The organism is Psychroflexus longus, from assembly GCF_020164595.1.
In the GTDB taxonomy this organism is placed as follows: Bacteria; Bacteroidota; Bacteroidia; order Flavobacteriales; family Flavobacteriaceae; genus Psychroflexus; species Psychroflexus longus.
The window spans coordinates 229,255-286,925 of record NZ_JAIQZE010000001.1; the positions used below are offsets into that span (position 1 = coordinate 229,255).

At 36.2% G+C, this 57,671-nt stretch carries 57 protein-coding genes (1 of these 57 running past the window's edge); 21 read left to right on the plus strand and 36 right to left on the minus strand.

Annotated features, from left to right (window positions below; translation table 11 throughout):
• Window positions 1-308, minus strand: the beginning of a protein-coding gene (gene ahcY / locus LB452_RS01105) for an adenosylhomocysteinase (RefSeq protein WP_224459874.1). The gene continues 1,009 nt to the left of window position 1, outside the view; 308 of the gene's 1,317 nt are visible here — the first part of the coding sequence; its start codon is at window positions 306-308; its stop codon lies off the left edge, out of view.
• 55 nt (window positions 309-363) lie between these two features.
• Here ahcY and LB452_RS01110 point away from each other — a divergent pair, with 55 nt between their 5' ends.
• Both LB452_RS01110 and LB452_RS01115 read left to right on the plus strand, forming a co-directional pair.
• A complete protein-coding gene (locus tag LB452_RS01110) occupies window positions 364-996 on the plus strand; it encodes a 4'-phosphopantetheinyl transferase family protein (RefSeq protein ID WP_224459875.1) in 633 nt (210 codons plus the stop codon).
• The gene (locus LB452_RS01115; RefSeq protein WP_224459876.1) at window positions 989-1,699 is read left to right on the plus strand and encodes a phosphoglycerol geranylgeranyltransferase; all 711 of its coding nucleotides are present in this window, start codon (window positions 989-991) and stop codon (window positions 1,697-1,699) included. The genes LB452_RS01110 and LB452_RS01115 overlap by 8 nt, the downstream gene beginning before the upstream one ends.
• Here LB452_RS01115 and LB452_RS01120 read toward each other — a convergent pair whose 3' ends face one another.
• The gene (locus LB452_RS01120; RefSeq protein ID WP_224459877.1) at window positions 1,700-3,067 is read right to left on the minus strand and encodes a saccharopine dehydrogenase family protein; all 1,368 of its coding nucleotides are present in this window, start codon (window positions 3,065-3,067) and stop codon (window positions 1,700-1,702) included.
• A gap of 69 nt (window positions 3,068-3,136) precedes the next feature.
• On the opposite strand from LB452_RS01120, the gene LB452_RS01125 reads away from it, so the two are divergent.
• Window positions 3,137-3,535 carry a DUF423 domain-containing protein gene (locus LB452_RS01125; RefSeq protein ID WP_224460183.1) on the plus strand — a complete coding sequence of 133 codons (399 nt, stop codon included), beginning with the start codon at window positions 3,137-3,139 and terminating at the stop codon, window positions 3,533-3,535.
• Between the two features lie 68 nt (window positions 3,536-3,603).
• Complete coding sequence (gene pckA / locus LB452_RS01130; RefSeq protein ID WP_224459878.1) at window positions 3,604-5,199, plus strand: phosphoenolpyruvate carboxykinase (ATP); 1,596 nt, start codon at window positions 3,604-3,606, stop codon at window positions 5,197-5,199.
• Between the two features lie 74 nt (window positions 5,200-5,273).
• On the opposite strand, the gene LB452_RS01135 is transcribed toward pckA, so the two are convergent.
• Window positions 5,274-6,011 carry a uroporphyrinogen-III synthase gene (locus LB452_RS01135; RefSeq protein WP_224459879.1) on the minus strand — a complete coding sequence of 246 codons (738 nt, stop codon included), beginning with the start codon at window positions 6,009-6,011 and terminating at the stop codon, window positions 5,274-5,276.
• A 31-nt stretch (window positions 6,012-6,042) separates the two neighbouring features.
• Window positions 6,043-6,708: a DUF4271 domain-containing protein gene (locus tag LB452_RS01140; RefSeq protein WP_322965779.1), complete on the minus strand. Its 666-nt coding sequence runs from the start codon at window positions 6,706-6,708 to the stop codon at window positions 6,043-6,045.
• A gap of 80 nt (window positions 6,709-6,788) precedes the next feature.
• On the opposite strand from LB452_RS01140, the gene LB452_RS01145 reads away from it, so the two are divergent.
• From LB452_RS01145 to LB452_RS01155, 3 genes are read left to right on the plus strand one after another with little or no spacing between them, the layout of a single operon-like run.
• Window positions 6,789-7,514 carry a polyprenol monophosphomannose synthase gene (locus LB452_RS01145; protein ID WP_224459881.1) on the plus strand — a complete coding sequence of 242 codons (726 nt, stop codon included), beginning with the start codon at window positions 6,789-6,791 and terminating at the stop codon, window positions 7,512-7,514.
• Between the two features lie 3 nt (window positions 7,515-7,517).
• The gene (locus tag LB452_RS01150) at window positions 7,518-8,858 is read left to right on the plus strand and encodes a dihydroorotase (protein WP_224459882.1); all 1,341 of its coding nucleotides are present in this window, start codon (window positions 7,518-7,520) and stop codon (window positions 8,856-8,858) included.
• Between the two features lies 1 nt (window position 8,859).
• Window positions 8,860-9,318: a DUF4296 domain-containing protein gene (locus tag LB452_RS01155; protein WP_224459883.1), complete on the plus strand. Its 459-nt coding sequence runs from the start codon at window positions 8,860-8,862 to the stop codon at window positions 9,316-9,318.
• Here the strand turns inward: LB452_RS01155 and LB452_RS01160 are convergent.
• Window positions 9,315-10,310: an SDR family oxidoreductase gene (locus LB452_RS01160; RefSeq protein ID WP_224459884.1), complete on the minus strand. Its 996-nt coding sequence runs from the start codon at window positions 10,308-10,310 to the stop codon at window positions 9,315-9,317. The two genes, LB452_RS01155 and LB452_RS01160, sit on opposite strands and share 4 nt — an antisense overlap.
• Window positions 10,311-10,383: 73 nt before the next feature.
• On the opposite strand from LB452_RS01160, the gene tyrS reads away from it, so the two are divergent.
• From tyrS to LB452_RS01175, 3 genes are all read left to right on the plus strand, one after another.
• Entirely contained in the window at window positions 10,384-11,679 is a 1,296-nt protein-coding gene (gene tyrS / locus LB452_RS01165) for a tyrosine--tRNA ligase (RefSeq protein ID WP_224459885.1), read from the plus strand.
• A gap of 377 nt (window positions 11,680-12,056) precedes the next feature.
• The gene (locus LB452_RS01170; protein ID WP_224459886.1) at window positions 12,057-12,827 is read left to right on the plus strand and encodes an exodeoxyribonuclease III; all 771 of its coding nucleotides are present in this window, start codon (window positions 12,057-12,059) and stop codon (window positions 12,825-12,827) included.
• A gap of 25 nt (window positions 12,828-12,852) precedes the next feature.
• Window positions 12,853-13,812: an OmpA/MotB family protein gene (locus LB452_RS01175; protein ID WP_224459887.1), complete on the plus strand. Its 960-nt coding sequence runs from the start codon at window positions 12,853-12,855 to the stop codon at window positions 13,810-13,812.
• 37 nt (window positions 13,813-13,849) lie between these two features.
• On the opposite strand, the gene LB452_RS01180 is transcribed toward LB452_RS01175, so the two are convergent.
• From LB452_RS01180 to LB452_RS01190, 3 genes are read right to left on the minus strand one after another with little or no spacing between them, the layout of a single operon-like run.
• Window positions 13,850-14,518 carry a response regulator gene (locus tag LB452_RS01180; protein WP_224459888.1) on the minus strand — a complete coding sequence of 223 codons (669 nt, stop codon included), beginning with the start codon at window positions 14,516-14,518 and terminating at the stop codon, window positions 13,850-13,852.
• A 5-nt stretch (window positions 14,519-14,523) separates the two neighbouring features.
• Window positions 14,524-16,524 carry a tetratricopeptide repeat-containing sensor histidine kinase gene (locus tag LB452_RS01185; protein WP_224459889.1) on the minus strand — a complete coding sequence of 667 codons (2,001 nt, stop codon included), beginning with the start codon at window positions 16,522-16,524 and terminating at the stop codon, window positions 14,524-14,526.
• A 43-nt stretch (window positions 16,525-16,567) separates the two neighbouring features.
• The gene (locus LB452_RS01190) at window positions 16,568-16,747 is read right to left on the minus strand and encodes a hypothetical protein (protein ID WP_224459890.1); all 180 of its coding nucleotides are present in this window, start codon (window positions 16,745-16,747) and stop codon (window positions 16,568-16,570) included.
• Between the two features lie 734 nt (window positions 16,748-17,481).
• Here LB452_RS01190 and LB452_RS01195 point away from each other — a divergent pair.
• Window positions 17,482-17,820 (plus strand): single-stranded DNA-binding protein, encoded by a 339-nt coding sequence (locus tag LB452_RS01195; RefSeq protein WP_224459891.1) that lies wholly within the window; start codon window positions 17,482-17,484, stop codon window positions 17,818-17,820.
• 48 nt (window positions 17,821-17,868) lie between these two features.
• Here LB452_RS01195 and LB452_RS01200 read toward each other — a convergent pair whose 3' ends face one another.
• The 8 genes from LB452_RS01200 to LB452_RS01235 form a co-directional block, all read right to left on the minus strand.
• On the minus strand, window positions 17,869-18,816 hold the full coding sequence (locus tag LB452_RS01200; protein WP_224459892.1) for a 2-hydroxyacid dehydrogenase: 948 nt from the start codon (window positions 18,814-18,816) through the stop codon (window positions 17,869-17,871).
• A 39-nt stretch (window positions 18,817-18,855) separates the two neighbouring features.
• Window positions 18,856-19,266, minus strand: coding sequence for an acyl-CoA thioesterase (locus LB452_RS01205; RefSeq protein WP_224459893.1), 411 nt, complete (start codon window positions 19,264-19,266; stop codon window positions 18,856-18,858).
• Between the two features lie 2 nt (window positions 19,267-19,268).
• Window positions 19,269-20,618 (minus strand): magnesium transporter, encoded by a 1,350-nt coding sequence (gene mgtE, locus LB452_RS01210; RefSeq protein ID WP_224459894.1) that lies wholly within the window; start codon window positions 20,616-20,618, stop codon window positions 19,269-19,271.
• Complete coding sequence (rsmA, locus tag LB452_RS01215; protein ID WP_224459895.1) at window positions 20,608-21,474, minus strand: 16S rRNA (adenine(1518)-N(6)/adenine(1519)-N(6))-dimethyltransferase RsmA; 867 nt, start codon at window positions 21,472-21,474, stop codon at window positions 20,608-20,610. Before rsmA ends, mgtE begins: the two co-directional genes overlap by 11 nt.
• Window positions 21,464-21,772 (minus strand): DUF4286 family protein, encoded by a 309-nt coding sequence (locus LB452_RS01220; protein WP_224459896.1) that lies wholly within the window; start codon window positions 21,770-21,772, stop codon window positions 21,464-21,466. The genes rsmA and LB452_RS01220 overlap by 11 nt, the downstream gene beginning before the upstream one ends.
• A 1-nt stretch (window position 21,773) precedes the next feature.
• Complete coding sequence (locus LB452_RS01225; protein ID WP_224459897.1) at window positions 21,774-23,588, minus strand: tetratricopeptide repeat protein; 1,815 nt, start codon at window positions 23,586-23,588, stop codon at window positions 21,774-21,776.
• Window positions 23,589-23,675: 87 nt separating this feature from the next.
• The gene (serS, locus tag LB452_RS01230) at window positions 23,676-24,947 is read right to left on the minus strand and encodes a serine--tRNA ligase (RefSeq protein WP_224459898.1); all 1,272 of its coding nucleotides are present in this window, start codon (window positions 24,945-24,947) and stop codon (window positions 23,676-23,678) included.
• A 364-nt stretch (window positions 24,948-25,311) separates the two neighbouring features.
• On the minus strand, window positions 25,312-26,298 hold the full coding sequence (locus LB452_RS01235; protein ID WP_224459899.1) for a Gfo/Idh/MocA family protein: 987 nt from the start codon (window positions 26,296-26,298) through the stop codon (window positions 25,312-25,314).
• Between the two features lie 262 nt (window positions 26,299-26,560).
• Here LB452_RS01235 and LB452_RS01240 point away from each other — a divergent pair, with 262 nt between their 5' ends.
• From LB452_RS01240 to LB452_RS01260, 5 genes are all read left to right on the plus strand, one after another.
• Complete coding sequence (locus tag LB452_RS01240) at window positions 26,561-27,286, plus strand: phenylalanine-4-hydroxylase (RefSeq protein WP_224459900.1); 726 nt, start codon at window positions 26,561-26,563, stop codon at window positions 27,284-27,286.
• 345 nt (window positions 27,287-27,631) lie between these two features.
• Window positions 27,632-29,122, plus strand: a complete 1,491-nt coding sequence (locus LB452_RS01245) for a Gfo/Idh/MocA family protein (protein ID WP_224459901.1) — start codon at window positions 27,632-27,634, stop codon at window positions 29,120-29,122.
• Window positions 29,123-29,186: 64 nt separating this feature from the next.
• The gene (locus tag LB452_RS01250) at window positions 29,187-29,993 is read left to right on the plus strand and encodes a 3-keto-disaccharide hydrolase (protein ID WP_224459902.1); all 807 of its coding nucleotides are present in this window, start codon (window positions 29,187-29,189) and stop codon (window positions 29,991-29,993) included.
• Window positions 29,994-30,526: 533 nt separating this feature from the next.
• Window positions 30,527-31,759 (plus strand): serine hydrolase domain-containing protein, encoded by a 1,233-nt coding sequence (locus tag LB452_RS01255; RefSeq protein ID WP_224459903.1) that lies wholly within the window; start codon window positions 30,527-30,529, stop codon window positions 31,757-31,759.
• A 165-nt stretch (window positions 31,760-31,924) separates the two neighbouring features.
• A complete protein-coding gene (locus tag LB452_RS01260) occupies window positions 31,925-33,019 on the plus strand; it encodes a hypothetical protein (protein WP_224459904.1) in 1,095 nt (364 codons plus the stop codon).
• A gap of 92 nt (window positions 33,020-33,111) precedes the next feature.
• On the opposite strand, the gene LB452_RS01265 is transcribed toward LB452_RS01260, so the two are convergent.
• From LB452_RS01265 to LB452_RS01280, 4 genes are all read right to left on the minus strand, one after another.
• Window positions 33,112-33,735, minus strand: a complete 624-nt coding sequence (locus LB452_RS01265) for a hypothetical protein (RefSeq protein ID WP_224459905.1) — start codon at window positions 33,733-33,735, stop codon at window positions 33,112-33,114.
• A gap of 91 nt (window positions 33,736-33,826) precedes the next feature.
• The gene (locus tag LB452_RS01270; protein ID WP_224459906.1) at window positions 33,827-36,316 is read right to left on the minus strand and encodes a zinc-dependent metalloprotease; all 2,490 of its coding nucleotides are present in this window, start codon (window positions 36,314-36,316) and stop codon (window positions 33,827-33,829) included.
• Between the two features lie 138 nt (window positions 36,317-36,454).
• Window positions 36,455-36,868: a DUF6691 family protein gene (locus tag LB452_RS01275; protein ID WP_224459907.1), complete on the minus strand. Its 414-nt coding sequence runs from the start codon at window positions 36,866-36,868 to the stop codon at window positions 36,455-36,457.
• Between the two features lie 3 nt (window positions 36,869-36,871).
• A complete protein-coding gene (locus LB452_RS01280; RefSeq protein WP_224459908.1) occupies window positions 36,872-37,426 on the minus strand; it encodes a YeeE/YedE family protein in 555 nt (184 codons plus the stop codon).
• A 140-nt stretch (window positions 37,427-37,566) separates the two neighbouring features.
• Here LB452_RS01280 and LB452_RS01285 point away from each other — a divergent pair, with 140 nt between their 5' ends.
• Window positions 37,567-38,220: a porin family protein gene (locus LB452_RS01285; RefSeq protein ID WP_224459909.1), complete on the plus strand. Its 654-nt coding sequence runs from the start codon at window positions 37,567-37,569 to the stop codon at window positions 38,218-38,220.
• Here the strand turns inward: LB452_RS01285 and bioA are convergent.
• The 15 genes from bioA to LB452_RS01360 form a co-directional block, all read right to left on the minus strand.
• Window positions 38,217-39,539, minus strand: coding sequence for an adenosylmethionine--8-amino-7-oxononanoate transaminase (gene bioA / locus LB452_RS01290; protein WP_224459910.1), 1,323 nt, complete (start codon window positions 39,537-39,539; stop codon window positions 38,217-38,219). The two genes, LB452_RS01285 and bioA, sit on opposite strands and share 4 nt — an antisense overlap.
• A 72-nt stretch (window positions 39,540-39,611) precedes the next feature.
• Window positions 39,612-40,235, minus strand: coding sequence for a dethiobiotin synthase (bioD, locus tag LB452_RS01295; RefSeq protein WP_224459911.1), 624 nt, complete (start codon window positions 40,233-40,235; stop codon window positions 39,612-39,614).
• Window positions 40,228-41,316, minus strand: a complete 1,089-nt coding sequence (locus LB452_RS01300; protein ID WP_224459912.1) for a carboxypeptidase-like regulatory domain-containing protein — start codon at window positions 41,314-41,316, stop codon at window positions 40,228-40,230. Before LB452_RS01300 ends, bioD begins: the two co-directional genes overlap by 8 nt.
• A gap of 1 nt (window position 41,317) precedes the next feature.
• Window positions 41,318-42,478 (minus strand): aminotransferase class I/II-fold pyridoxal phosphate-dependent enzyme, encoded by a 1,161-nt coding sequence (locus LB452_RS01305; protein WP_224459913.1) that lies wholly within the window; start codon window positions 42,476-42,478, stop codon window positions 41,318-41,320.
• Window positions 42,450-42,845 (minus strand): monovalent cation/H(+) antiporter subunit G, encoded by a 396-nt coding sequence (gene mnhG, locus LB452_RS01310; protein WP_224459914.1) that lies wholly within the window; start codon window positions 42,843-42,845, stop codon window positions 42,450-42,452. The genes LB452_RS01305 and mnhG overlap by 29 nt, the downstream gene beginning before the upstream one ends.
• Window positions 42,838-43,113 carry a monovalent cation/H+ antiporter complex subunit F gene (locus LB452_RS01315; protein WP_224459915.1) on the minus strand — a complete coding sequence of 92 codons (276 nt, stop codon included), beginning with the start codon at window positions 43,111-43,113 and terminating at the stop codon, window positions 42,838-42,840. Before LB452_RS01315 ends, mnhG begins: the two co-directional genes overlap by 8 nt.
• Window positions 43,110-43,592: a Na+/H+ antiporter subunit E gene (locus tag LB452_RS01320; protein WP_224459916.1), complete on the minus strand. Its 483-nt coding sequence runs from the start codon at window positions 43,590-43,592 to the stop codon at window positions 43,110-43,112. The genes LB452_RS01315 and LB452_RS01320 overlap by 4 nt, the downstream gene beginning before the upstream one ends.
• A gap of 6 nt (window positions 43,593-43,598) precedes the next feature.
• The gene (locus tag LB452_RS01325; protein ID WP_224459917.1) at window positions 43,599-45,107 is read right to left on the minus strand and encodes a proton-conducting transporter transmembrane domain-containing protein; all 1,509 of its coding nucleotides are present in this window, start codon (window positions 45,105-45,107) and stop codon (window positions 43,599-43,601) included.
• The gene (locus LB452_RS01330; protein WP_224459918.1) at window positions 45,104-45,457 is read right to left on the minus strand and encodes a Na+/H+ antiporter subunit C; all 354 of its coding nucleotides are present in this window, start codon (window positions 45,455-45,457) and stop codon (window positions 45,104-45,106) included. Before LB452_RS01330 ends, LB452_RS01325 begins: the two co-directional genes overlap by 4 nt.
• Window positions 45,458-45,871, minus strand: a complete 414-nt coding sequence (locus LB452_RS01335; protein WP_224459919.1) for a Na+/H+ antiporter subunit B — start codon at window positions 45,869-45,871, stop codon at window positions 45,458-45,460.
• A 1-nt stretch (window position 45,872) separates the two neighbouring features.
• Complete coding sequence (locus LB452_RS01340; protein WP_224459920.1) at window positions 45,873-48,179, minus strand: putative monovalent cation/H+ antiporter subunit A; 2,307 nt, start codon at window positions 48,177-48,179, stop codon at window positions 45,873-45,875.
• Between the two features lie 153 nt (window positions 48,180-48,332).
• Window positions 48,333-48,743, minus strand: coding sequence for an OsmC family protein (locus tag LB452_RS01345; RefSeq protein WP_224459921.1), 411 nt, complete (start codon window positions 48,741-48,743; stop codon window positions 48,333-48,335).
• 87 nt (window positions 48,744-48,830) lie between these two features.
• Window positions 48,831-49,037 (minus strand): putative signal transducing protein, encoded by a 207-nt coding sequence (locus LB452_RS01350; protein WP_224459922.1) that lies wholly within the window; start codon window positions 49,035-49,037, stop codon window positions 48,831-48,833.
• 15 nt (window positions 49,038-49,052) lie between these two features.
• Window positions 49,053-50,102 carry a thiamine-phosphate kinase gene (thiL, locus tag LB452_RS01355; protein ID WP_224459923.1) on the minus strand — a complete coding sequence of 350 codons (1,050 nt, stop codon included), beginning with the start codon at window positions 50,100-50,102 and terminating at the stop codon, window positions 49,053-49,055.
• A 138-nt stretch (window positions 50,103-50,240) separates the two neighbouring features.
• Window positions 50,241-52,010, minus strand: coding sequence for a glycoside hydrolase family 15 protein (locus LB452_RS01360; protein WP_224459924.1), 1,770 nt, complete (start codon window positions 52,008-52,010; stop codon window positions 50,241-50,243).
• A 174-nt stretch (window positions 52,011-52,184) separates the two neighbouring features.
• Between LB452_RS01360 and LB452_RS01365 the strand changes: the two genes are divergently transcribed.
• The 3 genes from LB452_RS01365 (at window position 52,185) to LB452_RS01375 (ending at window position 55,209) form a co-directional block, all read left to right on the plus strand.
• Window positions 52,185-54,392 carry a bifunctional alpha,alpha-trehalose-phosphate synthase (UDP-forming)/trehalose-phosphatase gene (locus tag LB452_RS01365; RefSeq protein ID WP_224459925.1) on the plus strand — a complete coding sequence of 736 codons (2,208 nt, stop codon included), beginning with the start codon at window positions 52,185-52,187 and terminating at the stop codon, window positions 54,390-54,392.
• Between the two features lie 15 nt (window positions 54,393-54,407).
• Window positions 54,408-54,653: a hypothetical protein gene (locus LB452_RS01370; protein WP_224459926.1), complete on the plus strand. Its 246-nt coding sequence runs from the start codon at window positions 54,408-54,410 to the stop codon at window positions 54,651-54,653.
• Between the two features lie 67 nt (window positions 54,654-54,720).
• Window positions 54,721-55,209, plus strand: a complete 489-nt coding sequence (locus LB452_RS01375) for a hypothetical protein (protein WP_224459927.1) — start codon at window positions 54,721-54,723, stop codon at window positions 55,207-55,209.
• Window positions 55,210-55,441: 232 nt separating this feature from the next.
• On the opposite strand, the gene LB452_RS01380 is transcribed toward LB452_RS01375, so the two are convergent.
• Window positions 55,442-56,569, minus strand: a complete 1,128-nt coding sequence (locus LB452_RS01380) for a pectinacetylesterase family protein (RefSeq protein WP_224459928.1) — start codon at window positions 56,567-56,569, stop codon at window positions 55,442-55,444.
• Between the two features lie 158 nt (window positions 56,570-56,727).
• Between LB452_RS01380 and LB452_RS01385 the strand changes: the two genes are divergently transcribed.
• Complete coding sequence (locus tag LB452_RS01385) at window positions 56,728-57,657, plus strand: alpha/beta hydrolase (protein ID WP_224459929.1); 930 nt, start codon at window positions 56,728-56,730, stop codon at window positions 57,655-57,657.
• The last annotated feature ends 14 nt before the right edge of the window (window positions 57,658-57,671 follow it).

Here is a 57,671-nt window from a genome sequence, read left to right on the forward strand (position 1 = left end):
ACAGCAACACCAGCTTCCGCGATTGCCGCAGCGGCATGGTCTTGTGTGGAAAATATATTACAAGAACTCCACGTTACCTCAGCTCCTAGTTCGACTAAAGTTTCAATCAAAACTGCAGTTTGAATAGTCATGTGAAGACATCCTGCAATTCGAGCACCCTTCAATGGCTTTTCTTTCCCGAATTCCTCTCTCAATGCCATCAATCCTGGCATTTCTGACTCTGCCAATTCTATTTCGCGTCTTCCCCACTCTGCCAAAGTAATATCTTTGACTTTATAAGGAGTATAAGGTAGTGTTTCCGTACTCATAATTTAATTTTATTATATTTTTGAACACAAAACTAAGGAAACCTATCATATCTCTATGCCGATTTACAAAAGAATAACAATAGATAAAGCCACTTATGCTCTTATTTGGAAAATAGAGGAACCCCTGGAATTTCTGGAAAATGGCATCGACCTAACTAATTATTGCAGAATTCGTTATGAAGAAATGAAGTCCAAAATTCATAAAAAAGGCTTTATGAGTATTCGGCATTTATTAAAGGAATTTGGTTATTCTGATTTTGATCTTGAATACGACGAAAAAGGCAAACCTCATCTTAAAGATGGTAAGCATATTTCTATTACTCACTCTTTTGAATTTACAGGAGTGATTGTTTCTGATAAAAAAGTTGGGATCGATATTGAAAAACAGCGTGAAAAAATAAAGCTTATCGCCCCCAAATTTACTCCCATCGAAGAATACAAAGCTTTAGGTGATGGAGAAGACTTAATAAGGAAGCTTACCATTGTTTGGGGAGCTAAAGAATCCCTTTACAAACTTTATGGAAAAAGAGGGCTTCTCTTTCTACATGATATATTTGTGGAAGACTTTGATATACCAGAACAAAAAACAACTGCAAGGGTGACTCACGATAAAAAAATCACTTTTTACACTTTAAATTTTCTTGAATTTGAAGGGTTTACCTGTGTTTATGCTTTAGCTAATGATTGAAAAAAAATCAAACTTAATTTTTGACTCCATTAAGCAAGCTATTTCTAATGAAGAAAAGCTTTTAAGCATATTGATTGATCCAGACAAATTTGATCTAACAACATCTGAAATCTTTCTAAATCGGATTCCTGACTCTACAAACTACCTTTTCGTTGGTGGAAGTCAAGTTAAAAATGGGCAAACCGAGCTGGTAGTTAAACGTCTTAAACAGCTTTCTAAGCTCCCCATAGTGATATTTCCTGGAGACGTAAATCAAATCACTAACCAGGCAGATGCGATCTTGTTTTTAAGTCTTCTTTCTGGCCGTAACCCCGAATATCTTATTAACCAGCAAGTCAAAAGTATTTCAAAACTTCAACATTCTTCTTTAGAAATCATTCCGACGGGATATATCCTTGTAGACGGTGGAGTATCCACTTCAGTATTAAAGATCAGTCAAACCAAAGCCATATCTCAAGATCAAATTTCAAAAGTTGTTCACACAGCTTTAGCAGGACAATTTTCTGGTAAACAGCTTATATATCTTGAAGCTGGCAGTGGTGCAAAATTCCCTGTTTCAGCAGAAATAATTTCAGAAGTCAAAAAAAATATTTCTATCCCACTTATTGTTGGTGGTGGCATAAAAAATGACCTTCAAAGAGGAGCAGCCCACAATGCTGGTGCTGATATGGTGGTCATGGGAAATGCTTTTGAAATACTTTGATTACAGAAGCTGATCTGGATTATAGCCTTCATATTCTCTTTCAGATTCTTCAAACCTGATATCATAATCTTCCAAAGATTTTAAAATTGGATTATAAATTTCAGGATAAATTGGTCTCAAAACACCCGGCTTAGTGATTTCACCATTTAAAATTTTTAAGGTGGCAATTCCTACTGGTAATCCAACAGTTTTTGCCATAGCTGTGTAGGTCTGGTCTTCACCAACACTAACCATGGTAGAATCTATTTGCTTTTGTTTTCCTTCAAGCTCAAAACCAAATTTATGATACATGACAATCATGTCTTTATCCTCAGGTTTTAAAGTCCATTTTTCTTCCAAAATCTTCTGTAAAGCTTGGGCTGGAGTAGCGTCTTTAATACCAATTTTCTTATCAGAATTGAAAATATCGAGTTCTACGAGTTTATCCCAAATCAAATCATCCTGATCAATCTTTAAACTCAATCTTAATTTTAATTCAACAGAATCTGTTGGTGAATATGGCAAGAAGGAATTGACAAACGACCTGTAACTCATTTTTTCCGTGTTTTGCATTGAATAGGTGTCATCTGTCATTCCTAACTGGACAAACACATTCCAGGCTTTACTGAAACCAACCCGACGTAAAGTCCCTCTATATAAAGTAGGAATGTCTTCTAAACTATAAATACTCCTGTAGGCTAAAGAATTTCTATTGGCTAAACCTTCAAAACGCCCATATTTAGGAATTTGGAGAAATTCGGTTCTTCGAAAAAGTCGTTGGTATGGAATGTACTTATACTGTCCTTCCTGAATAAATTCTGCAGCACCTCCCTGTCCGGCAACCACAACATTCCGTGGGTTCCAGGTAAATTTATAATTCCAGAGGTTATCATCACTTTCTGGAGCAACCAAACCACCTGTAAAAGATTCAAAAAGCAACATTTTACCGCCTTTCTTACGAATCCTGTCAATCACCTGCATTGCACTCATGTGGTCCACTCCTGGATCTACACCAATTTCATTCATGAAGGTCAAGCCTTTTTCTTTAACTTCTTTATCCAGAGCTTCCATCTCTTTGGAAACATAAGAGGCAGTGACCATACATTTATTAAACCTCACACAATCCTTAGCGACTTCTATGTGATATCTAGCCGGAAGCATGGAAATGACGATGTCAGAATTTTTTATGGCTTTCTCTCTAGCTTCAGTATTGAAAATATCTAATTCTACGCCTGTTGCGTTTGGGTGATTACCTGCAAGACTTTGAGCAGATTCTAGAGCTTTATCAGCAATGATGAGTTTAAAGTTGTGCGTATCGGTTTCGTTGAGCAGATATCTTACGAGTGAAGAAGTGGATTTTCCTGCGCCTATGATTAAGATGGATCTCATGACATCTAATGAATTTTAATGATTAATTTTGCTTAAAATTTGAAATTACATAATATAAAGCACATAGAAATGGTGGAGAAAAAGAAGTTAATTTTACTGGGAAGCATTTTGGGTTTTATTGGAATCATTTTAGGAGCTTTTGCAGCTCATGGTTTAGAAAACTTAATTTCTGAAGATTCGATTGACACTTTTGAAACGGGTGTTAAATATCAAATCTATCATGCGCTGTTTTTACTATTTCTTTCCGCTCAAAATTTCACTTCAGACAAGTTGAATAAGACTTTATTCTGGTTAGTACTTTTAGGCGTTATTTTCTTCTCTGGCTCTATATATGGTCTTGCGACTAATGAGCTTACCAATTTTGACTTCAAAATGATAGGATGGATAACTCCAATTGGTGGAACTTTACTCATCTTGAGCTGGGCATTGTTATTTATCAACGTTATAAAAAAACGTAATAATTTATAAGAATAAATTTCTTTAGTTAGATTTAAACTCACTAGATTTGTATGCCATAACATCAACACAACAAAAATATGAGTGATCTAAAAGGAATTACGAAAACGATTGAGTTAGACAAGTATGGCATCCTCTCAAAAAACATTCACTATCAGCTTTCCTCTGAAGAATTACATGAAATCACTGTAGAAAAAGGACAAGGCGTTGAAGTCAATTCTGGTGCATTGGCAGTAAACACTGGAGAATTTACAGGACGTTCACCCAAAGATAGATTTATTGTCAAAGATGATATCACCAAGGATGAGATTTGGTGGAGTGAAATTAATTTGCCTTTCGAGTCAGATAAGTTTGATAAGCTTTATAACAAGGTTGTAAATTACCTTAGTAAAAAAGAACTTTTCGTTAGAGATGTTTTCGCATGTGCAGACGATAATTATAAGCTCAGCATAAGACACATCAACGAACTTCCATGGAGTAACATGTTTGTACATAATATGTTTTTACGCCCAACTGAAGAAGAGTTAGAAGATTTTTCACCAGAATGGACCGTAATTAACGCTCCAGGCTTTATGGCAGACCCGGAAGTTGACGGAACACGTGCTCACAATTTTGCCATATTAAATTTTACAAGAAAGATTGCCTTAATAGGAGGAACTGGTTATACTGGAGAAATTAAAAAAGGTATTTTCTCTGCTCTTAATTTTATACTACCGGTAATGAAAAACACCTTACCGATGCACTGCTCTGCCAATGTTGGGAAAGATGGAGATACCGCCATCTTTTTTGGTCTTTCGGGAACTGGCAAAACTACACTTTCTGCAGATCCGAATCGAAAACTTATCGGAGATGACGAGCATGGATGGACCAATGAAAATACGGTATTCAATTTTGAAGGAGGTTGTTACGCAAAAGTGATTAACCTCTCTAGAGATGGAGAACCAGAAATCTTCGATGCTATAAAACCAGGGGCTATTCTGGAAAATGTAGTTATTAAAGATGGCGAGGTGGATTTCAAAGATAGCAGCATTACCCAAAATACACGTGTGAGTTATCCCATCTATCATATTGATAATATCCAACCAGGATCTGTTGGCAAAAATCCTAAAAACATATTTTTCCTTACCGCGGATGCATTTGGTGTATTGCCGCCAATAAGCAAACTAACTCCAGGACAAGCTGCATTCCATTTCATAAGTGGCTATACTGCTAAAGTCGCTGGAACCGAAGCAGGAGTGACAGAGCCAATCCCAAGTTTCTCGGCATGCTTTGGTGCGCCATTTATGCCTTTACATCCAACCAGATACGGTGAAATGCTCAGTAAGAAGATGAAAGATGCGGATGTAAATGTATGGTTGATCAATACTGGATGGACAGGCGGACCTTATGGAACTGGAAGCAGAATGAAATTGAAATATACCAGAGCCATGATTACTGCCGCTTTAAATGGAGAATTAAAGGATGTTGATTTTAAATCTCATGAAATTTTTAATATCGCAGTCCCACAATCCTGTCCTAATGTCCCTACAGAAGTTTTAAATCCAAGAGACACCTGGAGTGATAAGGAAGCTTATGATGCTAAAGCGAAAAATCTTGCTAAATCTTTTAAAGATAATTTCAAAAAATTTGAAGATTATGCAGGTTCAGAAATTATAGAAGGTGCTCCTAAGGCATAGGTGTCTTAATAAGTCTAAACACAAAAAAGCCGAAACTTGAGTTTCGGCTTTTTTGTGTCTGAGAAAAAAATTAATTAATTCTCTTTTATATAATTTTCTATTGCCATTGTCATAGATGGAGTTTCTGGAGTCGGTGCCTGAATCTGAACCTTTAAGCCTTTTTCTTCAGCAGCTTTTATGGTTGAATTTCCAAAGGCTGCTATCCTTGTATCTTTTTGCTCAAAATCTGGGAAGTTTTCGTAGAGTGACTTTATCCCACTAGGGCTAAAAAAGACTACAACATCGTAAGAAACCTCTCTTAAGTGCGATAGATCACTCACTACAGTTTTATAAAAAATACCTCGAGTCCAGTCTACACCTAACTTGTCTAATTGTTGAGGCACAATAGGCTTAAGCATGTCTGATGATGGGAGCAAAAACTTTTCGTCTTTATGTTTTTTAATACTAGCTTCAAGTTCCTGAAATGTTCTTTTACCAACGTAAATCTTTCGCTTTCTGTAAACAACATATTTTTGTAAATAATAAGCTACAGCTTCACTTAAGCAGAAATATTTAAGACTGTCAGGGATTTTATACCTCATCTCCTCAGCTATTCTGAAAAAATGATCTACAGCGTTTCTACTTGTAAGAATAATAGCTGTAAATTTTGTAATGTCAACTTTTTGCTGCCTTACCTGTTTAGAATCAACAGGTTCTACGTGAATAAAAGGAATAAAATCAATTTTAATTTTATGCTTTTCCTCAAGTTCAGAATAAGGAGAGTGGTCTACATTGGGTTTCGGTTGTGAAATAAGGATATTTTTCACTTTCATATAGCTTAGTTTTTTACTGCACAGGCCTTATTTAATTGATTTTAATAACTTTAAAAAGAATCAGATAGGGTGCAATTTCAAAAGTGCAAATGTACAAAATAAAATAAAACCAATAGGACAAAATGTGCTTTTGATATAATGCAATGAATGCGAAAAGTTTGATAACGTAAGTCAAAACCAGAACTCCAATTATTATTTGTAATAAGATCTGATTATCAATAGCATTGAAATAAAAAATTAAAGCTATTGGGAATAAAAAAAACAAACCAAGCCAACTAAGGATACCTTGCTTGTAAAATAGATATCTCCCTATCAGCTGATCTACCTGAAACAAATCACCAATAATTTTTTCAATAAGGTATTTGCTCAAGAGTATAATCGTTGCAAGAAACAGAATCTGTAAATAAGGAAGTATTTCAAAAGTATCTCCGTGAATGGTTACATAAATAAAGAATGAAATACTGAGAAGACTTGCAATAAAAAGTAAAACCTCGGAAATTTCGATTCTTCTTTTTTCAGCAAATTTCTTAGAATAAAAGACGGAAGTGAAAAGGGAGTTTAAAAAGAAAAAGAAATAATTGTCTTTATTCCATTTCACAACAATAAGTAATACAAGTATCATGACTGTGATACTTATAACCCAGTTATGTTCTTGAATAGATCTTAATGCTAAAAACAATTGCGAATTTTGAAGCAAATGTAAATTAAACTGAACATTTATAGGCGACTTTTAGATGGTAAAATATATATTTGTCGATCAACCTTCAACTAGATTTGATGCCTCAAAAATTAGTCATCATCCCAACTTTCAATGAAATTGAAAATATTGAAAAACTCATTAGAAATATTTTCTCACAACCCGTAGATTTCGAAATTCTTGTTGTTGATGATTCTTCTCCAGACAGAACCTGGGAGTTGGTTCAAAAGCTTCAAGAAGAATTTAAAGACAAATTACACTTAGAAATAAGAGCTGCAAAAAGCGGCTTGGGCAAGGCCTATCTTCATGGTTTCAAATGGGCTTTGGAGAGAACCTATGATTATATTTTTGAAATGGATGCCGACTTCTCCCACAATCCAAATGATTTGATAAGGTTATATAATTCCTGCTTGAAGAACGATTATGATGTAACCATCGGCTCCCGCTATATCACTGGAGTAAACGTAATCAACTGGCCGATGAAACGCGTGCTGCTATCTTGGCTGGCTTCTAAATATGTAAAGGCAATCACTAGAATGCCCGTTGAAGATACCACTGCTGGATTTATATGCTATAAACGACAAGTTCTAGAAAGCATCGATCTCAACAAAATAAAATTTGTAGGCTATGCGTTTCAAATTGAAATGAAATTTAAAGCTTTTAAAAAGGGATTTCGATTGAAAGAAATACCAGTTATATTTACAGATCGAACGAAAGGAAAATCCAAAATGAGTAGCGGTATCATAAAAGAAGCAGTTTTTGGAGTCGTCACTTTAAAGTTGAAAAGTCTTTTCGGTAAAATTTAAATTATGAAAGAATATCTAATCAAAAACGCGAAAATCGTCAATGAAAATAAAATTTTTGAAGGCGATGTCCATTTAAAAGATGGTTGGATAGTAGAAGTCTCTAGCTCAATCAGTGCAAAATCGAGCGATATTGAAATCATTGATGCTGGTGGAAAACATCTCATTCCTGGGGTTATAGACGATCAAGTTCACTTTAGAGAGCCAGGACTTACACACAAAGAAACAATTCTTACAGGTTCTCGTGCAGCAGTTGCAGGTGGGATAACCTCCTATTTTGAGATGCCCAATACCAATCCTCAAACAACAACGATAGAAAAGCTTAAAGAAAAGTTTACCATGGCCAAGGATAATTCTTATGCTAACTATTCATTTATGTTTGGAGGAACCAACGATAATCTGGAAGAAATTAAAAAGATTAATCCTAAAACTACAGCTGCGCTGAAGTTATTCCTGGGTTCATCTACAGGAAATATGCTGGTTGATGATCAAAAAGTTTTGGAAGAGATCTTCAAACACTCACCATTGATCATCGCCACCCACTGTGAAGATGAAGCTACAATTCAAAAGAATTTAAAAGAACATGTAGAAAAATATGGGGATGATATTCCTATTCATTTGCATCCAAAAATAAGAAGTGAAGAAGCTTGCTATTTATCTTCTTCCAATGCAGTTGCTCTTGCGAAAAAGACAGGAGCTCGATTACATGTTTTTCACCTTTCAACAGCCAAAGAGCTTAAATTATTTTCAAACAAACTACCACTAGAAAAGAAAAAGATTACTGCAGAAGTCTGTATTCATCACTTGTGGTTTAATGAATCGGATTACGAAAAGAAAGGCACCTTCATCAAATGGAATCCTGCAGTAAAAACTGAAAAAGATAGAACTGAATTATTAAAAGCTTTGAATAAAAATCTTTTGGATGTTGTAGCCACAGACCATGCCCCTCATACCAAGGAAGAAAAAAATAATGTCTACACAAAAGCTCCAAGTGGAGGGCCATTGGTTCAGCACGGTTTACCCGCTATGCTGGAGTTTTATCACAAAGGGAAACTTTCGTTAGAAAAGATTGTTGAAAAAATGTGTCACAATCCGGCGATTTTATTTGATGTTGACAAAAGAGGTTACATCAGAGAGGGTTACAAAGCAGACTTAGTACTCATTGACACTCAATCGCCCTGGACTGTGAATTCAAGAAATATTTTCTATAAATGCAATTGGTCTCCATTCGACGGGACGACTTTCAAATCTAGAGTCACTCACACTTTTGTAAATGGACATTTGGTATTTGAAAATTTCAAATTCAATGAAGGCCTATTTGGAGAACGCATAAAATTCAACAGATAGGATGAAAAGAGTAAACTTCCTTTTTTTTATAAGTTTAGTCCTACTATTCATTGGCTGTCAAAATATCGATGAGATCGAAAAACCTGACAATTTTCTGGATAAATCAAAAATGACAGATCTTTTGTATGACATGGTTTTGCTCGATGCTGCTGTAAGCACTAACGAAAAAAAACTTGAAGAACTCGATGTGGAAATGCTTGAGTTTTTATCTAAAAAATACAATATTGATACAACCGATATCAAGCAGAATATTTTGTATTACAACATGCAATTTGATGAAAATACAGAGATCTACGAGAAAGTCAAAGACAGTATTGAAAAATTAGAAAAGGCTTACGATTCAATTTCTAGAGTTTCGGATAGTTTGAGAAAAGTAGAACTTAAGAAAAAAGACTCTATCAAATCACTAGAATCTGATCCTAGAAGCCAAAAACTGAAAAAAATCGAAAAAACAAATTAAGAGCGCTTGTGTATTTTATCAGCATAGACTTCAAGAGTTTCAAAAGTATATTGAAGCTCTTTTTTTATTTTATCTGAAGAATAAAAAGAGTCTTTAAAAAGGCTAGGAATCAACTCCAACGTAAGTTGCCTTTTGTAGGACGTAAAAAAGGACCTGAGCACTTCAAAAAACCAGGCGATGTAGAGCATCCACGGTTTTAGGCGGATTTTGGGGTCAGGTTTATTGTATAAACCTGCAAAGCACTCCCCTACTTCTTTAAATGATAAGTTTTCAGAAACTAAAATGAAACGTTGATTTACCACTGAACTGTTCATAAGCTGAATCATAATTTTACTGACATCATACACGCCAACAAATCCTGTTATTTTAGGTGGATAGAATTTTAATCCTTTTTTTAATTTTGCCAATAAGGTTCCACTACCAGAATCATAAAATCCATCCCCGAGAATAACCCCAGGATTTACGATGACTACACTTACGCCTTCCTGAGAAGCTCTCCAGACTTCCATTTCAGCTCCGTATTTACTGATTTCATAAGCTGAAGGCTTTTGATCTTCGGCCATTGTGGTTTCTTCTGTTACCTCTTCCCCCACATTTGGTTTTCCTAAGGCTGCAATGGAGCTTACGTGACAAAATTTTTGAATAGGAAAATCAATAGAAAGATTCACAACATTGGCAGTACCTTCTATATTGACTTTACGCATCATTTTGTAATCCGAAGGACTATTGCTTATAAATCCTGCACAGTGATAAACATGAGTGACAGACTCAAAGGCACTTTCCAACTTTGGTATGTCTAAAATATCGCACTGAAACCACTCTACGGTATCTTCAATTTGCTGAGGTATTATGTCATACTTAAGAATGACAGAGATTGCCTGATTTTTTTTGTTTTCAGTTCTGAATAAAGCTCTGGTTTTCTCTTTATTTAAAATGAGTTGAGCCAATAAATGAGCTCCGACAAGTCCTGTTGCACCGGTAAGTAAATTCATTTGGTAAATATACGAATTTCGAAAGTTGATAATTTTTTCATTATAATATCTTTGCGGCAAATCAATACTAAGAATGAAAAAGGATTTTATAGAAGAAGTCACCTGGAGAGGAATGGTTCATGATGTTATGCCATGTACTCAAGAACATCTTAACGAAAAAAGCAGAGCAGCTTATGTAGGAATAGATCCGACGGCAGATTCTCTTCATATAGGCCACTTGGTCGGCGTTATGATGTTAAGACACTTTCAACTAGCAGGTCACAAACCTGTCGCTTTGGTAGGTGGCGCCACAGGAATGATTGGAGATCCTTCCGGGAAATCTCAGGAGCGAAATCTTTTAGATGAAAAAACATTAAGACATAATCAAGAGGCTTTGAAAAAGCAATTATCCAAATTTTTAGATTTTAAAACCTCAGAAGATAATTCAGCTATCCTGGTCAATAATTACGATTGGATGAAAGATTTTTCTTTCTTGGACTTCATCAGGGATGTTGGAAAACACATCACCGTGAACTATATGATGTCAAAGGATTCTGTAAAAAAACGCTTGTCTTCAGAATCTAAAGAAGGCATGAGTTTTACAGAATTCACCTATCAATTGGTGCAGGGTTATGATTTCCTCCATCTATACAGGACTCAGGATTGTTCTTTACAAATGGGCGGCAGTGATCAATGGGGAAACATCACCACAGGAACTGAGTTAATCAGGCGAATCGACCAAGGCAAAGGTTTTGCTTTGACTTGTCCGCTCATCACAAAAGCTGACGGCACCAAATTTGGAAAAACTGCGACTGGTAATATATGGCTTGACCCAGAGAAAACATCTCCTTACAAGTTTTATCAATACTGGATAAATACAAGTGATGAGGATGCTGAGAAGTTCATTAAGATATTTACATTTCTTTCAAAAGATGAAATTGAAAGCCTTGTGAAATCTCATAGAGAGCAACCACACTTAAGAACTCTACAAAGCAAACTGGCCGACGAAATTACAGAAGCTGTACACTCCAAAGGTGCTTTGGAAAAAGCAAAAGAAGCATCTCAGGTATTGTTTGGGAAAAGTACCGAAGAGGATCTTGCAAAACTCGATGAAGCTACGTTTTTAGATGTTTTTGAAGGAGTTCCTCTTAAAGAATTAAATAAAAGTCTTTTGAAAGATGGACTTGATATGATTGCTGCTTTATCTGCCGAAACTGAATTCCTGAATTCCAATGGTGAAGCCAGAAGAGCTTTGAAGGAAAATTCGATTTCTGTAAATAAATCAAAAGTAGGTCTGGATTACAGTCTAAAAGAATCTGATTTAATCAATGGGAAGTATGTCTTAATTAACAAAGGGAAGAAAAATACGTATCTCATTAAATTTAATTAGTATTTAAATTTAAAAGGAATTAAAAATTATTACAGCCTGTTTCTAAATGTTTGAACAGGCTTTTTTGTGTAAAAAAATTGAAATTCTATTGCCTTTAAAAGTAAAAACTGCTTTAAAACAGAAAAGCCTTGAGCGAGTGCTCAAGGCTTTTCTTAACTAACCAATCTATTATGAAAAAACTTCATCCTGGTACAAATGTAAAACACATATCCATGTTTAAAAAATAAAGCAGAATATATTTGTAAATAATTAACACCCTACTTCTTCAAGACTCTGATAATTAATAAATTAAAAATGGACTTTTTTTTTCAATATAAAAACGTCATCGATATAAATTAAGTTGAAGACTTATACTTATTTTTGAATCAAAACAAGACATGAAAATTATCTCATATAATGTTAATGGCATTCGCGCTGCACTTAAGAAAGGACTAATTGACTGGCTAAAAGCTGCTGATGCAGATGTGGTCTGTTTTCAAGAAACAAAAGCACAACCAGAGCAGATAGATGACTCTATTTTTGAGGACATAGGTTATAAATATTGCTATTGGTATTCTGCAGAAAAAAAAGGCTACAGCAGTGTCGGCATTATAAGTAAGTCTGAACCGAATCATGTTGAATATGGAACAGGAATAGGATATATGGATAGAGAAGGTCGAAATATAAGGGCTGACTTTGATGATGTCTCTGTTATGAGTTTGTACCTTCCGTCTGGAACGAATGATGATCGGCTGAGTTACAAATTTACTTATATGGATGAATTCAAAATCTATATTGAAGACCTCAAAAGAGACTTTCCAGATTTAGTGATATGTGGTGATTATAATATTTGTCACGAAGCCATAGATATCCATGATCCAGTGAGATTGAAAACAGTTTCTGGATTCCTTCCTGCAGAACGCGAGTGGCTATCCAATTTCTTAAACGAATCTGGCTTTATAGATTCTTTTCGAAAATTAAACGAAGACGTTGTTCAATACTCGTGGTGGAGCTACAGAGCAAATGCTCGACAAAACAATAAAGGATGGCGCCTGGATTACCTTTTGGTAGCTGAAGAAATTGAAAATAAAATTTCAAGATCAGTTATTTTACCAGAAGCGAAACACAGCGACCACTGCCCGGTACTTTTAGAACTTGATTTAAATTAATAACCTTTACTTTAAAATCCTTCCTATGAAACTAATGCGATATGTACTTATTGGATTCTTAAGCCTCAACTTGATAGGCTGTGTGAGTCAAAAAAAATTCCTCGAGCTTGAAGAGGATCTTAATTCACTAAAAAGAACAAACGAGCAACTCAGTCAAAAGCTGGACGAGTGCAATTCAGAAAAAACTGCTGTTGAAGATGAACTCGCCTACTCAAAAGACAGAATTGAAGTTTTAAAAACTCAACGTGATGATCTTCTTGCAGACTACCAAAGAAACAAAAGTACTCTGGACAAACTCGAAGAATCTTATGATGCCTTAGAAAAAAATAGCTCGAAAGCACTGGCTGAGAACTCCAAGCAAAACAGAGAATTGCTTCGTCAGTTGGAAGAGAAAGAAGCCGCTCTTGCCAAAGAACAAAACCGACTGGAAGAACTTCAGAAAGATTTGCAAGCCAGATCTCAGCGTGTTCAAGAATTAGAAAGCTTAATAGCTGAAAAGGAGCAGAAAATGCAAACCCTCAAGGACAATCTTTCCCGTGCCCTTACAAATTTTGAAGGTCAAGGTCTAAGTGTGGAAATGAGAGACGGTAAGGTTTATGTTTCTATGGAAAACAAGCTTTTATTTGCTTCTGGAAGCTGGAACGTGGGGAATGAAGGACAAAAGGCGGTGAAAGAGCTCGGGAAAGTTTTGGCAGAAAATCCAGATATTGCTGTGTTGATAGAAGGTCATACTGATGACGTTCCCTACGGTGGAAATGGACCTTTAAATGACAACTGGGATTTGTCTACCAAAAGAGCAACGGAAGTCTTAAAATTATTACTGAAAAATGGCAACATCGATCCGCAAAACCTTACTGCTGCAGGCAAGGGCGAGTATGCGCCATTAGTGCCAAACACAACTGAAGAAAACAGAGCAAGAAACAGAAGAATAGAAGTAGTATTAACACCTAAGCTTGATGAAATTTCAAAGCTACTAAGTGAGTAATAGGCACATTATTTAAAGTCAAAAGAAAAGGGATTTTTTATAAAAATCCCTTTTCTTTTGCTTTTTCGAGAAGGATCTTGTCATTTCTGTTTGGTATATCAAAGAATTGCTTCATTTGTTTTTTTCTCTTTTCGACAGCACTGAGAGAAAGTCCTAAATGTTCAGGTAAGTTTTTGGTTAAAATACCTTTTGACAAATAGAAAAGTATTTTCAAATCCTCTTCATCTATATTGTGAGAAAATTCAATCGTTTTTTTGAGCATCTGGTGAACAGTAGAGCTTTGATAAGTTTTTCCATTAAGTAGATTTTCTATAGCAGAAATCAATATATCTGGATTGGTATCAGATTTTACCAAAAAACCATCTGGATCTATCCTCCGCATAACATTCAATACCTTGTAATTATTTTCCAGCATGGTGCATATCAGCAATTTCGCTTTAGGCTGATGCTTTTTGGCTAATTTCGCCAGATCCTCCCCAGAATTATACTTACCATCTTTACTTCCGGGCAGTGATAAATCCAGACAGATAAGGTCGTATTTATTGTTTTTGTCAGAAATAAACTCAGCAGCAGTGGTACATTCTACTGCAGAATCTCTACTGAAATTAAGTTTCTCGTTGTTTTCCTTGATGATATCCAGTGCTTGCTCAAAGCCAGCAATGATCATGGGATGATCATCGACTAGTAAAACCTTATAATTAGACATAGCTTTTATTTAATGGGTATAAAAATACTGATTTTGGTCCCAGAACCTTGCTTAGAATCAATACATATTTTACCGCTGATATCTTCCACCCGGGATTTTATATTTTTAAGCCCTATTCCGGGTTTCTTATTATCCTTAAATCCTTTACCATCGTCCTCAACAATAAATTCGATTTCATTGGCGTCTTCATTTAAACTGAATTTAATAAATACAAAACTCGCTTCGGCGTGTTTCTGAATATTCATAATTGTTTCCTGAAGAATTCGATAGGTGTGCATTTTAATGTTGGATGCGATTTGAGACCAGTTGACGGAATCGTCCACGGTTAATTGATGAGATCTCTCAAGTTGTAGTTTATGGAGAAGGTCCTGAATGAGATCGCCAAATTCTTTGTGCTCATCAAAGTAAGTATTGGAGAGTTCGTGAGATAAATTCCTGATTTGCTTTTCTACATCCATCAGGTTATCAGTAAGCTTTCCGAATTTCTCATCTCCTTTGATGCCCGTTTTATATTTGTAAAACATCAGATTCATCCGATTGGCGTAAAGCTCTGTAAGTATATTATCGTGGAGTTCTTTTGCAATGCGGTCACGCTCTTCGCGTTTTCCCTCATCTTTTCTGGCACTTTGCAAAAGCAATAATTCATATATTTTTTCGTCAGCAATTTTTTGATCGCGTTCCAGTTCTAAAGATCTGTTCTTGGAACGCTGAATATAAAACACGAAGATTGAACTGCCTATAATGATAATGAGGGAAGAAATAAGAAAAATAATGGTACGCTCCTCTTCCAGCATTTCTGCGCGCTGCATGACTTCTTCGGTCTCAAAGCGTATACGCTCAAATTTATTTCGAACTTTTCTCTCCTCAGTTTGAAGGCTATCGCTTAAATTGATATAAGAAGTGGTGTAGGCATAACTATCTTCTGGTTGAAGGTCGGCAAGTAATTGCCAGGATTTAAGGATATCCCTGTTGTTATTATTATTTTTTGCGGTAGTATTAGCAGCTCCCGCAAATTTTATGGCCTGGGTGATATCACCAATAGATTTAAAATATTCTGCAATATGAATCTGACTGATAGAAATACCAGCCAAATGCTGAATTTTCTCTCGAATCGCTAAAGCCTCCTGCATATCCGGCAAAACATTTTGTAGCTCACCTGTTTCCAGTCGATTATAGGCTAAATTATCCAAAGCCATTGCGTAGAGGTAAGGATCTCTATCGTATATATTTTTTGTAGAAAGTGTTTTGCGGTAATTTTTGATAGCTAAATCATATTCTTTTAGCTTTTCGTATACATTACCTAGATTATTAAATGTCGAAGCTCTGTATAAATCTGAATCTTCTACTTTACCTAAAGCTTGTAGAGCATTATTTAAATACTTAATCGAAACGTCAAAGTTTTTAAGATTATAGTTGGTAACACCTAAAACATTGTAAGCTTTATAAAGTAACTCATAGTTTTTAGTTTGTTGGGAAATCTCAGCTACCTTAATAAGGCTAACTTCTGCCCCGGTGAAGTCTTTCGCCTGAGATTGAATTAATGCCTGATTATATAACATCTGAGCATAATTCTTTAAATCTCCTTTTAGGTTGTATAAATATTGTGCTTCATTATAAGAAAAATAGGCTTTATCAGATTTATTATTATTAAGCTGGTAATCACCTAAGTTCCAGTAAAAATTAGCTAAAGATAAAGTGTCTTTATATTTGACAGATTTTTCTAAACCTAAAGAATTTATGCTCAAATAAATTCCATCATCTGAATTTAAAGCTCTATAATCTAGCGCCTTTAAGTACTTGATTTGTAAACTATCATTTTCAATTTGTTGAATAAATTGAAATGACTTTTTTAAACTATTCAGTTTATTTTTATTGTTATCAACATTCTTCAAATAAGTTAATATAGAGTCCCTAAGCTGAGGGTTAACTTCTAAATTTTGCTTTGAAGGTGATTGACAACCAAAAACTAAAGTAAGTATGACAAGATAAAATATCCAATGCTTCATTAAGTATATCCTAAAATCTTGTCTAAACTACTAAAATTAAAATTTATAAATCACTGTCGTCCGGAGGAGTATTGGTTGCTCTGTGAACTCTATTTTCTCCTCCTGTTCCAAAGATTTCTTCTGGAGTTTGTCCTTCGTATTGGTCGTCGCTAAAGGTTTCTGGTGAACATCCTGCAAAGAAAAATAAGCATACCATTGTGAAAATTCCGATTATCTTTTTCATGTCTTTAAGTTTTAAAAATAAGTTTTATGTTTTTGTTTAAACAAATGTAAGTCACTAAAAAACAAATAGATTACGGTTCGACCGTACTCTTGTTACGGTTAAACCGTACATTTTCAATTCACCAAAAAACGGAATTTTTAGACTTAAGTCAGTGATTATAGGGTTTAAACTGGTTTTTACTCAAAATCGAGAAGATCAAGAAATTTTTAGTTAGTGCTTATTGGTAATAAATACTTACTTTATTGAAAAACCTTTTGAATGAATGTTTAGGTGGGATTTTTTTACTCAGTTTTTATTTTCAAAAAAAAGATCTTGAAGCAAATCTGTCTCCTGAATTAATTAAAACTTATTGAGGATCACAAATATTTCTTGTCATTCCGACAGTAGGAGAAATCTTTTGCTCTTCGACAAGAAAGATTTCTTTCTCCTTCGCATAGCGCGTATCCTTTAAAAAAACATGAATTTAGGATTTGAGACTCTATAAGAAATATGGCAATTGTCGTAAAAAGATGTTTTTTATGGTATTAGAAATTTCTATGTATTGAAATCAATCCAATCAATAACCATTTACAAACGACTACAAACGTTTGTAAACGTAAGTAAAAGGAAGTAACTGGATAACAGACGACTATAAGAAAACTCTCACCGCATCTTTGCCTTGTCGATCGGAAACATCGTCGCTATGGCTTGGAAAGTCCGAGTCAGTTTTTAAAAACCATTTAAATTTTATTGTTATGAGTACTTTAAAAAATTCAGTACAGTTAATGGGCCACTTAGGCCAGGATCCAGAAGTAATTAACCTAGATTCTGGAAAGAAATTAGTCAAATTTTCTATCGCCACGAATGAGTTTTATTACGACAACAGCGGAGAGAAAATCACCAACACCTACTGGCACAACATCATCGCCTGGGGCAAAACCGCCAGCTTTATCGAAACTTACGTCAAAAAAGGACAGGAAGTCTTACTCAGAGGTAAACTCGCCCCACGTTCTTATGAAACCAAAGACGGCGAAAAGAGATACATCACCGAAATCAATTGTTCGGAGATTGTGCCGACGAGTCAGAAGGCTTAAGTAAATTAATTTTAAAACCTCTTCTTGTTTTGATAACAAGGAGAGGTTTTATTTTGTCTTAAAATCTCCGCTAATTTTATCCACAATCGTCTGAGCGAGTTTGATGTGACTTTCAAAGGTCCAGCCAGCTACGTGTGGACTCAACAGAACATTATCAGCTTTCATTAAATAGTGAAAGGCTTGGGGAAGTTGATAACTAGAGGTGAACATATCTTCAAAGGAGGATTTTTCGTACTCCAATACATCTAGTCCAGCTCCAAGGATTTTTCCAGATTTCAGTCCGTCAACCAAATCTTCGGTGACCACACTTTTACCTCTGGCGGTATTGATGAACCAAAAGGTCTTTTTCATTGAATTAATAAATTCAAAGTTGATCATTCCCATGGTTTGGGGAGTTTGAGGCGTATGCAAACTGATAACATCGGCTTTGGATTTTAGCTCCTGAAGACTGACTTGCTTGGCATTTTGATCTCCAACCTCATCTAAAATATCATAGCATAATACCTCACAATCAAATCCGCTCAATTTTCTGGCAAAAGCTCTACCCGTGTTACCATAACCGATAATACCTACTGTTTTGCCTTCCAACTCATAACCTCGGTTGGCTTCGCGCCTCCATTGGCCGTTAACCACTTCATCGTGAGCTATCCGTAATTTATTAAATAAACTCAGCAACATGCCAAGTGCGTGCTCTGAGACTGCATTCCTATTACCCTCAGGGGCGTTATAAAGTTTTATCCCTTTTTGCTCGGCGTAGTCTACGTCGATATTTTCCAAACCAGCTCCTACTCTACCGATGAATTTTAAGTTAGTGGCTTTATCCAGAAATGCCTTATCAATACTAAACCGACTGCGGATGATGATGCCATCAAACTCATGAATTTTAGCTTCCACCTCAGCTTTGGTACTCTTGAAATCTTCAGTGTTATCGAAACCCATTTTGGTCAATTCTTTAATCATCAGTGGATGATTACTGTCCAGATGTAATATCTTCATAATCCTAAGGTTTAAGCTGAATATCGCTAAGACATAAAGCTAAGCAGATTCAAATTCAAAATAAGGTTTTACAAGCTCCTGAGTTATGCGTGCTGGTTTTTTTGTTTGCTGATCTATAAAGCACCAGTTAGTTCTAGCTTCCACAATCGTTTTTCCATCGGCTTTGCGGGTGATGTGCACGCAGCGTTCTGATTTGACTGTGGAGTAATTTTCGATCCAAGTGGTCAGGATCAATTCCTCACCCAGAAAAGCTTGACGTTTGTATTGGATGTAGTGATCCAATACAAACCAGGCGTATTGTTCTCTGATGCTTAAAGGCGTTTTGGCCACCCAATGGGCTTCTGAAATGTCTAAAATCCACTTAATGTATTCCAGATTATTGACGTGGTTTTGCTCATCTAGGTATTCTTTCTTAACAATCAATTCTTTCTGAAATGGAATAGGTGTCATCGCTAAAAGTTCAAAATTAATTTGGCGATATAAAAATAAGCCAAGATACCAATGATGTCATTACTGGTAGTGATAAAAGGGCCTGTGGCAATTGCTGGATCAATGCCCCTATTATTCAAAATAATCGGAACGAAGGTTCCAATTAAAGCTGCCATAATAATCACCGACAATATAGAAATAGCGATTGTAATGCTTACCAAAAATGCCATGGAAGTGATAGCTCCGAAGCCTATTACCAGCAAGCCTAAAGCTGTTCCGTTGATGATGCTAAGCGTTACTTCTTTGAGCAATCGCTTTGCTAAACTGTCTCTGACGGTATCGTTGGCCAAGCCTTGGACAATGATCGCTGAAGATTGAACCCCAACGTTACCGGCCATGGCCGCAATTAATGGTGTGAAAAAGAATAGGATTTCGTAATTCTCCAGGGCGGAGTCGAAACCTTGCATGACATAAACTGCTCCCAATCCCCCAAAAAGTCCTAAAATAAGCCAGGGCAATCTCGCTCTCGTCAATTGCCAGATCGTAGAATCGGCTTCTACATCTTCGGAAATACCAGCTGCCATTTGGTAATCCTTTTCGGCTTCTTCTTTTATAAAATCGATGATGTCATCGACTGTGATTCGTCCTACCAGTCTTCCAAATTCATCCACCACAGGAATTGCTTCCAGATCATATTTTTGCATGATCCTAGCCACTTCATCTCCAGGGGTATGCACATCAACATAGTCTACATTGGTAATATAAACATCAGCGATTTCTGCTTTGCTTGGAGCAGTAATAAGATCTTTAAGCGAAAGTCTACCTTTTAATTTTCCTTTGTTATCGACCACATATATGGAATGCACACGAGTCACATTTTCTGCCTGGTTCCTCATTTCGGTCATGCAACCGGTGACACTCCAGTTTTCATTGACTTTTATCAACTCTTTCGCCATCAATCCCCCTGCAGAATCCTCATCGTACTTAAGGAGTTCTACAATATTTTCGGCGTGTTCCTTGTCCTTGATGTTAGAGATGACCTGAGACTTGATATCTTCTGATAATTCTGAAACTATATCCGCCGCATCATCGGTATCCATTTCTTCAATTTCCTCAGCAATTTCCTTAGCATTGAGGTTTCGGAGAATTTTTTCCCGATCGTCCTCATCCATTTCCATCAATACCTCAGAAGTTTGATCGCTACCTAAAAGCTTAATAATGTAGGTCGCATCATCCAAATTTAATTCGTCAAGAACCTCGGCAATATCCGCATGGTGATATTCTTCCAAGTGTGATTCTAACTCATGGTCATTTTTTTCTTCGATGAGAGATTCTATCTTCTCAATTAATTCTTTGGTGAGTTCAAATGCCATCTTCGCTTATTTTAATTGTCAACTCAATAAATTGCTCCACGCTCAATTGTTCAGGGCGTTGAGCAAAGATAGCGTCTTCTCTTAATTCTGGAGATAAGTTGAATTTTTTTAAGCTATTACGAAGCGTTTTTCTTCGCTGCTGAAAAGCGGTTTTTACCACATCTCTTAGTTTTTTTTCTTCGCAAGGCAACTCATAATTTTCTTTACGCTGTAACCTCAACACCCCACTATTGATTTTGGGTGGTGGATCGAAAGCTTCTGGTGGAACAGTAAACAGATATTCTGCAGTGTAGTGAGCCTGAGTCAATACCGATAAAATCCCATAGGTTTTGCTGCCTTCCTTGGCGCAAATACGCTCTGCGACTTCCTTTTGAAACATGCCTGAAAATTCTGGAATTTGTTCTTTGTTTTCCAAAGTTTTAAACACGATCTGAGTAGAAATGTTGTAAGGAAAGTTGCCAATAATAGCAAATTGTTCATCTCCAAGATATTCCTTCAAATCTGCTTTTAGAAAATCTGCTTCCACAACATTCAACGCCTGAGGTTTATCCTGAATTTTATTTTCTACTTTGAAGGTAGAATTAAGATAAGCAATAGATTCCCTATCCAGATCCATAGCTATAAATCTATCGTATTTCTCAAGCAGGTATTTGGTCAGGACTCCCATGCCTGGCCCTATTTCCAGTAAATTTTTATAGTTGTCTTTCAACAAAGTTTCAGCAATGCGCTTGGAGACGTCCTCGTCATTTAAGAAGTGTTGGCCTAAATGTTTTTTGGCTCTCACCTCACGAACTCCTTGTTCAAAATTGGCTTTGAAAACTTCGTCGTCTATAGTTGTTCGCTCTTTATTGCTCATGTACAATTTCCATTTCGGTTCTAAAACTTACAAATTTGCCTTCAAAAAGTTTGGTTTGCTTTTTCAGCTTTTCAGCATCCTCCTCAAAGTAACGTTCCAAGGTGGCTTTATTCTGAATTTTATACTGCACAGAATAAGTGATTCCACCCATAGATTCTACCACGTCCACACGACTCATAGTTGCGCTTTCAAATTTCCCAGTTTGTAACATCGCTGGAATATGGATATTTTTCATCCATTCTACCCATTCGTCGTGGACATTTTCTTCAATATTGGTCGTTACATTATAAATAAACATATTATTGAATTTGATCTCCTCTCAGCTTTCTGAAGCGCTGTCTAGCTTCTACAAAATAAATGCTATCGGGATGATTAAAAATTAAAGTTTCGAAATATTTTTTGGCCTTTTCAGGCTCATTTAGTCGATCTGAAAAAAGTTTTCCTAAGATAAAGTTGGCATTATCAGCTAAGATTTTATCACCATGCTCGTCTACGATACGCTGCAAAAATGGAATAGCTTTTTCAATTCTGTTATTTTCCAAATGCAAATTGGCAATCCTCAATAACACTTCATCCACAATTGATGGCGATTTATAATCGGCAAGTACGTTTTCTAAAATGTTTTGGGCCTTATCCGGTTGATTCTGAAACTGAAGCAAGTCTGCTCTAGCCACCAGCTTCAAATCGGTTCGTGTGCTGTCTTCCTGGCTGTTGTCTTTGATCAATAAGGACAATTCCAAAGCATCGTTGGATGTCAACTGTGAAGCAGAAGTCTTCAAAACTTTTAGCTGAGTCAACGCCCAATCAAAATCTCCTGTATAGTAGCTGGTTTTTGCCACTTTAAATTTTGCCTCTCGGGCAATATCACTATTAGGAATTAGTTTTTCAACCTGAGTGTAAAGCAATAAGGCCTGATTAAATTTAGATTGCTGCACATTTAAGTCCGCCTCCAGTAATTTCAATTCTCCAACTTGCTGCTGATATAAATTTTGTGAATTGATAAGTTCAATTTGATCCAAAGCTTTTTCAACATCGTTTTTTTGATAAGCGATAAATTCAGCTAGATCTTTTTGAACTAGAAAGCTATCTTTATTTCTTCCAATTTTGGCAAGAAAATTTTTATAAGTGGTTTCAATTTTAGCATAATCTTCAGGCGAAGCCAGCAACCTTTTAACGAGAAGTAATTGTCTTTCTGCTGATAGCAAATCGCGTTGGCTTGCTGCATTTTCAACAGCAAACTCAAGCATTTTTCTGGCACTAGTTAAGTCGTCATTGTCTTTAGAAATCAAAGCCAAATCTATAAATCTATCTAAAGATTTGAACTGTGATCGTTGATAAAGTGCTTTCTCTTGTACAAAGGCTTTGGAATAGTCTTTCTGCTGAACAAACAACCAGCTGAGCATTTGGTTATAAATGACATTCGGTTCTTTCTGATTGCGTTGAAGTAGAACCTGCCTTAAAGCCTGATTGGCTTCATTACCCGAGTCTTCAGTGATGTATTGCGAGAAGTTTCGATTCAAAATTTGAAAGTAACTAGGGTTTTCAACAATTAGATCCATGTAGTTTTCAAACATGGATTTAAACTGACTCTGCTCACCATAAATTCTTGCAAGCTCAATAGTATTATTGCTACGTGGTTCGATGCGTTGAGCGGTTTCATAAGTTTCGACAGCAAGATCCAGCAAACCGTATTTTTGAAATGCATTACCAACGGAATAGGCAAAACCTGGTCTGGCTTCGACTTGAGAAATTGCTTTTTGATAATATTGATTAGCTTTGAGTGAATCCTGTTGCTTTTGGTATAAGTAACCGAGCTCTATCTGTATGTTTGGATATTCTCCAATTTTGATTAAATAGTTTTTCAATGTGGATTCAGCTTCCTCTACCTTGTCAAGTGCCTGTAGGGTCTCCACGTAACCAAGTAACCAATTCTGATGACCTGGGTTGTTTTTATGAAGTTTTGCGTAAATCGCTTCCGCTTTTTCATACTCGCCTTGATCGAAATAATTCTCTGCCAGCTCCGCACTTTGACTATAGCCAAAAGTGAAAAAAAGTAGTGACAGAAATGTCAAAATAGATTTTGCTGTTAAAGATCCAGGTAATTCTAAACGCATGCTCAAATTTACCGAAATATTTTTCGGCGCTATACTATTTGAGAAATAATTGTAAATTCTAACTTATCAATTACTCAATTCCAATCCCTAAGAAATAATATCAAAACCAGTGTAAGGTCTTAAAACTTCTGGAATCATAATACCATCTTCAGTTTGATAATTTTCCAGAATACCCGCCAAAACTCTAGGCAATGCTAAAGAGCTTCCATTCAAAGTATGCACCAAAGCTTTATTTTTATGGAAATCTTTATAACGGATTTTTAATCGGTTAGCCTGAAAGGTTTCAAAGTTAGACACCGAAGAGATCTCCAGCCAGCGATCCTGAGCCGTGGAAAATAATTCGAAATCGAAGGTCAAAGCCGAAGTAAATCCTAAATCTCCACCACATAACCTCAAGACACGATAAGGCAATCTCAAATCTCTTAAAATCGATTTGACATGTTCTACCATCTTATCCAAAACCTGGTAAGACTCTTCCGGCTTTACAATGTTGACTAATTCCACTTTATCAAATTGGTGTAAGCGGTTAAGACCTCGAACGTGAGCACCATAACTCCCCGCTTCTCTTCTGAAGCAGGGCGTATATCCCGTCAACTGAATTGGAAGCTGGTTTTCAGTTAACAAATCATCCCTGTAAATATTGGTAATAGGCACCTCAGCCGTTGGAATTAAATACAAATCATCATTCCCCACATGGTACATTTGACCTTCTTTATCTGGCAACTGCCCGGTTCCATAGCCAGAAGCTTCATTGACCAAAAGTGGTACCTGCACTTCAGTGTAACCTGCTTCAACGTTTTTATCCAAAAAGTAAGCGATCAAAGCCCTTTGTAATCTTGCACCTTTGCCTTTGTAAACAGGAAATCCAGCACCGGTAATTTTATTGCCCAATTCAAAATCGATGATGTCGTATTTTTTGGCCAACTCCCAGTGTGGAAGCGCATTTTGTGCCAACACAGGAATATCGCCTTCTTTAAAAATCTCTTCGTTGTCCTCTTCACTTTTTCCAGCTGGCACAGAAGGATGCGGAATATTTGGAACCTGGTATAGCAAAGCCTGTAATTCGGTCCCAACCTGACTCATAGTTTCACCAAGACGTTTGGAATCTTCCTTGAGCCCAGCTGTTTTTTCTTTGAGTGCGTTGGCTTTTTCTTTTTCACCAGACTTGAAAAGCATTCCTATTTCTTTGGAAAGATTGTTGGATTCTGAAAGAATTTCGTCCAGTTGTTTTTGCGTAGCTTTTCTTTTATCGTCCAATTTCAGGATAGACTCAAAAACAGCTTCAGCCTCAAAATTTCTTTTTTTAAGAGCCTGAGTGTATTCTTCCTGATGTGTCCGTATGTACTTAACTTCCAACATAATGTCTCGTTTTATCTATTTGGGGGTTCCCTTGTTGAAAAGCAACAAGGTCGGACTTTCGGCAGTCGCTTTTCAAGATAAAAAACTTGAAAGAGCTCCAACAAAGCCTCTATCCCTAACCCGGTTTACAACCATCGGCAAAGTTAGCAATTCGGAGGGCTTTCACAATTTTTTTAAATAGATAATTAGTTGCAACTTTAGGTTATGGATAGAGGGGAGTAGGTCTTAAGTTTTAAACTTGTTGATCAATTATAATTATGAATTTTGAATTGAACACCATATGATTTCAAAATTAACTGTCAATTACTTTTACTTTAATAATATATTTCTACTAAACAACTTTAAGTGTAGTACTTTTTTCATTCTACTTCCAATCTTCAGAATACACCAAACCTAATTGTTCTCGTATTTTATCCAAAGTTTCTATCAACTCCAAAGAAGCAGCTAGTGGCATTTCCGGACTTTGAGTTAAGCCTTTGTCCAAACACTCCTGCACGTGTTCAATTTCAAACTGATAACCATGAGTTGGATAATGAAAATCAATGTGGTCTTTGCCTGAGTCAGTTGTAATCGATAATTTATCGGTTTGATGGAATCGCGAACCAAACTCCACCGTAGCTTTTTCAAAATAAATTTTAGCCTTTGAAGGGGTCGTTTTAGCAAAACTAGAAGATAATTTTGCTGTTGCTCCAGAGGCATATTTAAAGTTGATTTGATTGGAAATATCAATACCTGTTGAGGAAAATTCACAAGTCGCTTCCATTTCCTGAGGAGAACCAAGAAGCTTTAAAGCTAGAAACACTGGATAAATCCCAATATCCAATAAAGCGCCTCCACCTAAATCTTTATTGAACAGTCGTTTTTCTGTATCAAATTTAGCTTTGAAGGAAAAATCAGCTTCCACTTTCAGGCATTTGCCATAAGTTTCATACTGATTGAGTTGATGAACTTTTTGAAGATGCGGCATGAAGTTAGTCCAAAGTCCTTCCATCAAAAACAAAGACTTTTCTTTTGAAGCCTGAATCATGGTCTTTAGTTGCTCTGCATTTATCGCCATTGGTTTTTCACATAACACAGCTTTCCCATGCTCGAGACACATCATGGTATTTTCGTAATGAAACACATGTGGTGTGGCGATGTAAATGATATCTACTTTGGGATCTTTAGCCAGTGCTTCGTAAGAACCATAGGCGGTTTCCACATCAAATTCGGATGCAAAATTTCGAGCTTTTTCTAAAGTTCTTGAAGCCACTGCGTAAAGCTGAGCACCTTCGACATCATTTAAGTCTGAAGCAAATTTATGAGCGATACCTCCTAAGCCTATTATTCCCCAGTTGTGATTTTTTTTCATATATCGATGATTCTAAATGAATTTGATATTACTAATAATTTATGAGAAGTGACCAATTGAAGTATGTTTTAGTTTAACACTTGTTGATTTGTGTAATTTTAGATATTATCTAATTTTGAAACATGACAAAGAAGAATCATTATTATTACTATTATCCACTTCTAAACAATAGAATCGGTTAATGGTACAATTGAAATAATAAACCAAAATTAATCCCGATTCAATTGAGAGTCGGGATTTTTATTTTTTAAAAACACTTCTTATGCAAGACATGTCTAAGTACAACGAAGAAGACTTATGGGTCTGGAAAACACTCTTTGATAGACAGAAGGAAAACATTTCTGGCAAAGCTTCTCAAGAATACATAGATGCATTGGAACATATGTCTCCCGTTTTGAATGCAAACGAAATTCCAAGTTTTAAAAAAATTAATATTTGGTTTGAGACTGAAACCAAATGGGAGCTTAAGGTAGTGCCTGGACTTATACCTGTAGAAGACTTTTTTCAATTACTTGCCGAACGTAAGTTTTGTTCTTCAACATGGTTGCGTTCCAAAGATAGCTTAGACTATCTGGAAGAGCCAGATATGTTTCACGATATTTTTGGCCATGTCCCTTTATTGAGCAATCCTATTTTTTCTGAATTTGTATATGAGTTTGGCAAACTTGGCTGTCAATTTCTGGATGAGCCAGAAAAGCTCTTACAACTTCAGCGTCTTTACTGGTTTACAATTGAATTTGGTGTTATCGAAGAAAAAGGTAAAATTCAATCCTACGGTGCTGGTATTTTATCTTCTTATGGAGAAACTAATCAAATCCACGAAATGAAGGCTAATTTTCTGGATTACTCCATTGAAGCTATTATCAAAAAAGTTTTCAGAACTGATATCATGCAAGAAGATTATTACGTGATCTCATCCTTTGAGACCCTATTTGAATCACTCAAAAAACTATCCAAAGTCTGGAACAAGGAACTAACTGAGGTTTAAATTTTGAATTGCTTCAACTTAATTGTCATAAAGATGAACGATGATTAAAGTTTCTTCGTTTATGCTTTTATTACTTACTTTTTTTAAAGTCCATTTTCTATTTGGTTATTGACCAATTATTGAAAACAATTCAATTATAATCTAAAACGAGTTTACTTTTTAAAATACTTTTTGAGGCTTTAATCTGAAGAATTTTAAACCTAATTTTGAAATTAATCTTAAAATATTTTTGACGTTATATTCCCCATTAGGAATATCTTGAATAAAAAGTCAATTTTATTTTTTATAAAAATTCTTTGTTTTGAGGAGAGTTTTCATAAATTTATCCAAAAATGAACTAAAAACATGGATAATTTCAAGTACAAAACTAGCTTATCTAGACGAAAGTTTATCAAAAACATAAGCATAGCAACCGCAGGAGCTACTATCTTACCAAGTCATGTAATTTCAGGCTTAGGATATACCGCGCCCAGCGATAAACTCAACATCGCCGGAATTGGTGTTGGTGGTATGGGAAGAAGCAATTTAAGAAACATGAATTCTCAAAACATAGTTGCGTTGGCAGATGTTGACTGGAGCTATGCCAAACGCTGTTTTGACGATTATCCTAAAGCGAAAAAGTATAAAGATTACCGTGTCATGCTGGACGAAATGGACAAAGACATAGATGCGGTAATGATAAGCACGCCAGACCACACGCATTATGTAAGTGCGAGAGATGCCATGCAGGCTGGAAAACATGTTTACCTTCAAAAACCCCTTACACATTCTGTGTATGAATCCAGGAAGTTGACTGAGTTGTCTAAGACCAGCGGCGTTGCCACCCAGATGGGAAACCAAGGTAACTCATCGGATGATATGCGTAAAGTGTGCGAGTGGATTTGGAACGGTGAGATAGGCGAAGTCACCAAAGTAGATGCTTGGACAGACCGCCCTATCTGGCCTCAAGGCTTGGAACGACCAAAAGATAAGCATGCTGTGCCAGACACCTTGGACTGGGATCTATTTTTAGGGCCAGCTGCAGAACGACCATATCATCCCTCCTACACTCCTTGGAATTGGAGAGCATGGTGGGACTTTGGTACAGGAGCCTTGGGTGATATGGCTTGCCATATAATGGATCCCGTTTATAAAGCGCTTGAGCTTGGCTTTCCTTATGCTTTCGAAGCAAGTTCTACACAAGTGAATACAGAAAGTGCTCCCGCAGCAGAAAAAGTAACATACTATTTTGGCGAGCGTCCCAAAAAAGGAAATATTAACATGCCAGCAGTAGAGTTTACCTGGTACGATGGAGGTTTGAAACCAGACCGCCCTGAAGGCTTGAAACCTGGAATGTATCCTGGTGACCAACAGGGATGGGGTGGTGCTATTTTTTATGGAACCAAAGGAACTTTGATATGTGGCACCTATGCTATGGATCCTTTCATAATAGGCAGAGAGGATAATCCCCCTGCTACTACTGGTGAATTGAGAATAATTCCAGATGCATTGAGTGGAGGTCATGAAATGGACTGGATTAGAGCAGCCAAAGAAGATAAAAATAATAGAGTTGAAGCTAGCTCAAACTTTAGCTATGCTGGACCATTGAATGAGGTTGTTGTCGCTGGAAACCTAGCTGTAAGACTTCAAGATTTGAGAAGAAAACTAGAGTGGGATGCCGAAAAAATGGAAATCACAAATATTGGCGATAGTGAAGAGATAAGAGTGGTAAGTTCCGATAGTTTTACAGTGGTAGATGGAGATCCAAAATTTGATACTCAATATGAAACCATTAATGCTAAAAACGCAGCTAAAGAATACATCAAGCGAACATATAGAAAAGGCTGGTCATATTAATCAACAAAATCTCAAACTTAGTTATAACTAAAATTAAAATCATAACAATATAACAACTAGACACATGAAAAAAATATTTTGGACCTTTTCAATTTTTGGATTACTTGCAGTTGGATGTGGCGATGCAAACAAAAAAGAAGACAATAAAAAAAGTGAAACAACTCAAGCTAGCAGCGAAGAAGTGGCAAGCACTTCAAATTCTAACACGCTTACTGAAGAAGAAAAAAAAGACGGCTGGAAACTACTCTTTAATGGAGAAGATAGCGGAAATTGGAGAGGGTATAATATTGAAGAATTCCCATCTGATTGGAAAATTCAAGATGGAACTATACACATGTCGGCTTCTGGAAGAGGTGAAGCTGGTTCAGAAAATGGAGGGGACATTTTATACGACGAAACCTTTGAGAATTTTCATTTGAAACTGGAATGGAAAATTTCTGAAGGTGGCAATTCAGGAATCTTTTATTTAGGGCAAGAATCTGATGAACTTGACTACATATGGAAAACCGCTCCAGAGATGCAGGTACTCGACAATGAAAAGCATCCGGACGCAATGCTTGGTACTGATGGGAATAGAAAAGCTGGCTCGCTTTACGACTTATACCCTGCAGATCCGCAAAACGCTAGAGAAGTTGGAGAATGGAATGAAGTTGAGATCATAGTTTATGATGGCACTGTTGTTCATAAACAAAATGGAGAAACTGTCGTAGAATATCATTTATGGACGCCTCAGTGGAAAGAAGATGTAGCCAACAGTAAATTTCCGAGCTTAAATGAAAATTGGGCCGACGTTGCAAAAGAAGGATACATTGGTCTCCAAGACCATGGGGACGATGTCTGGTTTAGAAACATTAAAATTAAAGAAATGTAATATTAGTCTGAAGAACTTAAGGTATTTAGTCAAGACAATGACGTCATGATTTTAGCTTAAGCTTTAATTTGAATTCACTTATCAATGAACCCGATTCCTTTTTCGAATCGGGTTCACTGTTTATACTTCTTAGCTATAGAACTTTGCCAGGTTTTGTAAACGCCGAAAATTAATTGAATTAATCTTTTAAAGCCTAATTTAAAAGGTTTATCGGGTCTAGTCACAAGCAAAAAGATCGCATGGCTATATCTTCATTTAAAATACTGTTTGAATCACTCAATAAACTATCCAGAGTCTGGAACAAGGAGCTAGCTGAGGTTTAAATTTTGAATTACTTCAACTTAATTGTTATAAAAAATGAACGATAATTAAAGTTTCTTCGTTTATACTTATGTTCCTTACTTTTTATAAAGTCTAGTTATTACGCGGCTTTAAGTCAGGGTATTTGGAATATTTTAGTTAAAATTGTATTGTTAAAAAATACCAGCAATATTTTATAATATATTGCACTTTAAATGAAGTTTAATTATCAGATGAAATTTAATTCAAAATTCGTTTTTAGGTTCTTATTATTTACCACACTGGCTGTGATAATCTCCTACACCATGTTTCAAAACTTTGCTTTTAGCAATTTTGAAACCTTTACTGAAGATACTTCGGAAGTAATGGAACCGGCACCTAAGCCTTCAACTCCAGATTACGCTTCATTATTTTCTACAGAACTTGAAGTTTTACAGGATCAAATTCAGAAGAGAGCAAAACGCAACAGGATAAATGGTTCTGTATTGGTAGCCTATAAAGATCAAATCCTTTATAAGGAAGATTTTGGTTTTGAAAATCCAATCCAAAAAATCCCTATGCAACCAGGAAAATCTTATCAGTTAGCTTCTGTAAGTAAACAATATACGGCAGCTGCTATCCTAAAACTTCATGAAGAGAAAATGATTGATATAAATCACCAGGTCTCTACATATTTACCCAATTTTAAATTTGAAACTGTTACTATAAGGGATTTACTGAAGCACAGGTCTGGATTATGGAACTATATGTATCTTACAGAGCAATACTGGGATAATGAGGTTGCTCCAAATAATCTTGAAGTTGTTGACCTTATAAATGCACATGCAGCCAGATTGAATTTTCCTTCTGGCAGATACTTTAGCTACAGCAATACAGGTTATGTAGTGCTAGGTGCTATTGTGGAACAAGTAAGCAAGTTAAGCCTCGGGGAATTTCTAAAACAAGAATTTCTGCTGCCACTTTGCTTAGATGAAACTTTTGTAGAGAAAAATGATTTAAACAAGTCTTCTATATTAAGTGGCTACCAAACCTATGGACGATCTTTTATAGAATTACCAGCAGGATTTCACAACAATGCTGTGGGTGACAAGGGAATTTACGCTTCCCCTGAAGATTTACATGTGTGGTTTCGCGATCTCAAAAACGGTAAGATTCTTAACCAAGAAAACGTTGACTTGATGTTTGGAAGGGATAAGGGTGGTAAAAATGAACGCTATGGGATGGGTTTCAGACTTGAAAAGAAAGCTAATGAACCCGTTATTTTCCATAACGGTCTCTGGGATGGCTTCAGAAATGGTTTGGAATATCACCCAAATCAAGATCTTGTCATTATTGTAATGACCAATACTCAAAATAAGCAGAAGCACTACTTCCAAAAGTACCTTGTTAATAAGGCAAAAAAACTCATTGATACTGCGGGAAATAGACTAAAACTGGAAAAACAGGAACCTGAGTTGAATTTATAACCAATCTTCACCAAGTGGCTTATAAAATTAATTTCAATCGAATTATTTAGAGTAATTCTGTGAATAGTTCAATTGTAATACAATTCAAGCATCTGATTATTAGTAGTTTATAAATCGTGGCACAGACTTTGGTTTTATAGTTATATAACATTAAAACCTTTAGCCATGAAACGATTAGCAGTATTACTCGCAGGGTTCATTTTTACAAGTATGTCTGGATGGGCAAATGATTGGAACTCGAACTCGAATCAAGCTTTCATTTTCACGGAAAATGGTATTGAGTTTTCTGTGTTTCAAGATGGTCAATTTGATTTTTTTATACCAAATTCCGGACCCAATGTATCAGCTGGATTTAGAACTTCAAATGTGAACTTTAGTTTTAACACGGGTTATAATTACAATCCTTACGTACAATACGATAGTTACGGAGCTGTTATACAAATTCAAAACACTCCAATTTTCTATGATAATTTTGGCCGTATACATCAGGTTGGAAGTATTTATATGGACTACACTTCTTTTGGGAGGCTGAATAGAATCGGTGGGTTACAATTATTTTATAGAAATAATATGCTATGGAGACAAAGCGGATTCATAAACCATATCAATAGAAGCTATGTATGGAGACCTTGGCATAACTATTATGCAATGCCTGCTGCACAATTTAATTTGATAGGTTACTATCCGTACAGACAATTCTATGTGCCAGTTAGACATATATATTATAGACCTTATATCAATAATAATCGTCATTTTACTTTTAACAGGCACCAAACCAACTATAGACGAGGTGCTAATTCTACAAGGTCTCAAGCTTATGCGCAATCACCTAGAACCAGGGCTGAAAGAAACCTCAGATCAAATGTTCAAAGACGTCATAAGGAGATTAATGCTAGTCGAAATTCAAGACTTTCAAGTGCAAACACTACAAGAAGGGAAAACTCCAGATCTATTTCTGAAGTCCATAGAAGCGCTAATAGAGATGCCTCTTCCCGAGTGAATAGAGCAGCAGCACCTCAAGAAGTAAAGCCAAATGTAAGAAGAAACCAGGTCTCTGGGAGATCTAGTGAGACTACAAGCCATAGAAGCATTTCCCAAAGGTCTACTAGGCCAGATCAGGCTAGAAGTAGCAACAGAAGAACAAGTGAAGTTTCTGGTAGAAATTCGGTTCAGACCAAACCTGCACCAGTTACTAGAACTAAACATAATTCTGAAAGAAGCTCAAGATCAAATAGTAGCAGGAGCTCCAGAAACCGATAAAAACTTTATTTCTAAGATTAAAGCCCCTCTTTTACTGAATTAAAAAGAGGGGCTTTTTATATCTTTAATATAAAGGTCTCAAAAAAATCGATTTACTCTACCACATAATTCTCCCAACCCCAGGAAGGCTGTGGTGTATCTATTGGCGATTCCAAATCAAATCCAATTGAAAATTTGACAGGAGAACCTATTCTCCTCAGGTTATAAGTGAATTGCTTTTCGTCTACTGTGATCCACCATAAATTTGTTGCAAAATCTACAGTCTCCTGATCTGCTGGAAACATCGCTAAACCATCAAAACCAGTATTAGGTGTCACTCCACCGTACATGGTGACCTCATCCTCGCTTCCATCTACTTTACGGTGATCATGCTTCAACTGGATACCCTTATCAGTTTTAGTCAAAATCCAGGTTCTTGATAGGTTATCGCCAACATTGAATGGAATATAGATGGTATCTTTCTTTACATCCAAAACGTGCATAACCAGTTTCTTTCCCCTAAAGTCATCTCCTTCTGGAGCTTCTAAAACTTCACCTTGAAAAGATTTTCCTTTCAGTTTTGCGAGTCTGTTCCAAAAATTAATGTTAATTCTTTCAGCTGAAGAGGATACTGCTTCAGTTTCAGGCTCTGCGGCCAGATTTTCTTTTTCTTTATCCGTAGAATTTTGACAGCTGAATAAGGTTAAAGCCAATAAAGTTATAAATATAAATTTCATAAGTTTTAATTTGTTTTAAAAGTAAAGGTTTGGATGAATAAAAAAGCCACTTTCACGTGAAAGTGGCTTAAAAAATGAAAACACTCAGCGGCTAAGCATCGGGGTTAAGAATTTTTTCAATTCTCTCTACACCGTCTTCTAAGTGATATCTAGACATAGTATCTCTAGTTCTATTGATAGCTCTTCTCATATCTCTTTGTAGAGTTTTCAATTCTGCTCTCACAAGTGGTCTAATGTCACTTGTTTCTACATCAATATTACTTCTGCTAATGTACCTTCTGTACTGAGCAGGAATACTAGCTTGCTCTTCTGTCATCAAATGATGCAATCTAGAGATATAAGATCTTTGCAGGTTTCTTCTTATTCTGGAAATTTCCTGTCCAGTTCTCAATTCACTGAAAAGTCCAGTTCTCAAATCTTCCATCATTTCAACGATAGTATAAGCATCATCGTTGATTTCTTCATTTTCCATCATTCTAGCGAAACGACCAAAATCAAGGACGTTATTCAAAGCTCTTTCCTGGTAAGATTTGATTTTATCCAGATAGCCATCAAATTGAATTTTGTTGAAAATATCCTGATCAATTAGCCATTCGGGAGTTGTGAATAGCTGCTCCTGAAGAAATTCCATGGCTCTTACTTGCTTATCTCTAGGCGTATGAATATAAACAGCGCCTTCTTGTTCGTAAGTTTTATAAAACTCGTAAACCCCACCAATGTTGGCAGCAACGTGACCCATATATCTGTTATATTGACCATAGACCTGGTTATAAAGATCATCAAGATCGTCGTAGTTTTTACCATCTTCAGCAGTCCATTCAATCAAGTTTGGAACAATTCTTTTGAGATTAGCAATACCATAAGCACTGGCTTTCATTGAGTCATCTCCAAGATCTTCAGTTTGAGAACTAGGATCAATTACTCCACCGGATTGTTGTTTTCCAAATCTATAAACAGGATCTCCGGCTTTTTCCAGTATCCACTGATCTAAAATTTCTTTTTCCTCTTCAGGAGTTTTATCTAAAATCGGCTTATAACCCCAAGCGATAGAATATTTATCGTAAGGACCAACATTTGGCATTAGCGACACATCACCATCACCTGGTTGTGCAATGTAGTTGAATCTGGCATAGTCCATAATAGATGGAGCCGTACCGTTCTTTTTAGTAAACTCAGGATCTCTTAAATCTTCTACATCGTAAGCAACACTACTTCCCATGTTATGTGGCAAACCAAGTGTATGGCCTACTTCATGTGAGGAAACAAAACGAATCAATCGTCCCATCACCTCATCTTTAAATTCTACTCCTCTTGCTTCTGGATTGATGGCTGCCGTTTGTACAAAATACCAGTTACGCAATAAGGTCATTACATTGTGATACCAGTTGATATCAGATTCTAGAATTTCTCCAGAACGTGGATCACTTACGTGAGGTCCATTGGCATTTGGAATTGGAGAAGCCAAATATCTAACTACAGAATATCTCACATCTTCAGGACTCCAATCTGGATCTTCCTCTTCACTTGGAGGATCCATAGCTAGAATAGCATTTTTAAATCCGGCAGCTTCAAAAGCTACTTGCCAATCTTCAATTCCTTGCTTGATGTATTTTCTCCACTTTACAGGTGTAGCTCTATCGATATAATAAATAATTGGCTCCTTAGGCTCAACCAATTCACCATTTTTGAATTTCTCAATATCTTCATCTTTCACTTCTAGACGGTATCTGTCTAAATAAGTAACAGTTTCAGATTTTTGATTATCAAGACCATAATCAACTTGTCTACTAGTAAACCAGCCGACACGTTGATCGAAATAACGTCTTCTCATAGGAACTTTAGGTAAAAGCACCATGGAATTACTAAATTTTAATGAGACAGATCCTGTACTAGAATTGGAAGGTGGCTCACCAGCATTGAATGTTTTGACGTGTCTAATTTCGATATTTTCGGGATAACTTCTGATGGTGTCGATATAAGAACGACTGTCATCCAAACGGGAGATTTTATAAGGCTTTCTCCTTCTGCTTTGAAGGCCAATAGCTTCTACGTCTTTGTTGAATAAATCTGTAACATCGATTACCGTATTGTTGTTTATAGAATCTTTTTTGTATGCTTTTACATCAAAAGAATATAAAATAGGCTCAAAATTGGAATTAACAACAGCTTGATTTATCGGCAAGGAATCTGCTGCTGCAATGTCATAAGAAACTACTCTTAAATAAACTTTGTCGCCTTTTTTCTGCCAGCGTAACACTTGTTCATTTTGTTTTCCACCACCAAAACCAATGCCTTGAGCAGTTTGAGCGATTCTAGTCACCATCAACATTTCTCTGTTGAAAAGCGAATCTGGGATTTCGAAGAAGTAATCTTCTTCAACTTTATGAACGGCAAACAGACCTTCGTCTGATTTGGCTTTGCTTGTTATAACTTTATTGTAAGGTTTTACACCATTTTTGGATTCCTTTTTTGGAGAACTTGCAGCTGATTTATCATCTTTCTTACCCTGCAGGATAGAACATGATGACATCGAAACTACCATCCCCGCGACGAACGTGTAGTAAAGTAACTTTTTGATCATGATAAGTTTTAATTTTAAAACAATTGAGAATTATCAATTGTGGTTTAAAGTAAGACTTATAAAGAGTTGAATGGTTTAATTTTAAGCATAAAAAAACTCTGCTACTACAGAGTTTTTTTTAATTATGTGTCTTTACTATTAATGTGGTAACTTATTTTTTAGAATACCATAAACAAAAGTACCAAGAAGAGCTCCAAAAATTACAATCAAAATTGAACCGAACCCTGCTCCTGCAAGAACATACATTGGTCCAGGACAAGCTCCAGCGAGAGCCCATCCCAATCCAAATAAAATTCCTCCTATCAGGTAACGCGGAATACTCATCGTTTTGGGTTTCAATTCCATCTCTTTTCCTCCTATAGCTTTTAGATTATTTCCCTTTATAATTTGAGTCCCAATAACTCCAAGAGCCAAAGCAGATCCTATGATCCCATACATATGAAAAGATCCAAACTCGAACATCTCATAAATTCTAAACCAGGATGCTGCTTCAGATTTATACATCACAATCCCGAAGAAAGTGCCTATAATTAAATATACTAGAGTTTTCATATTTTAAAAGATTAAAGGGTATATAAAATTAATCATGATTAAACCTCCAATAAAAAAGCCAATGACTGCAATCAGTGATGGTAATTGAAGGTTGCTCAATCCAGAAATGGCATGACCAGAAGTACAGCCGCCTGCGTATCTGGAACCAAAACCAACAAAGAAGCCACCGATGACAAGAATAGCAAGAATCTTAGGATCGCTTAAGCTATCTGTACCAAAAATTTCGGTTGGCAAATAAGCATCGCCAGTACTCGTAATGCCGTAAGTTTCGAGTTTGTCAGCAACATCTGGATTGATCTCCACTGTGTTATCTGAAAGATAATTGGCTGACAAAAACCCACCTATCACTGCCCCTAAGACCACGATAAGATTCCAACGTTCTTTTTTCCAATCAAATTTAAAAAAGTCAGCAGCTTTACCCGCACCTCCAATGGAGCAGGCTGTTCTCAAATTGGACGACATTCCAAATTGTTTACCTACAAAAAGCAAAGTAAACATAACCAACGCGATAAGCGGCCCCGAAACGTACCAAGGCCAAGGATCTGTAATCCATTCCATAATTTCAAATTTTATGCAAATTAAAGCTTTATAACAATTACTTATTGTAACAATAGTTACTAATTAAATTCAAGGTTAAAATTGAATTAAGGCTACATTCAAACGTTGGAAAAAGTCTATGTTTATATAAAAATTACAACATGAAACTTATCTATATAATATTTGCAACTCTTATACTTTTTTCAATAAGCACATTAACTGCTCAACAAGAATACTTTGAGTATGGTTTTAAAGGAGGTGTTAACCTTTCTACTATATCTGGTGATACCCCTTCGAGTTATGAAACTCGAACTTCCATGAATATTGGAGGATATGGTTTATATAAAATTTTACCAAAACTAGGCATACAGGCTGAATTCCTTTATTCTGAACAAGGTTTTGAGGACAGATTTCCTTCAGATCAATTGAATGATGAAGGTTTGGAAATTGATGAGATAAAAAGCTTGACAAGATTGGAGTATGTCAATTTGCCTATACTAATGAGTTACAATTTAATTGAGCAACTATGGCTTGAAGGGGGGGGACAAATAGGATATCTAATTAATGCAGAAGAAGAACGAGAAACAAGATTTGTAAACACTTCACAACAGCTAATAAGTGATACAGAAACCATAGGCCAAACCAGTAGATACGAAAGCTTAGATTTTGCACTTGTCGGAGGGGTTCGCTATAAACTAAATCAAAACTTCATGGTACAGGCCAGATATACCTACAGTATCAATGATATTGACAATGAATTAGACGGTAGTCAATACAACAGCGTTTATAGCTTTTCCGTGGGTTTTGTGTTTTAAGCTTGCTTCTTCTTTAAAACATCTAGGTAATCTTCAATTACTGTGTAAATTTTAGCCAATTGTGTTTCAGTAATGACATAAGGTGGTAAAATATAGACCGTCTTACCTAGTGGTCTTAAAAACACTCCTTTGCTCATAAAATAGCTAAACATCTCATCTCTCGCATTTCCGTAGCGTTCCATTTCGACGTTAAGGTCCAAGGCCAAAATCACTCCAATTTGTCTAACCTCTTGTATCAATTCATGGTTGCGCATCTTGTCGGCAAACATCTGATTTAAACTCATGATATTCTTAATCGACTCTTGAATTTCTTGAGATTGTAGTAGTTCTAAACCAGCAATAGCAGCGGCACATGCGAGTGGATTTCCTGTGTAGGTGTGACCATGAAAAAGTCCTTTTGAAACTTCATCGGCATAAAAAGCTTTATAAATCTTCTTGGTACAACTTGTTATTCCCATGCCAACCATTCCAGCGGATAAGGCTTTACTCAAACACATCACATCCGGCTTCTCCGATAAATAGTCTGACGCAAAGTTTTTACCCGTTTTTCCAAAGCCAGTCATCACCTCATCGGCAATACAGATCACATCATTTGCTTTGCACAGCTTAAGCACTTCATTGAGGCCATTGAGGTCATAAGTCTGCATCGCTGCAGCTCCTTGAACCAAAGGCTCATAAATAAATCCTGCAATAGCATTCTCCTTCAAGATGGATTTCAATTGAGTGATGACTTCTGCATTATTTTGACCATCAGGTCTGGGGATTCTTTTAACTTCAATAAAATGATCTTCAAAAGCACCATTGTAAACGGATAGGCCCGAAACAGACATCGCTCCAAACGTATCACCATGAAAACCATCTTCCAGTGCCAACATTACCTTCTTGTCGTTTCCGAGATTATGGTGGTATTGCAACGCCATTTTGATTCCAATTTCGGTCGCCGTGGATCCGTTGTCGTTGAAGAATAATTTAGCCTGGTTTTTAGGTAAGATCTCCATCAGTTTTTCGGACAACTCTACTGCAGGCTCATGTGTAAATCCGCTGAAAACTATTTGATCCAAAGTTTCCATTTGTGCTTTCACTCTCTTTACGATATGCGGATGACAGTGCCCATACATGCTGGTGTACCAGGATGCAATGGCATCAATGTAAGTTTTGCCAGATTCGTCCTTCAGCAAGGCTCCTTTTGCAGACTGGATCGCTAATAATTCAGAATTAAGTTTATGTTGTGTAAGCGGGTGCCAAATGTATTTTTGATCACGTTTTGAAATTGAGGGTGACGTAAAAGGTATAGAAATATGTTTGCCAAAAAGTTTCATGATCTTGTATTTGTTGCAAAGTTAAGCTTCTTAAAGCTAGTAAATATTTCTTCTGAATTTTATCTCGGCGACTTAAAGCTTATCTAAATTCAACTTAAGTTTTTCAGCGTACTTTAGAACCACGTCTTTCGAAAAGTTTGCTTCTTCAGAAATTCTTCCAATAAAAGTTAATTGGGTTTTCTCCAAAATGATCTGCTCGGTGGTTGGGTGTTCATCTCCACTAAAAATAAGTCCGATATTAAAAAATCCACGACTTTTCAAAGCTTCTACAGATAATAAAGTATGGTTGATACTTCCCAAATAATGCCTGGAGACCAAAATGATTTTATCAGTCTTTTCTACTAAGTCAATGATACAGTCTTCTGCATTAAGCGGTACCAAAAGTCCTCCTGCACCTTCAATGACCAGATTATTATCGGTTTCTGGTCTTTTGATGTTTTCAAGTTTTATTTCAACATTATCAATATCTGCAGAAGCGTGTGGACTCATGGGTGTATTCAACGCATAAGCATTTTCGAAAAATCTCGACTTAGAGTTACTTACCAGTGCTTTGACTTTGTGTGTATCAGAATAGTCTAAATCGCCAGCTTGAACTGGCTTAAAATAATCGGCTTGTAAAGCTTCTGTAACGATACCGGAAACCACGGTTTTACCAACGTCGGTTCCTATTCCTGTAATAAAGTAAGTACTAGTCATTTGGTTGATAATTTACAGGAAGCATTCCTCCCATTCTACCTTTGCTCATTTCTCCGTCAAAAAGAATTTCGTTAATGTTGGTATGATTACCAAAACTATCAACATAGAACTCTTTAGTTTTAAAAATTATATCAGAACGGTCTCCTTTGTAAAGCAGTGCTATGCTTTTTCGAAATTTATTAGCAGTTGATGAATTGTTTTTATTCAGCACATCTAAATCATTTCCAACTAAAGTTACAAGATAGCTATCCTCATAGGTTTGCACTTCAAGTGATCCTGGAATTCTTACTTTACGCTTCACCTTCTTAACTTCAAAAAAATCTGATGCATTCACTAAATTTGATTTATGAAACAACTGATATTGTTTTCTCTTTAAATCTCCGTCACATAAGCTCTTAAAAAAGTGCATCGATGATCCATAATAAGCTTTTAGGCGCTTTCTTTGGACTCTTCTTGTTTCCTCAGCGCTGTTTTGAAAAAAAGATGTTCCTCCAAAATAGTTGGTCTTTTGGTAATCCGTATCTAAAGTCACTTTTGAAAATTCTGAAACAAAATCAACTAAATCAAACTCTACTTTATAGCCTAATTCTTTATTTAAAATTTGAATAGGTTGTCTTGAGGATGCGTACAGACTTTTCTCATTTTTGTCGTAAAAGAATTTAATCACTTCTTCGTTTTGGATTATTGCTTTTCTACCAGCTTTAGTTTTCCCTAAAAAGTCACGTTTGAAAGCTTCCAGCATTTCTTCTCTAGAGAAAAGAGAAGCATCTAGAACCACTTCATCCAATCGATTCTCTTCAGGTTTTAGAGTGATTTTATAATCTTCACCAGGTTTGGGATTGTCCAAATAATAAGTTTTATATCCAAGAAATCTTATAACAAGTGTTAGATTCAATTGCGGGTTATAATCAATACTAAAGCTTCCATCTTTTTTGGAAAGCGTCCCAACAGTACTACCATCATAATAAACCGTAGCTTGTGAGAGTGGCTCACTATTATCATCTAAAATCACACCTGTAACTTGTTGAGCCATAAGAATTGAACCTGAAATAAAAGCGAGAAGGAATAAAACTGATTTCATATTAATTAATTAGTTCTGATAATTTAAACAAAGCTTTTGAAATTTCCTGTTTTGTATTAAAGCTATGCAAACAAAACCTCAACCTTTCTTTCCCTTTAGGCACTGTAGGTGACAAAATGGGTCTGACATCGTATCCATCCTGCTGAAGTTGATTTGAAATCGACTTTACCTTTTCATTTCCTCCTATGACGCAAGATTGAATCGCCGACTGACTGTCAATAAAAAAACCTGTCAGATTACTTATCCCTAACTGATCTCGAAAATGACTAATGTTTTGTCTTAAAGCATCAAAGTCTTTAAAACTGGATTCAAAATAAAGATGTCCGCCCCAATTTCTGGCTGTAGTTTCTACACTTGGTGCGGTAGTGTAAATAAAGCTTTTTGCATAATTAACGAGATAGGCTTTCAAGTCAGCAGATCCTAAAATGGCTGCGCCGTGTGAACCAAACGATTTTCCAAAGGTGATAATTCTAGCAAATATTTCCTGACTATAGGACACAAGACCTTTTTTAGAAATTGTGCCTATAGAATGCGCTTCATCCAGTATCAGATATGCTGCATATTGATCACAAATCTCGATGAACTCTTCTACATCCGCACTATCACCATCCATCGAGAAGACATGCTCAGTAATGACGTAGATGGTATCAAATTGGTTTTGAAATTTGGCAAGTTTGCCTTCTAAATCCTCTAGATTGTTATGTTGAAATTTATAGGCTTTGGCTTTACTTAATGCAATGCCATCTCTAATAGATGCGTGGCTTAATTCATCATAAAGTATCAAATCTTGTCGCTGAGCGATAGAAGAAAGCAGACCCAGATTAGCATCGTACCCAGAATTGAAAACCGTGGAAGCTTCAGAATTGTAATACTGTGAAAGATGTGACTCAAAGTCTTCAATCATATCGTAATTTCCAGTGAGAAGTCTAGAGCCAGTTGCACCATGAAGCTCATTGGAATAGGCATTAAGCTTTTCTAGAACAAAATCAGAAATAAATTTATTTTTTGAAAATCCCAGATAATCATTGGAAGAGAAATCAATAAGATCTGAATTAGATTTTTTGAGTGACCTCAAAGATCCATCTGTGGCACGTTGAATTAATTTTTGCTTCAGTGTACTTGGAAACTCAGACTTAAGATTTTGGCTCAGATTCTTCTTCATTTTCATCCTTTTCTTCATGGCCCCTGAGCTCATGAGTAGATTTATTGTATTTATCTTTCAAATCATCTGTAATGGATTTTCCCCAAAGTTTGTTGCCAAGAAAATAAGAAGTCCTGCCTATAAGGTGCGCACCTACAGGTGCAGTGATAAGAATAAATATAATCACAGCCAATACTCGGGTGGTGACTGATGTTTCCAAGAAAAAGAATGCTGCTGAAATGAGTAGAAGACCTACTCCTAGGGTGGCTGCTTTGGTATTTACAGAAATTCTTAGATACTGATCTGGCATTCTTAATGTACCAATGGCCGCTAATAAAACAAATAGAGCTCCTAAACTTGAAGTGATGTAAATTAAAATATCAATCATTTTTGTTTCGTTTTTCCAAATAGTAAGCAAAGGCAACGGTGCCTAAAAAGGCAATAAGCGCCAGGACTAAAGAAATATCCAAAAACGTGGGCTTATCATTGAGTATACTATAAATAGCGATAATACCTATGCTGATCGTAATTAATAAATCTAAAGCCACAACTCTGTCCACAATACTTGGCCCTTTGAAAAATCTCACAAATACAAGTAATGAGGAGATTGATAGTATGGGTAGTATGATGTAATATAAAAAATCGTGTACGTTCATCGTAGTATTTCTAGTAAGCGTTTTTCGAAACCTTGTTTAATATCGGCTATAAATTCTTTCTTGTTCATAACATACATTCCGTGCACATACAGTACGCTGCGATCTGTCGATACGTCCAGCGCAAGAGTTCCCGGAGTCAATGTGATTAAATTGGCAAGCAATGTGATTTCAAGATCAGTTTTTGCATCCAGAGGCAGCGCTACTATACCAGGCTCCATATTGAAATTGGGAGTGATCACCTCATACGCTACCTGAATATTGGCTTTTGTAAGCTCCCAAATAAAAAAGAAGAAGAAACTCACTATTCTCGGCACTATCTTAAAGTACTTTTTGGAACCCTTGTCCTCAACACCGCTTAAAATCCATAAAATGATGAAACTAAGCACAAACCCAAACAGAAAATTATTGAAGTTGTACTCACCTGTCAAGAAGATCCAGATCAGCGTCAACAATATATTTGAAAGAAATTTAGTTTTCATCTAGTGTTATCGTTTTAAAACTGCGTTGATGTACATTTCGTTGTTCATTAGTTCAGTTGCAATTCTTTGTGACAACTGCTGAATGTGCTCTGCACCAAAACCTATATATAAAGTTACAAAAGTTAGAAACGCTACAGGAAAAACAAAAGTGAACTTTTGTCCTAATCGCAATTGGTCGAAATAAATGAATTTCTTTGGAAAATTGATTTTCGGCTGATCTTTCCAAAACACTTCAGCCCATAATTTCGCAATGACTATAAGAGTAATTAAACTTCCAAAAATTAAAGCTCCAAAGAGCCAGTATTCTTCAGCATTGAAACTCGCCAGGATAAGAGATATCTTAGGCCAGTAACCTGACAGTGGTGGTATTCCTACCAAAGAGAAAAGCGGGATTGCCATCAACAAACTCAGTTTTGGATAGTTGGCATATAATCCACCAAGCTTTTTCATGTTTGTAGTGGTTTTGATTCTGTAAATTAAACCACCCATCAGGAACAGATTGGTTTTAATGATGATATCATGGATTAAATAAAAGATAACACCAGCCATGGCCACTTCAGTAAATAAAGCCAGTCCCCCTATCATAAAACCAATATGGCATATGATAAAGTACATGAAAACCTTCTTAATATTATTTTGAATAATAGCTCCAACACCTCCACTGAAGATGGTCATGATTGCCATAGTGAGCAATAAAACAGTTAAAAATGAATCCTCTGCATAAATCAAAGTAAAAACACGGATAAGTGCATAAACACCCACTTTAGTAAGCAAACCTGCAAATATTGCTGAAACCGCCGAAGGGGGTGTATGGTAAGAGGCTGGAAGCCAAAAATAAAGAGGAAATATCGCTGATTTAATACCGAATCCGACTAAAAACAAAACGGCACTTATTTCTACAAGGGTTGTATTTTCAACCTCAGCAATTTTAAGTGAAATATCGGCCATATTCAATGTCCCTACCAATCCATAAAGCACACCCAAGGCTGTCAAAAATATCATGGAAGCAAAGAAATTGAGCGCAAAATACTTCACAGCACCTTCCAGCTGATTTCGCTCACCACCTATACTGATTAAAACAAAAGAGCTAATAATTATAATTTCGAACCAGACGTATAGATTGAAGATGTCACCAGTTAAAAAAGCACCGTTTAGTCCTAATAATAAAAAATGAAAAACGCTAAAATAGCCAAATCTTAATCTTGCCTTTATAACAGAAATAGCAGAAAATATCGATACTGCAAAGCCCGCAATCGCTGTTAGAAGCACTAGTGTAACGGCTAACATATCACCGACAAATACTATCCCAAATGGCGCAGGCCAATTCCCTGACTCCACGACATGAGTACCATTGTTATAAACAAAAACAAATGCCCAGATGGCGACCACTAGTGCTACTGCATTACCGACAATACTTACTATTTTTTGGAGATTAATCTTATTCCAAAGAAACATAAGTAGAATACTAAAAAACAAGTGAACTACAAGCGGTAGTATGATGATATCGTTTGTCATGAATCTTCGTCTGTTGTGTTAAGTTGATCTAGATCGTCAGTTTTTAAAACTTTGTAAGTTCGCTTTACAAGGATAATTGCAAAAGCCTGTAAACCAAAACTTATAACTATCGCTGTCAAAATCAAAGCCTGAGGAATTGGATCGGCATAGACTCCTTCCAAAACTTTTTTTGCTGAATCTATTATAGGAGGTTCTCCTTTGGTAATTCTGCCAAGTAAGAAAATCAATAGATTTACTCCATTACCTAGCAGGATAATGCCCAAAATGAGCTTTACCATACTTCTGCGCAAAATCATATAAATGCCAGAAGCATAAAGAACACCGGTAATAATTGCTAATATAATTTCCATTTAAACGGATTCTGATATTGTAAAAATAATAGTCAAAGATGCGCCTATTACAACAAGGTAAACACCAAGGTCAAAAAATAATGCAGATCCTATCGCTCCGATCACCGGAATTGGATCTTCTGCCCAAATACCTGTCATAAGGGGTAAATCTGAAAATAAAATAGGGGATATTCCACTCAAAAAAGCAATAGCTAAACCAAACGGCATCAAAAAACCTGGATGGATTTTTAATACTGATTTTGTCTTGTCTAGTCCATTTGAAAAGGAATCCAATACAAAAGCGATGGAAGCTACTAAACCACCCACAAAGCCTCCACCTGGCAGATAGTGACCTCTTAACAGTATGAAAACTGAAAACAGCAATAATACTGGCAAAAGGTAGCTTGAAGCAGATTTTAAAATTATAGTTCTCATATTATTTTTTATCTCTCGTTTTCAACCTAAGCTTTAAAAGTCCAAATACGCCCAATGCAGCAACTATAAGTACAGATATCTCGATCATTGTATCTATTCCTCTGAAATCGACTAAAATGACATTGACAATATTTTTACCATGGGCCAATGTATAAGCATTTTCAGCGTAGAATTCAGAGATTTCAGTATTTTTAGGTTCGTTTAGAACCTTTAAAATCAGTAAGGTGATTAATATCCCAAAGCTGATAGATAAGACCCCATGTTTTATTCTCACCCCTGTATCGGAAAGTTTTAGATACTTTGGTAGTTTGTAAAGAACCAAAACAAACAAAATAACAGTAAGCGTATCTACAGAAAATTGAGTCATTGCCAAATCCGGAGCACTATAAAACAAAAACAATAAACTAAAAGACAATCCAACTACACCTAACGCAGCAACAGCGGCCAGTCTTGATTTTGTAAATACAGTGTATAAAACTCCCATGAGTAGCATCAATAGAATAGATATTTCATACACTGTAAGCTCCGTAAGCGATGAATAATCAATACTTAAAGAGAAATCAGAGAAAATAAGATATCCTAGGAGCAGAATTAAAAACAGAACAATTGTAGAAATATAATGTCTTAGGTATCCAGTCTGGAAAAAGTTGGTCCACAATCGGGAAAATTCTGCGAAGCCTTCAGATAATTTCAACGTCAAATCTTTGGGAGCAATTTTATCTAATTTGGCAATTGCGTTTTCTAGATTATGCTTTGGTTTCAATGTAAAGTAAAGAATAGCTCCTAGTGTGATGGTAATGGCACTAAGCCCTAAAACCGAATTGAAACCGTGCCATAGTTTTAAGTGAAACTCTTCAAACTCAATCACCTGTGTCATTGCGATAGGCTTTGCAAAGGCTGTTTCAATAAGTCCTGGAAAAATACCAAACACAATTCCGGCTAGAGTCATGATAAGTGGAGGCATCCACATCAGTGGACTTGGTAGATGTAGTTTCTCAAATTTCTGCGGAAGCTTACCCATAAATGGTTTTACACCAGCAACAAAGCCTCCGTAAAACAATAAGATTTTGGTAAGTATAGCCAGAACTGTAAGAAATATTGCAGCGTCTTTAAAATGCAATGTCGCTTCATAAATCAAATCCTTTCCTACGAAGCCAAGTGTTGGTGGAACACCACCACTTATAAGTGCAGCGATAAAACCAGCTATAGCTACAGGAAGTAAAACTTTTCTCAATCCTGATAACTGGGTCACATCTCGAGTCCCTGTTTCATGATCAATAATTCCGGTAATAAGGAATAATGAAGCTTTATATAAGGCATGCACTACAATAAAAACGGCTGCAGCGACAAGGGCAGCCTGAGTACCAATTCCTATCAAAAACACTAAAATTCCTAAAGCTGAAATCGTGGAATAGGCCAATATTCCTTTCAGGTCTGTTCTAAAAATAATGTGAATTGCAGAATATACCATGGTGACGGCGCCAACAACAATCAAAATCGTATGCCAGATTTCGTCTCCATTCAAGATAGGAGTCATTCTAAAAAGAAGGTAAACTCCAGCCTTTACCATCGTTGCAGAGTGCAAATAAGTCGAAACTGGCGTTGGTGCTTTCATAGCTCCAGGCAACCAAAAATGAAATGGAAACTGAGCCGATTTTGTAAAAGCTGCCCCAAAGATCAAAAGTAAAATAAGCAAATAATGGGAGCTGTCCGTAATTACATCTCTCATCATGACCATTTCAGAAATACGGTAAGTTCCTGCAACCTCTCCGAGCAAGACAGCACCACCTAAAAGTAATAAACCGCCAATACCAGTAATACCCAGAGCTGTAAGTGCAGATTTCCTGGAGTCGGCTTTATCATTGTTGAAACCAATTAAATAAAATGAAGAAATACTAGTTAACTCCCAGAAGATAAATAGTGACATAATGTTGTCCGAAAGGACTAATCCCAACATCGCCGCCATAAACATGCTCAAATAGCCGTAAAAACGATCCAAGTATTTATGGTCTTTTAGGTAAGCCGATGTGTAAAGAAATACCAGTGAACCTACACCGGTAATCATTAGAGCAAATAGAAGTGCTAGACCATCTAGCGTAAAACTTAAGTTGACACCAAAACTTGGTATCCATTCATAGTTTTCATAGATAACCTTACCATCTGCAATCTCAGGTAGAAATGTAAGAAAATATATAAAAAGACTTAGTGGGACTAAAGATGATAGAACAGCAAGTTTACCCCTAAAATAAGATCCTGCGAAAACAAGAAATAAAGAAAATAAAAATCCTAAAAGTACTGCTCCAAGCATGCTTTAATTTATTTTTTTACAAATATATTGATATTTCACTAAGGGAGCATTCGATTATATACTTTGGACGAATGCCTGATATCTTTATGATAGTTTACAAATAAAAATGCTGTTGAATATACAACAGCTTACTTATGAATCTTATAACTTGATTTAATTTAATGTGGACTCTACAGATATTTCTGTGTCCAACAATTTTGAGATAGGGCAATTCTTTTTTGCTTTATCTACAAGCTCATCAAATTTACTTTGATCTATTTTATTAATTTTAGCTTTCAAAATGAGGTGAGATTTCGTGACATTTCCGTTCTTCAAAGTTACTTCTCCTCTAGTCTCTAAACTTTCCGGCTGAAATCCCTCTTCAGTCAGAAAAGCAGATAATTGCATAGAAAAACAACCGGCGTGAGCAGCGGCAATCAACTCTTCTGGATTGGTGCCTTTTCCTTCTTCAAACCGAGATTTAAATGAATATGGAGTTTGATTCAATATTCCACTCTGCGATGAAATTGACCCCTCACCATCTTTTACATTTCCTTTCCAAACTGCCGTTGCATGTCTAATCATAATTAATTTTTTCTAAATTTAGATATTATTCTCTGCATGCATTTGGTTTTCAAATAACATTAACCAATTTACATCATCTGAGAACTGCTAATTCTCAGATTGGAATTTACTGATAAATTCTTTTGCTTTTTTTTCATCACTCTCTTTCACTAAAAGTTCATAATGACCAAAAAGACCAGCATAAGAAGAATCAGAATTATCAAGTTCAAAACATTCAATTCCTTCAGAATCAAGAAGATTTTTAATTCCCATCAGTTGAACTTTAGATTTTGTAGAGTATACTTTTGTATTCATAATAGCGAGTTTTGATTAATCTTCCTCTTCCATACCATTCCAACCTCTGGCTTTGATAGGAATTTTTGTATTCATCCTTGAAATTAAATGAATGCCTTCACTCTGTTCTGCCATATGTCCAATGACAGTAAGATTGGGATTTGCTTTTATTTTTTCAAAGTCAGATTGATCGATTGTAAATAAAAGTTCATAGTCTTCACCTCCGTTCAAAACTACGGTGGTAGAGTCCAACTCAAACTCTTCACAAGTCGATATACACAATGGATCCAAAGGTAATTTATCTTCAAATAAATTGGCACCCACCTTAGAATGCTTGCATAAATGCATCAATTCTGAAGATAATCCATCGCTGATATCGATCATTGACGTTGGTTTTACTTCCAAAGCCTTCAGCAATTCTACAATATCTTTTCTGGCTTCTGGTTTCAATTGGCGTTCTACAATGTAAGTGTATTTTTCGAGATCGGGTTGAGCATTAGGATTCACTTTAAAAACTTCATTTTCTCTCTGCAAGACTTTTAGACCCAAAAAAGCACCGCCCAAATCTCCTGAAACCACCAATAAATCATTTGGCTTGGCTCCACTTCTGTAAGTAATATCTTCAGATTTTGCCTGTCCTATCGCGGTTATGCTTATCGTTAAACCTTTAATTGCTGAAGTCGTGTCACCACCAACCACATCAACATTATATAAATCTGCTGCAGCTGTAATTCCACTGTACAACTCTTCCAAAGCTTCCACCGTAAATCTGTTGGAGCAAGCGATGGATACTGTGATTTGCTGAGCTTCAGCATTCATAGCGTATACATCAGACAAATTGACCATCACAGCCTTGTACCCTAAATGTTTTAGCGGCATATAGGCCAGATCGAAATGAACACCTTCTACCAAAAGATCTGTGGTGACAACAGTATGTTCATCGTGATTCAATACTGCAGCATCATCACCTATGCTTTTTATAGTCGAGGTGTGTTTCACTTTAAAAAACTGAGTTAGGTGATCTATTAAACCAAATTCTCCTAGCTCTGATAATTTAGTTTTGCTGTCTTTAGTATTTTGAAACATGGATTTTATTTTAAAAATGCAAAGTTACTTAAAGGATTTTGAAACATTGAAACTATTTGTTAAGAGTCAAATTCGAAACCTAATAACTCACAGGCCAAAAAAAATGATGACTTTTTTAAACCTCCTGTTTACAAGATTTTAGTTTGATTTAGACAAATTGATTGCCGTTTCTATTAAAGCCAAATGAGAATAAGCCTGTGGGAAGTTACCCAACAAGCGCTTGGTTTCAAAATCGATATCTTCACTCATTAAGCCTAAATGATTGGAAAAACCAATCAATCGCTCAAATTGACTTCTCGCCTCTTCCACTTCCCCTATTTTGTTCAAACTGTTGATGTACCAGAAAGTACAGATCGTAAACGACGAACTTGGCAAACCAAAATCATCTTTATTTTTGTAGCGGTACAAAAGTCCGTCATTGGTCAAATCTTTGCCGATGGCTTTTACCGTGCTGATGAATTTAGGGTCTTTAGCATCAATAAAACCATAAGACTCCATCAATAATACGGAGGCGTCCAAGTCTTTGGAACCATAAGATTGAGTAAAAGCTTGCATTTCTTCATTCCAGGCGTTTTCTAAAATATCGTTTTTGATCGCTTGTTCCAAAGTTTTCCATCGCTCGAGCTTAGAAGTTTTATTGAATAATTCTGAAATTTTTATAGCTCTATTAATAGCTACCCAACACAGTACTTTGGAAAAGGTAAAGTGACGATCTTCAGTCCTAAATTCCCAAATCCCTTTATCTGGTTCTTGCCAGTGCTTTCCAACTACCCAGGCGATACCTTTGGTTATGGTCCACAATTCTTCCTTATTATCGGTATCATTTTTAAATTTCACCAATTCCTGATGTATTACGTCCACCAGAATTCCATAAATATCATTTTGCTTTTGTGCATACGCCGCATTTCCAGTTCTCACCGGCTTTGAATCTTTGTATCCGGAAAGGTGAGTCAAAATCTTCTCAGTGAGTTCCTTCTCTTTATTGATCCCATACATGATTTGAAGCTTCTCATTTTTATCTGGAATCAAATCAATGATAAACTGAAGATAGCGCTTTGTCATTCTTGTATGACCGAGTTGAGAAATCACTCTCACCACCATTGAGGCGTCCCTTATCCAGCAAAATCTATAATCCCAATTCCTTACTTCTCCAATAGTTTCTGGCAAGGAAGTGGTAGCAGCAGCTAGAATAGCACCTGTTTTATCATAACTCAATAATTTGAGTGTCATGGCACTTCTCAAAATCATATCGTTATATTTTTCAAAACGTGGAGTATTATCCGTCCAGTTAATCCAATACGCCAATGTATTTTTAAAATCCATATGGATAGAATCCATACTTGGCAAATCAATCTTTTCGTTATAAGACATCAGAAAAAAAGCATCTTTCGTAAGTTTTATTTCTTCTGAATTTGCTACCGCTTCTTTTGAGAGTGACGTATATAAAAATAAGGTATCAAATTCATCAGCTTCTGTGAGAGCAACAATGAAATCCTTTTTGATATAAATTTCTGTATTGCCTAAAGCATATTCCAATTTTGGAGAGTAATCTACTTTAAGTTTCGGTTCTCCCTTAGTAACTTTTAAATATCTTATGACTTCGGGAGGAGCGTGATAAGTTTTATCATTTTTTTTATACCTCGGCAAAAAATCATACACCTCAAAAGAGGCATCTTCAGAAGTAAATTCAGTTTTTAGAATACAGGTATTTTCAACGTAAGTCTGGGAAATTGTATAGGAATCCTCAACATTAAAGGCAAAGTGTCCCCCTTTTTCATCATCAAGCAATTTAGCGAATACTGAAGCTGAATCAAATTCTGGCAAACAACACCAATCCAATGAACCTGTTTCAGAAACTAAAGCAGCCGTTCTACAATTTCCTATAATACCGTAATTAAAGTTATTCATATATAAAGTTTATTAAAGCAAATTATCGATCTCCCCTTATTAAAATAAGGGGTTGATTTTATTGTCATCCTAAATTTAAGAGTAAGCCCCTTAAAATTAGCCCTTCTATGAGAGATTAAAATCTTATTTTTATAAAAATAAGTGAAATAATTCAACCAAAAGAACTTTTTTGAGATGAATAAAACGATAATTGTTTCGAACCGACTACCACTGCAAGTAAGCATTAATGACGATGAGCTCGAAGTCACCCCCAGTGTTGGTGGACTGGCAACAGGGCTCAAAACCGTACACAAAGATGGAAATGGAATCTGGATCGGCTGGAGTGGATTAACCAGCGAAGAATTGAATCCAGAGCTGGAAGCCAAAGTCAATGATGCTGTCACCAAAGAACAATGTGTGGCTGTAAATTTGACGCAAAAGGATTTAGACTTATATTATTATGGTTTTAGCAATCGTGCCTTATGGCCTTTATTTCACTACTTTATAGAATATACCGAATACAACACGGAATCCTGGGAAGTCTACAGAAGCGTTAACCAAAAATTTGCAGATAAAGTCCTAGAACACGCGGTAGATGGTGACAAGGTTTGGGTTCAGGATTATCAATTATTACTGGTCCCGGCGATGGTCAAAGCCAAGAAACCAAATATTTCAATTGGTTTTTTTAATCACATTCCATTCCCTTCCTATGAGATTTTCAGAACCTTCCCCAAACGTAAAGAACTTCTGGAAGGCATGCTTGGCGCAGATCTTATCGGTTTTCATACTTACGATTATGAACGTCACTTTTTAAGTTCGGTCAAACGGATTTTGAGTCTGGAGGTGAATTTCAATAAAGTCACTTACAACAATCGTATCATAAAAGTTGATTCTTTCCCCATGGGGATTGACTATGAAAAATTTGAGCAAGCCGCTCTAGATCATGACAAAATGAATGAAGATGAAAAATCTGAAATTCAAAAACGTCTCGACCAGCACCTTCAGAAAGAAGACGGCGTCAAAATGATTCTTTCCATCGACAGGATGGATTACACCAAAGGAATTCCTAACCGGATCAAAGCCTTTGAATATTTTTTAAAAAAATATCCTCAATTTCAGGAAAAAATTCGATTAATCATGCTGGCTGTGCCTTCTCGATCGCAGGTACCTCAGTATCAAAAATTGAAACAAGAAACCGACGAGCTTGTAGGACGCATCAATGGTGAATTTTCTACCGTGAGCTGGACGCCAATCTGGTATTTTTACAGAGCACTTCCATTTCAAAATCTAATTGATCTTTATACCTCGTCGGATGTAGCACTGATTACACCCGTAAGGGATGGTATGAACTTGGTCGCTAAAGAATATATCGCCACACGCACTCGTGAGGACGGCGTGTTGATCCTTAGTGAAATGACAGGTGCTTCCAAAGAATTGAATGAAGCTTTACTCATCAACCCCTTCAATAACGAAGAAATTGCAGATAGCATCAAGCAGGCGCTAGAAATGCCTAAGCCTGAGCAGCAACAAAGAATGCAGGCTCTACAAAAGCGTGTTTCCAGATATAGCGTTAAAAAATGGGCCAATGAATTTATGAATTCACTCAACCAGGTTCATAAAGTTTATCAGATCATCGAAGCCAAAAAGGTGGAGAATTCAGATATTGATACTTTTAAAGCTAAAATCAAATCCAAGGAAAAGAAACTTTTGTTTTTAGACTACGATGGAACTTTAGTAAATTTTACCAAGCAGCCCGAAAACGCCAAACCAGATCAGGAATTGTATGCTATTCTGGAAAAGCTCAACGCGATTGACTCGCTTAAAATTGTGATCATCAGCGGTCGTGACAAGAAAACCCTAAATGAGTGGTTTGGACATACGCCATACACTTTGGTATCGGATCATGGCGTGTCGATGCGTCTTGAAAACGAAGATTGGAAGATGATAGAACGTCTCAAAACCGACTGGATGGAAGACGTCCTACCTGTTTTGGAAACCTTCGTAGATCGAACGCCGGGAACTCTTATTGAGAAGAAAAAATATTCTCTGGCCTGGCATTACCGAAACACCGATTTGGAACTGGCTCAAAAACGATTGGTAGAGATCCGAACCGTACTCACCAGCTTTATTTCTAATACTGATTTGACTTTGCTTGAAGGCAACAAAGTGCTGGAGATCAAAAGCAGTAAAGTGAACAAGGGCCGAGCCGCTTCGAATCTAGCAGACCATTTTCCTGCGGAACACATTTTTGCCATCGGCGATGACTGGACCGATGAGTTTATGTTTGAAGAACTCCCGGAAAAAGCGCACACCATAAAAGTGGGAGTAAGGAAAACTAAGGCCAAATATTACGTTAACAGCGTTGAAAATGTAAGGTCACTTTTAAAAACTCTAGCTGAATAAATTTATAATGTATTCATGAACAGACAACTCAAACTGATTTGGGACTTTAAAGGCCCCAATGCCGAAAAAACCGCGGAACATCACGAAATCCATCTGAAGGATTTTATACAAATGAACCCTGAGTTTGATTATAAAACCGGCGTAGAAAAACTAGCAGACTTCCAGCACATCGCCTTTATGATTGTGGATGAAAAAGACATGAAAGCTATCCGCGACCGCCTTAAACCTCATCGGGGGCAGGTGTATACTTCAGGTGAATAGAATTGATTTTATACCAAAAAGTTATCTATTTTTGAGGATATAAATTTTTGTGTATCATTTGATTAATATGACAATTAAAATATTTTTGTTTCTGTTTATTTTTTCTTTTTCAGGTTTTGCTCAAGAACCCTTAAAGAATGAATCAAATGATACAATTAACTTTTTTCTGAAAATAGAATTTGAATTGAATGGTATCCCAACTAATGACAAATTTGAGTACGACAGATACATTGAGACTCTTGGAAAACCAGATATAGAAAAAATGGGTGGGCCTGAAATAATTGCAGAATTTGGATGCGATGATTTTAGGCTAATGTTTTCAGAGAATCAAATAATCGCCGGCTTATGCTATCTCTCAGATGCTTATATAACTGAGAAAGGAATTGACATCAATGGACTTGAAATTAGAGATGATCGAGAAAAAGTAGAAAGCATTTTTAAAATAGAAACCAAAGACAAAAGGGAAGTTTGGATTTGGGGAAATTCTTTACTAATAATCTATTTTGATTCTAATAATCATATTATTGAAATGCGCTTTTCTCAAAAAGTAACTTAAAAAATAATGTGCAAAACATCCAGTATAGTAAATAGCGTTTAAAAGCTAAGTCGAAAACTTCTGAATGTTAAAAACGTAAAAGTTTAACTGAAAATTAAACTCATATCTAATATCTCGAGGCCATTTTAGATATAAAGACTCCTTATAATTTTCCATAAGCCAACCAAATATTTTAGATCGCTTAAACGAGAAGCAAATAGATGAGATTGTAATAATGAATAAACTTTAGAGCCTATTCAAATAAATCTTCAACTTCTCCTTGTCTCAATTGAAGTAACCACTGGTTAAGTGAAGTACCATTTATGCTTTGTGAGAGGTTAGCATCTCCAAGAAATGTATGGGACGTTCCTGTTTTATAGAAGACTTTCCAGTTGTCAAGATTGTCTAGCACCTCAGATTTCAAATCCAGCAAGCCACTTTTGAATGCTGCACCACTTACAAGAGTTTGTGGTGGGTAATTACAATTTTGTTGTCCAAAGCTATAGAAAACTGTATTAGTGCCGTCTTCGTAATAGCTCAAGAAACCAAAATTATCTTCCGGATACTTTAGAGAGGAATATTCGTAAACTTTTTGGATATCGTAACTATAGGTTTGTTGAACAATTGTATTCAAATCTGCAGGCAAAGACGCTGATATATTCCATAGGGATTCCCACTGCTCCACCAAACATGGGGTCAGCAAGCTTTCATCCCTAAAAATTTGTCCGGCATCAATGATGGCTGTCGTAGGAACATTATTAGCAAGACTGGTTTTAAGCTGAAAATAATTAGGCATCACCCCAAATCCACCTGCGCTTGATCCTGCAAAAACAACTTCTGAAAGACCTCCATTGCTAGTAAAATATTCGTTCAAGTCACTGAGTATAACACTGAAGTTGTTAGCGCCTACCATGGCTTGATCGCTTGGACCGTTATTGGGAACATCTGCAGAGGGATTTGTACCCACATGGACATCGCCAGTTGCGTAAGGCACAAAAATGACATTCCAGTCCTTAAATTGATTTTCATCGGACTCCCGATTGAGTAATAATGATTGTTCCGAAGCTAGCCTTTCGTAAAAATCCTCTTCAGAAAAGCGATCAAGGTTAAAATTGCAAGTAATTCCATTGAAGCAAGCTCCACCACCATCCAGAAATATGAATAGTTTGTCAGAATTTGGATTTATAACTGCTCCATATCCCATGGATTCCATATTCCTGGAAGTTAAAGATTCCCTAGGAATCCAAACAGCAATATTGCTGCTATCGGTAGCCACTTTTTGCAAAGTTAATTCACCTCCTTCCTCTACAAAAACAGGATCATCATCGCTACAACCTAAAACTAAGATTGACAATACTATTAATACCAGGTAGGTTTTCATAAGCTTCTTATTGGATAATAATTGAATGCTCTAATATAGTGACGTTAGTCTTGAAGTATACATTTAACGACAAAGAAATTGATGAAGCTTATTTTTAAGAGTCGATTATTGTAGTGGTGGTGATCGAATAAGTAAATTAGTAAAATAATTAAACCACTATGAAAATCATATCCACGCTCCTACTTTTCCTGCTGTTTGCATATACTTCAATAGCTCAAAACTTAGACATACAAACCTTTGGAGATCCCAAAGATCATGCTGTCATTTTTTTACACGGTGGACCTGGATATAACAGTGTCTCCTTTGAGCAAACGACGGCAGAGAAGCTTGCCAATAACGGTTTTTTTGTGATTTCCTACGACAGACGTGGCGAAGGAAGAAACGAAGAACTGGAAGCTGAATTTACCTTTGAACAGACGTTTAAAGATTTAAATGGAATTTACAGTGATTATAATCTTGAAAAGACCACTCTTGTAGGTCATAGCTTTGGAGGCATTGTGGCTACCTTCTTTGCTGAGGAATTTCCAGAGAAAATTGAATCTATAGTATTAGCGAGTGTGCCGATGTCGATGCAAAACACCTTTAGAACTATCATTGAGTCGTCTAAAAAGATATACCAGGATAAAGAGGATAAAATTAACTTGAGCTACATTGATCAGCTGGAACAAATGGACACTTCAGCTTATGAATATGCTGCTTATAGCTTTATGCACGCCATATCCAATGGTTTCTATTCGCCAAGTCAACCAAATTCCAGAGCTAAAGAACTTTATCAAACTATAAAATCGGATTCATTGATCTTGAAATATGCTTCAAAATACACGTATCTGGCTCCGATGAAATTCTGGGAGAATGAAGCTTATACTAGTATAAACTTAAAGAAAAACCTAAATCATCTGAAAGAGGAAGGTCTTGAAGTTTTTGGGATATATGGAAAAGAAGATGGATTGTATAGCAAAGAGCAAGTAAATGATCTGAAAACTATCTTGGGAGATCACAAAGTGGAATATTTAGAAAATTGCTCACACAGCGTTTTCATAGATCGCCAGCAAGAGTTCATCAATCTCCTTATCGGATTGAAAAAATAAGTTGTTTGATAAAA

Excerpts from the sequence above, each read along its gene's own strand:
- LB452_RS01110 (WP_224459875.1), top strand. The coding sequence starts at position 364 with ATGCCGATTTACAAAAGAATAACAATAGATAAAGCCACTTATGCTCTT.
- LB452_RS01115 (WP_224459876.1), top strand. The coding sequence starts at position 989 with ATGATTGAAAAAAAATCAAACTTAATTTTTGACTCCATTAAGCAAGCT.
- LB452_RS01120 (WP_224459877.1), bottom strand. The coding sequence starts at position 3,067 with ATGAGATCCATCTTAATCATAGGCGCAGGAAAATCCACTTCTTCACTC.
- LB452_RS01125 (WP_224460183.1), top strand. The coding sequence starts at position 3,137 with ATGGTGGAGAAAAAGAAGTTAATTTTACTGGGAAGCATTTTGGGTTTT.
- pckA (WP_224459878.1), top strand. The coding sequence starts at position 3,604 with ATGAGTGATCTAAAAGGAATTACGAAAACGATTGAGTTAGACAAGTAT.
- LB452_RS01135 (WP_224459879.1), bottom strand. The coding sequence starts at position 6,011 with ATGAAAGTGAAAAATATCCTTATTTCACAACCGAAACCCAATGTAGAC.
- LB452_RS01145 (WP_224459881.1), top strand. The coding sequence starts at position 6,789 with ATGCCTCAAAAATTAGTCATCATCCCAACTTTCAATGAAATTGAAAAT.
- LB452_RS01150 (WP_224459882.1), top strand. The coding sequence starts at position 7,518 with ATGAAAGAATATCTAATCAAAAACGCGAAAATCGTCAATGAAAATAAA.
- LB452_RS01155 (WP_224459883.1), top strand. The coding sequence starts at position 8,860 with ATGAAAAGAGTAAACTTCCTTTTTTTTATAAGTTTAGTCCTACTATTC.
- LB452_RS01160 (WP_224459884.1), bottom strand. The coding sequence starts at position 10,310 with ATGAATTTACTTACCGGTGCAACAGGACTTGTCGGAGCTCATTTATTG.
- tyrS (WP_224459885.1), top strand. The coding sequence starts at position 10,384 with ATGAAAAAGGATTTTATAGAAGAAGTCACCTGGAGAGGAATGGTTCAT.
- LB452_RS01170 (WP_224459886.1), top strand. The coding sequence starts at position 12,057 with ATGAAAATTATCTCATATAATGTTAATGGCATTCGCGCTGCACTTAAG.
- LB452_RS01175 (WP_224459887.1), top strand. The coding sequence starts at position 12,853 with ATGAAACTAATGCGATATGTACTTATTGGATTCTTAAGCCTCAACTTG.
- LB452_RS01180 (WP_224459888.1), bottom strand. The coding sequence starts at position 14,518 with ATGTCTAATTATAAGGTTTTACTAGTCGATGATCATCCCATGATCATT.
- LB452_RS01185 (WP_224459889.1), bottom strand. The coding sequence starts at position 16,524 with ATGAAGCATTGGATATTTTATCTTGTCATACTTACTTTAGTTTTTGGT.
- LB452_RS01190 (WP_224459890.1), bottom strand. The coding sequence starts at position 16,747 with ATGAAAAAGATAATCGGAATTTTCACAATGGTATGCTTATTTTTCTTT.
- LB452_RS01195 (WP_224459891.1), top strand. The coding sequence starts at position 17,482 with ATGAGTACTTTAAAAAATTCAGTACAGTTAATGGGCCACTTAGGCCAG.
- LB452_RS01200 (WP_224459892.1), bottom strand. The coding sequence starts at position 18,816 with ATGAAGATATTACATCTGGACAGTAATCATCCACTGATGATTAAAGAA.
- LB452_RS01205 (WP_224459893.1), bottom strand. The coding sequence starts at position 19,266 with ATGACACCTATTCCATTTCAGAAAGAATTGATTGTTAAGAAAGAATAC.
- mgtE (WP_224459894.1), bottom strand. The coding sequence starts at position 20,618 with ATGGCATTTGAACTCACCAAAGAATTAATTGAGAAGATAGAATCTCTC.
- rsmA (WP_224459895.1), bottom strand. The coding sequence starts at position 21,474 with ATGAGCAATAAAGAGCGAACAACTATAGACGACGAAGTTTTCAAAGCC.
- LB452_RS01220 (WP_224459896.1), bottom strand. The coding sequence starts at position 21,772 with ATGTTTATTTATAATGTAACGACCAATATTGAAGAAAATGTCCACGAC.
- LB452_RS01225 (WP_224459897.1), bottom strand. The coding sequence starts at position 23,588 with ATGCGTTTAGAATTACCTGGATCTTTAACAGCAAAATCTATTTTGACA.
- serS (WP_224459898.1), bottom strand. The coding sequence starts at position 24,947 with ATGTTGGAAGTTAAGTACATACGGACACATCAGGAAGAATACACTCAG.
- LB452_RS01235 (WP_224459899.1), bottom strand. The coding sequence starts at position 26,298 with ATGAAAAAAAATCACAACTGGGGAATAATAGGCTTAGGAGGTATCGCT.
- LB452_RS01240 (WP_224459900.1), top strand. The coding sequence starts at position 26,561 with ATGCAAGACATGTCTAAGTACAACGAAGAAGACTTATGGGTCTGGAAA.
- LB452_RS01245 (WP_224459901.1), top strand. The coding sequence starts at position 27,632 with ATGGATAATTTCAAGTACAAAACTAGCTTATCTAGACGAAAGTTTATC.
- LB452_RS01250 (WP_224459902.1), top strand. The coding sequence starts at position 29,187 with ATGAAAAAAATATTTTGGACCTTTTCAATTTTTGGATTACTTGCAGTT.
- LB452_RS01255 (WP_224459903.1), top strand. The coding sequence starts at position 30,527 with ATGAAATTTAATTCAAAATTCGTTTTTAGGTTCTTATTATTTACCACA.
- LB452_RS01260 (WP_224459904.1), top strand. The coding sequence starts at position 31,925 with ATGAAACGATTAGCAGTATTACTCGCAGGGTTCATTTTTACAAGTATG.
- LB452_RS01265 (WP_224459905.1), bottom strand. The coding sequence starts at position 33,735 with ATGAAATTTATATTTATAACTTTATTGGCTTTAACCTTATTCAGCTGT.
- LB452_RS01270 (WP_224459906.1), bottom strand. The coding sequence starts at position 36,316 with ATGATCAAAAAGTTACTTTACTACACGTTCGTCGCGGGGATGGTAGTT.
- LB452_RS01275 (WP_224459907.1), bottom strand. The coding sequence starts at position 36,868 with ATGAAAACTCTAGTATATTTAATTATAGGCACTTTCTTCGGGATTGTG.
- LB452_RS01280 (WP_224459908.1), bottom strand. The coding sequence starts at position 37,426 with ATGGAATGGATTACAGATCCTTGGCCTTGGTACGTTTCGGGGCCGCTT.
- LB452_RS01285 (WP_224459909.1), top strand. The coding sequence starts at position 37,567 with ATGAAACTTATCTATATAATATTTGCAACTCTTATACTTTTTTCAATA.
- bioA (WP_224459910.1), bottom strand. The coding sequence starts at position 39,539 with ATGAAACTTTTTGGCAAACATATTTCTATACCTTTTACGTCACCCTCA.
- bioD (WP_224459911.1), bottom strand. The coding sequence starts at position 40,235 with ATGACTAGTACTTACTTTATTACAGGAATAGGAACCGACGTTGGTAAA.
- LB452_RS01300 (WP_224459912.1), bottom strand. The coding sequence starts at position 41,316 with ATGAAATCAGTTTTATTCCTTCTCGCTTTTATTTCAGGTTCAATTCTT.
- LB452_RS01305 (WP_224459913.1), bottom strand. The coding sequence starts at position 42,478 with ATGAAGAAGAATCTGAGCCAAAATCTTAAGTCTGAGTTTCCAAGTACA.
- mnhG (WP_224459914.1), bottom strand. The coding sequence starts at position 42,845 with ATGATTGATATTTTAATTTACATCACTTCAAGTTTAGGAGCTCTATTT.
- LB452_RS01315 (WP_224459915.1), bottom strand. The coding sequence starts at position 43,113 with ATGAACGTACACGATTTTTTATATTACATCATACTACCCATACTATCA.
- LB452_RS01320 (WP_224459916.1), bottom strand. The coding sequence starts at position 43,592 with ATGAAAACTAAATTTCTTTCAAATATATTGTTGACGCTGATCTGGATC.
- LB452_RS01325 (WP_224459917.1), bottom strand. The coding sequence starts at position 45,107 with ATGACAAACGATATCATCATACTACCGCTTGTAGTTCACTTGTTTTTT.
- LB452_RS01330 (WP_224459918.1), bottom strand. The coding sequence starts at position 45,457 with ATGGAAATTATATTAGCAATTATTACCGGTGTTCTTTATGCTTCTGGC.
- LB452_RS01335 (WP_224459919.1), bottom strand. The coding sequence starts at position 45,871 with ATGAGAACTATAATTTTAAAATCTGCTTCAAGCTACCTTTTGCCAGTA.
- LB452_RS01340 (WP_224459920.1), bottom strand. The coding sequence starts at position 48,179 with ATGCTTGGAGCAGTACTTTTAGGATTTTTATTTTCTTTATTTCTTGTT.
- LB452_RS01345 (WP_224459921.1), bottom strand. The coding sequence starts at position 48,743 with ATGATTAGACATGCAACGGCAGTTTGGAAAGGAAATGTAAAAGATGGT.
- LB452_RS01350 (WP_224459922.1), bottom strand. The coding sequence starts at position 49,037 with ATGAATACAAAAGTATACTCTACAAAATCTAAAGTTCAACTGATGGGA.
- thiL (WP_224459923.1), bottom strand. The coding sequence starts at position 50,102 with ATGTTTCAAAATACTAAAGACAGCAAAACTAAATTATCAGAGCTAGGA.
- LB452_RS01360 (WP_224459924.1), bottom strand. The coding sequence starts at position 52,010 with ATGAATAACTTTAATTACGGTATTATAGGAAATTGTAGAACGGCTGCT.
- LB452_RS01365 (WP_224459925.1), top strand. The coding sequence starts at position 52,185 with ATGAATAAAACGATAATTGTTTCGAACCGACTACCACTGCAAGTAAGC.
- LB452_RS01370 (WP_224459926.1), top strand. The coding sequence starts at position 54,408 with ATGAACAGACAACTCAAACTGATTTGGGACTTTAAAGGCCCCAATGCC.
- LB452_RS01375 (WP_224459927.1), top strand. The coding sequence starts at position 54,721 with ATGACAATTAAAATATTTTTGTTTCTGTTTATTTTTTCTTTTTCAGGT.
- LB452_RS01380 (WP_224459928.1), bottom strand. The coding sequence starts at position 56,569 with ATGAAAACCTACCTGGTATTAATAGTATTGTCAATCTTAGTTTTAGGT.
- LB452_RS01385 (WP_224459929.1), top strand. The coding sequence starts at position 56,728 with ATGAAAATCATATCCACGCTCCTACTTTTCCTGCTGTTTGCATATACT.